Annotated in this window: 54 protein-coding genes (2 of these 54 only partly in view); 31 read left to right on the top strand and 23 right to left on the bottom strand. The window is 65.2% G+C overall.

The genetic code is table 11. The annotated features are described in order from the left end of the window. Together DBZ32_RS06350 and DBZ32_RS06345 are read right to left on the bottom strand one after the other, a co-directional pair. Positions 1 to 101, bottom strand: partial view of a DUF2312 domain-containing protein gene (locus DBZ32_RS06350; protein WP_119166220.1) — the start only. It extends 148 nt beyond the left edge of the window; only the first 101 of its 249 coding nucleotides appear in the window; its start codon is at positions 99 to 101; the stop codon falls past the left edge of the window. Positions 102 to 267: 166 nt separating this feature from the next. After that, positions 268 to 1302 carry a 4-hydroxyproline epimerase gene (locus DBZ32_RS06345; protein WP_235830063.1) on the bottom strand — a complete coding sequence of 345 codons (1035 nt, stop codon included), beginning with the start codon at positions 1300 to 1302 and terminating at the stop codon, positions 268 to 270. A gap of 104 nt (positions 1303 to 1406) precedes the next feature. On the opposite strand from DBZ32_RS06345, the gene DBZ32_RS06340 reads away from it, so the two are divergent. From DBZ32_RS06340 to DBZ32_RS06330, 3 genes are read left to right on the top strand one after another with little or no spacing between them, the layout of a single operon-like run. Beyond that, positions 1407 to 2216 (top strand): N-formylglutamate amidohydrolase, encoded by an 810-nt coding sequence (locus DBZ32_RS06340; protein ID WP_119166218.1) that lies wholly within the window; start codon positions 1407 to 1409, stop codon positions 2214 to 2216. An 18-nt stretch (positions 2217 to 2234) separates the two neighbouring features. Next, positions 2235 to 3389 (top strand): carboxylate-amine ligase, encoded by a 1155-nt coding sequence (locus DBZ32_RS06335; RefSeq protein WP_119166217.1) that lies wholly within the window; start codon positions 2235 to 2237, stop codon positions 3387 to 3389. A 37-nt stretch (positions 3390 to 3426) separates the two neighbouring features. Then, positions 3427 to 3723: a DUF1244 domain-containing protein gene (locus DBZ32_RS06330; RefSeq protein ID WP_119166216.1), complete on the top strand. Its 297-nt coding sequence runs from the start codon at positions 3427 to 3429 to the stop codon at positions 3721 to 3723. Between the two features lie 24 nt (positions 3724 to 3747). Here DBZ32_RS06330 and DBZ32_RS06325 read toward each other — a convergent pair whose 3' ends face one another. Both DBZ32_RS06325 and DBZ32_RS06320 read right to left on the bottom strand, forming a co-directional pair. Beyond that, positions 3748 to 4170 carry a DUF1284 domain-containing protein gene (locus DBZ32_RS06325; protein ID WP_119166215.1) on the bottom strand — a complete coding sequence of 141 codons (423 nt, stop codon included), beginning with the start codon at positions 4168 to 4170 and terminating at the stop codon, positions 3748 to 3750. Between the two features lie 32 nt (positions 4171 to 4202). Next, on the bottom strand, positions 4203 to 4805 hold the full coding sequence (locus DBZ32_RS06320) for a biotin transporter BioY (protein WP_119166214.1): 603 nt from the start codon (positions 4803 to 4805) through the stop codon (positions 4203 to 4205). Between the two features lie 146 nt (positions 4806 to 4951). On the opposite strand from DBZ32_RS06320, the gene DBZ32_RS06315 reads away from it, so the two are divergent. From DBZ32_RS06315 to DBZ32_RS06305, 3 genes are all read left to right on the top strand, one after another. Then, positions 4952 to 5392: a MerR family transcriptional regulator gene (locus DBZ32_RS06315; RefSeq protein WP_119166213.1), complete on the top strand. Its 441-nt coding sequence runs from the start codon at positions 4952 to 4954 to the stop codon at positions 5390 to 5392. Further along, positions 5364 to 5732 carry a carboxymuconolactone decarboxylase family protein gene (locus tag DBZ32_RS06310; protein ID WP_328587476.1) on the top strand — a complete coding sequence of 123 codons (369 nt, stop codon included), beginning with the start codon at positions 5364 to 5366 and terminating at the stop codon, positions 5730 to 5732. Before DBZ32_RS06315 ends, DBZ32_RS06310 begins: the two co-directional genes overlap by 29 nt. Before the next feature lie 81 nt (positions 5733 to 5813). After that, positions 5814 to 6575, top strand: a complete 762-nt coding sequence (locus DBZ32_RS06305) for a class I SAM-dependent methyltransferase (protein ID WP_119166211.1) — start codon at positions 5814 to 5816, stop codon at positions 6573 to 6575. Positions 6576 to 6914: 339 nt separating this feature from the next. Here DBZ32_RS06305 and DBZ32_RS06300 read toward each other — a convergent pair whose 3' ends face one another. The 3 genes from DBZ32_RS06300 to DBZ32_RS06290 form a co-directional block, all read right to left on the bottom strand. Further along, positions 6915 to 7634, bottom strand: coding sequence for a DUF3800 domain-containing protein (locus tag DBZ32_RS06300; RefSeq protein WP_119166210.1), 720 nt, complete (start codon positions 7632 to 7634; stop codon positions 6915 to 6917). Between the two features lie 373 nt (positions 7635 to 8007). Beyond that, positions 8008 to 11526, bottom strand: coding sequence for an indolepyruvate ferredoxin oxidoreductase family protein (locus DBZ32_RS06295; RefSeq protein WP_119166209.1), 3519 nt, complete (start codon positions 11524 to 11526; stop codon positions 8008 to 8010). A 354-nt stretch (positions 11527 to 11880) separates the two neighbouring features. Continuing rightward, on the bottom strand, positions 11881 to 13710 hold the full coding sequence (locus DBZ32_RS06290) for an AMP-dependent synthetase/ligase (RefSeq protein WP_119166208.1): 1830 nt from the start codon (positions 13708 to 13710) through the stop codon (positions 11881 to 11883). 158 nt (positions 13711 to 13868) lie between these two features. On the opposite strand from DBZ32_RS06290, the gene DBZ32_RS06285 reads away from it, so the two are divergent. The 11 genes from DBZ32_RS06285 to DBZ32_RS06235 all read left to right on the top strand — a co-directional run bounded on the left by DBZ32_RS06285 (position 13869) and on the right by DBZ32_RS06235 (position 28413). Then, positions 13869 to 15650: a M3 family oligoendopeptidase gene (locus DBZ32_RS06285; RefSeq protein ID WP_119166207.1), complete on the top strand. Its 1782-nt coding sequence runs from the start codon at positions 13869 to 13871 to the stop codon at positions 15648 to 15650. Between the two features lie 355 nt (positions 15651 to 16005). Then, entirely contained in the window at positions 16006 to 17832 is a 1827-nt protein-coding gene (locus DBZ32_RS06280; protein WP_235830062.1) for a PHA/PHB synthase family protein, read from the top strand. 139 nt (positions 17833 to 17971) lie between these two features. Continuing rightward, entirely contained in the window at positions 17972 to 19366 is a 1395-nt protein-coding gene (locus DBZ32_RS06275; protein ID WP_119166384.1) for an ABC1 kinase family protein, read from the top strand. Between the two features lie 80 nt (positions 19367 to 19446). Further along, positions 19447 to 19890: a DUF4174 domain-containing protein gene (locus DBZ32_RS06270; RefSeq protein ID WP_208539115.1), complete on the top strand. Its 444-nt coding sequence runs from the start codon at positions 19447 to 19449 to the stop codon at positions 19888 to 19890. Positions 19891 to 20638: 748 nt separating this feature from the next. Continuing rightward, positions 20639 to 21604, top strand: coding sequence for an ABC transporter substrate-binding protein (locus DBZ32_RS06265; RefSeq protein WP_119166204.1), 966 nt, complete (start codon positions 20639 to 20641; stop codon positions 21602 to 21604). Positions 21605 to 21754: 150 nt separating this feature from the next. Then, positions 21755 to 22792, top strand: a complete 1038-nt coding sequence (locus DBZ32_RS06260) for an ABC transporter permease (protein ID WP_119166203.1) — start codon at positions 21755 to 21757, stop codon at positions 22790 to 22792. Positions 22793 to 22806: 14 nt separating this feature from the next. Beyond that, positions 22807 to 23868 (top strand): quaternary amine ABC transporter ATP-binding protein, encoded by a 1062-nt coding sequence (locus tag DBZ32_RS06255; RefSeq protein WP_119166202.1) that lies wholly within the window; start codon positions 22807 to 22809, stop codon positions 23866 to 23868. Between the two features lie 168 nt (positions 23869 to 24036). Then, on the top strand, positions 24037 to 25371 hold the full coding sequence (locus DBZ32_RS06250) for a Re/Si-specific NAD(P)(+) transhydrogenase subunit alpha (RefSeq protein ID WP_119166201.1): 1335 nt from the start codon (positions 24037 to 24039) through the stop codon (positions 25369 to 25371). Further along, on the top strand, positions 25361 to 25807 hold the full coding sequence (locus DBZ32_RS06245) for an NAD(P) transhydrogenase subunit alpha (protein ID WP_119166200.1): 447 nt from the start codon (positions 25361 to 25363) through the stop codon (positions 25805 to 25807). Before DBZ32_RS06250 ends, DBZ32_RS06245 begins: the two co-directional genes overlap by 11 nt. 27 nt (positions 25808 to 25834) lie before the next feature. Next, complete coding sequence (locus tag DBZ32_RS06240; RefSeq protein ID WP_119166199.1) at positions 25835 to 27232, top strand: NAD(P)(+) transhydrogenase (Re/Si-specific) subunit beta; 1398 nt, start codon at positions 25835 to 25837, stop codon at positions 27230 to 27232. A gap of 83 nt (positions 27233 to 27315) precedes the next feature. Continuing rightward, a complete protein-coding gene (locus DBZ32_RS06235; RefSeq protein ID WP_119166198.1) occupies positions 27316 to 28413 on the top strand; it encodes a 3-hydroxyacyl-CoA dehydrogenase family protein in 1098 nt (365 codons plus the stop codon). Between the two features lie 174 nt (positions 28414 to 28587). Here DBZ32_RS06235 and rpsU read toward each other — a convergent pair whose 3' ends face one another. After that, a complete protein-coding gene (rpsU, locus tag DBZ32_RS06230) occupies positions 28588 to 28791 on the bottom strand; it encodes a 30S ribosomal protein S21 (RefSeq protein ID WP_119166197.1) in 204 nt (67 codons plus the stop codon). A gap of 390 nt (positions 28792 to 29181) precedes the next feature. Between rpsU and def the strand changes: the two genes are divergently transcribed. After that, the gene (gene def / locus DBZ32_RS06225; protein ID WP_119166196.1) at positions 29182 to 29751 is read left to right on the top strand and encodes a peptide deformylase; all 570 of its coding nucleotides are present in this window, start codon (positions 29182 to 29184) and stop codon (positions 29749 to 29751) included. After that, entirely contained in the window at positions 29748 to 30401 is a 654-nt protein-coding gene (locus DBZ32_RS06220) for a COQ9 family protein (protein WP_119166195.1), read from the top strand. The genes def and DBZ32_RS06220 overlap by 4 nt, the downstream gene beginning before the upstream one ends. A gap of 44 nt (positions 30402 to 30445) precedes the next feature. On the opposite strand, the gene DBZ32_RS06215 is transcribed toward DBZ32_RS06220, so the two are convergent. Together DBZ32_RS06215 and purE are read right to left on the bottom strand one after the other, a co-directional pair. Then, positions 30446 to 31567 carry a 5-(carboxyamino)imidazole ribonucleotide synthase gene (locus DBZ32_RS06215; RefSeq protein ID WP_119166194.1) on the bottom strand — a complete coding sequence of 374 codons (1122 nt, stop codon included), beginning with the start codon at positions 31565 to 31567 and terminating at the stop codon, positions 30446 to 30448. 53 nt (positions 31568 to 31620) lie between these two features. Further along, on the bottom strand, positions 31621 to 32118 hold the full coding sequence (purE, locus tag DBZ32_RS06210) for a 5-(carboxyamino)imidazole ribonucleotide mutase (RefSeq protein WP_119166193.1): 498 nt from the start codon (positions 32116 to 32118) through the stop codon (positions 31621 to 31623). Positions 32119 to 32456: 338 nt separating this feature from the next. Here purE and DBZ32_RS06205 point away from each other — a divergent pair, with 338 nt between their 5' ends. Beyond that, positions 32457 to 33221 carry a GGDEF domain-containing protein gene (locus DBZ32_RS06205; RefSeq protein ID WP_208539113.1) on the top strand — a complete coding sequence of 255 codons (765 nt, stop codon included), beginning with the start codon at positions 32457 to 32459 and terminating at the stop codon, positions 33219 to 33221. A 36-nt stretch (positions 33222 to 33257) separates the two neighbouring features. Here the strand turns inward: DBZ32_RS06205 and DBZ32_RS06200 are convergent, their stop codons facing one another. Next, positions 33258 to 33470, bottom strand: a complete 213-nt coding sequence (locus DBZ32_RS06200; protein ID WP_119166192.1) for a YdcH family protein — start codon at positions 33468 to 33470, stop codon at positions 33258 to 33260. A gap of 161 nt (positions 33471 to 33631) precedes the next feature. Between DBZ32_RS06200 and DBZ32_RS06195 the strand changes: the two genes are divergently transcribed. Beyond that, entirely contained in the window at positions 33632 to 34720 is a 1089-nt protein-coding gene (locus DBZ32_RS06195; protein ID WP_119166191.1) for an ATP-dependent 6-phosphofructokinase, read from the top strand. A 9-nt stretch (positions 34721 to 34729) separates the two neighbouring features. Next, positions 34730 to 35221, top strand: coding sequence for a TIGR02444 family protein (locus tag DBZ32_RS06190; protein WP_119166190.1), 492 nt, complete (start codon positions 34730 to 34732; stop codon positions 35219 to 35221). Here DBZ32_RS06190 and DBZ32_RS06185 read toward each other — a convergent pair. Beyond that, entirely contained in the window at positions 35218 to 35850 is a 633-nt protein-coding gene (locus tag DBZ32_RS06185) for a UbiX family flavin prenyltransferase (RefSeq protein ID WP_119166189.1), read from the bottom strand. The genes DBZ32_RS06190 and DBZ32_RS06185 overlap by 4 nt on opposite strands. Positions 35851 to 36053: 203 nt before the next feature. On the opposite strand from DBZ32_RS06185, the gene DBZ32_RS06180 reads away from it, so the two are divergent. After that, positions 36054 to 36251: a YdcH family protein gene (locus DBZ32_RS06180; RefSeq protein WP_119166188.1), complete on the top strand. Its 198-nt coding sequence runs from the start codon at positions 36054 to 36056 to the stop codon at positions 36249 to 36251. A 137-nt stretch (positions 36252 to 36388) separates the two neighbouring features. Beyond that, the gene (locus tag DBZ32_RS06175; protein ID WP_119166187.1) at positions 36389 to 36895 is read left to right on the top strand and encodes an SET domain-containing protein; all 507 of its coding nucleotides are present in this window, start codon (positions 36389 to 36391) and stop codon (positions 36893 to 36895) included. 43 nt (positions 36896 to 36938) lie between these two features. Here the strand turns inward: DBZ32_RS06175 and DBZ32_RS06170 are convergent, their stop codons facing one another. Further along, positions 36939 to 38024 carry an alcohol dehydrogenase family protein gene (locus DBZ32_RS06170; RefSeq protein WP_119166186.1) on the bottom strand — a complete coding sequence of 362 codons (1086 nt, stop codon included), beginning with the start codon at positions 38022 to 38024 and terminating at the stop codon, positions 36939 to 36941. Positions 38025 to 38111: 87 nt separating this feature from the next. On the opposite strand from DBZ32_RS06170, the gene DBZ32_RS06165 reads away from it, so the two are divergent. Then, positions 38112 to 38414 carry an ArsR/SmtB family transcription factor gene (locus tag DBZ32_RS06165; protein ID WP_119166185.1) on the top strand — a complete coding sequence of 101 codons (303 nt, stop codon included), beginning with the start codon at positions 38112 to 38114 and terminating at the stop codon, positions 38412 to 38414. A 141-nt stretch (positions 38415 to 38555) separates the two neighbouring features. On the opposite strand, the gene DBZ32_RS06160 is transcribed toward DBZ32_RS06165, so the two are convergent. Together DBZ32_RS06160 and DBZ32_RS06155 are read right to left on the bottom strand one after the other, a co-directional pair. After that, a complete protein-coding gene (locus DBZ32_RS06160; protein ID WP_119166184.1) occupies positions 38556 to 39296 on the bottom strand; it encodes a THxN family PEP-CTERM protein in 741 nt (246 codons plus the stop codon). 229 nt (positions 39297 to 39525) lie between these two features. Further along, a complete protein-coding gene (locus DBZ32_RS06155) occupies positions 39526 to 40173 on the bottom strand; it encodes a LysE family translocator (protein ID WP_119166183.1) in 648 nt (215 codons plus the stop codon). Between the two features lie 316 nt (positions 40174 to 40489). Here DBZ32_RS06155 and DBZ32_RS06150 point away from each other — a divergent pair, with 316 nt between their 5' ends. Then, positions 40490 to 41383 carry a fatty acid desaturase gene (locus tag DBZ32_RS06150; protein ID WP_235830061.1) on the top strand — a complete coding sequence of 298 codons (894 nt, stop codon included), beginning with the start codon at positions 40490 to 40492 and terminating at the stop codon, positions 41381 to 41383. Further along, positions 41380 to 42453, top strand: a complete 1074-nt coding sequence (locus tag DBZ32_RS06145) for a zinc-binding metallopeptidase family protein (RefSeq protein ID WP_119166182.1) — start codon at positions 41380 to 41382, stop codon at positions 42451 to 42453. Before DBZ32_RS06150 ends, DBZ32_RS06145 begins: the two co-directional genes overlap by 4 nt. A 390-nt stretch (positions 42454 to 42843) precedes the next feature. Here the strand turns inward: DBZ32_RS06145 and DBZ32_RS06140 are convergent, their stop codons facing one another. Continuing rightward, positions 42844 to 43431 carry a hypothetical protein gene (locus DBZ32_RS06140; RefSeq protein WP_208539112.1) on the bottom strand — a complete coding sequence of 196 codons (588 nt, stop codon included), beginning with the start codon at positions 43429 to 43431 and terminating at the stop codon, positions 42844 to 42846. Between the two features lie 302 nt (positions 43432 to 43733). Beyond that, complete coding sequence (locus DBZ32_RS06135; protein WP_119166181.1) at positions 43734 to 45362, bottom strand: acyl-CoA synthetase; 1629 nt, start codon at positions 45360 to 45362, stop codon at positions 43734 to 43736. Positions 45363 to 45511: 149 nt separating this feature from the next. Here DBZ32_RS06135 and DBZ32_RS06130 point away from each other — a divergent pair, with 149 nt between their 5' ends. The 3 genes from DBZ32_RS06130 to DBZ32_RS06120 all read left to right on the top strand — a co-directional run bounded on the left by DBZ32_RS06130 (position 45512) and on the right by DBZ32_RS06120 (position 48439). Next, positions 45512 to 46030: an EndoU domain-containing protein gene (locus tag DBZ32_RS06130; protein ID WP_119166180.1), complete on the top strand. Its 519-nt coding sequence runs from the start codon at positions 45512 to 45514 to the stop codon at positions 46028 to 46030. After that, positions 46030 to 46404 (top strand): hypothetical protein, encoded by a 375-nt coding sequence (locus DBZ32_RS06125; protein ID WP_119166179.1) that lies wholly within the window; start codon positions 46030 to 46032, stop codon positions 46402 to 46404. Before DBZ32_RS06130 ends, DBZ32_RS06125 begins: the two co-directional genes overlap by 1 nt. 133 nt (positions 46405 to 46537) lie before the next feature. Then, complete coding sequence (locus DBZ32_RS06120; protein ID WP_119166178.1) at positions 46538 to 48439, top strand: propionyl-CoA synthetase; 1902 nt, start codon at positions 46538 to 46540, stop codon at positions 48437 to 48439. 36 nt (positions 48440 to 48475) lie between these two features. Here DBZ32_RS06120 and DBZ32_RS06115 read toward each other — a convergent pair whose 3' ends face one another. The 5 genes from DBZ32_RS06115 to infA form a co-directional block, all read right to left on the bottom strand. Next, entirely contained in the window at positions 48476 to 50566 is a 2091-nt protein-coding gene (locus tag DBZ32_RS06115; RefSeq protein WP_119166177.1) for a trypsin-like peptidase domain-containing protein, read from the bottom strand. Then, the gene (locus DBZ32_RS06110; RefSeq protein ID WP_162906595.1) at positions 50563 to 50778 is read right to left on the bottom strand and encodes a DNA gyrase inhibitor YacG; all 216 of its coding nucleotides are present in this window, start codon (positions 50776 to 50778) and stop codon (positions 50563 to 50565) included. Before DBZ32_RS06110 ends, DBZ32_RS06115 begins: the two co-directional genes overlap by 4 nt. 130 nt (positions 50779 to 50908) lie before the next feature. Beyond that, complete coding sequence (locus DBZ32_RS06105) at positions 50909 to 52060, bottom strand: ribonuclease E/G (protein WP_162906594.1); 1152 nt, start codon at positions 52058 to 52060, stop codon at positions 50909 to 50911. 2 nt (positions 52061 to 52062) lie between these two features. Next, a complete protein-coding gene (locus DBZ32_RS06100) occupies positions 52063 to 52692 on the bottom strand; it encodes a Maf family protein (protein ID WP_119166175.1) in 630 nt (209 codons plus the stop codon). Between the two features lie 22 nt (positions 52693 to 52714). Next, the gene (infA, locus tag DBZ32_RS06095; protein WP_119166174.1) at positions 52715 to 52933 is read right to left on the bottom strand and encodes a translation initiation factor IF-1; all 219 of its coding nucleotides are present in this window, start codon (positions 52931 to 52933) and stop codon (positions 52715 to 52717) included. Between the two features lie 223 nt (positions 52934 to 53156). Between infA and DBZ32_RS06090 the strand changes: the two genes are divergently transcribed. Continuing rightward, a complete protein-coding gene (locus tag DBZ32_RS06090) occupies positions 53157 to 53969 on the top strand; it encodes an SDR family NAD(P)-dependent oxidoreductase (protein ID WP_208539111.1) in 813 nt (270 codons plus the stop codon). Positions 53970 to 53993: 24 nt separating this feature from the next. Here the strand turns inward: DBZ32_RS06090 and DBZ32_RS06085 are convergent, their stop codons facing one another. Then, positions 53994 to 55218: the final stretch of a TonB-dependent receptor domain-containing protein gene (locus tag DBZ32_RS06085; protein WP_119166172.1), read on the bottom strand. Its footprint extends 1250 nt past the window's final position; 1225 of the gene's 2475 nt are visible here — the last part of the coding sequence; the start codon falls outside the window, past its right edge — the gene reads right to left on this strand; it ends in the stop codon at positions 53994 to 53996.

The raw sequence follows: 55218 nt of genomic DNA, 5'->3' as shown, positions 1-55218 counted from the left end.
CGGATATCGGCGCCAAGCACCGTGCGCTCTTCCTCGAGCCGTTCGATTCGCTCGATGAAGGACTTCAGACGGTCTGCCGCTACGCCACCGACATCGCTCATGGGCTGTTCTTCTCCTGCTTGCTGGAAAGTCTGACCGCGCGAACGGCGCCGGCCATCGGGCGATGGCTGCGGGCGCGACACGGCGGGGCGGACCTTAGCGAGGCTGGCCCTGGGCCTCAACGGGCCGGTCGGCTGCGCAAAGCGGGGAAGCTGTGGATAAAAGGCGTTATACGACCTGGAAGCCGTGCGCGTAGGGGTCGCGCGCCTCGACGAAGAGGGTGTTGAGCCCCGTCATCCGGGCCCAGCCCTCGATCGAGGGAACGATGGCGGGCCGCCCGTCGACCTCGGCCGTTGCCTCGATCCGGCCGGTGAAGAGGCTGCCGATGATGCTCTCGTGCCGAAAGCTGTCGCCCACCGCCAGCTGGCCGCGCGCCGCCAACTGCGCCATGCGCGCGGAGGTGCCGGTGCCGCAGGGACTGCGGTCGATCGCCCGGTCTCCGTAGAAGACGGCATTGCGGGCATCCGCATCGGGGTGCCGGGGAGCGCCGGTCCACATGACATGACTGACGCCGCGGATCGTCGGATCGTCCGGATGAACCATCTCGACGGTGGCGTTGATCCTCCGCCGAAGCTCGGGGGAGAGCCGCAGGATCTCGCCGGGCGTCAGGCCGTCCAGTCCCGCGAAGGCGGCCTGCGGCTCGACGATGGCATAGAAGTTGCCGCCGTAGGCGATGTCGAGGCGCAGTCGTCCCAGGTCGGGGCAGTCGATCTCCAGCCCCTCGAGCGCCAGGAAGCTCGGCACGTTGGTGATCCGCACCGCCTCGACGAACCCCTGCGCGTCGCGGAAGTAGCGCGCTTCGACCGGTCCGGCCGGGGTCTCGAGGCGCAGCAGGCCCTGCTCGCGCGGCTGAACCAGCCCGCGTTCCAGGGCGAAGGTCACGGCGCCGATGGTCCCGTGACCGCACATCGGCAGGCAGCCGCTGGTCTCGATAAAGAGGATCGCGGCGTCTGCGCCTTGTGCGAGTCCGGAGTGCGTCGGCGGATAGAGCAGCGCGCCGGACATCATGTCGTGGCCGCGCGGCTCGAACATCAGCGCGGTGCGGATCCAGTCGTAGCGTGCCAGGAAATCCTGACGCTTCTCGCTCATGCCGACGCCTTCCAGCAGCGGTCCTCCTGCGGCGACCAGACGGACCGGATTGCCGCAGGTATGGCCATCGATGCAAAAGAAGGTGTTGGGCGCGAGCGGGTCCATGCCCCCCATTGAGGCCGCTTCGGCGGCGCCCGTCAAATACAGCTCACTGCTCAGGCGAGCCCCGCTTTCGCCGGCCTGTTGCGCCGCCGAAAAGGCCGCTATAGTTGTGCGCTATGCCTGACGGAGAGACACCGCGCGGCGCCGTCGACCTACGTCTTCTGACCCGCGACGAGGCGCCCCCCTTCACCATCCTGAACCCCAGCGGCTCGGCGCCGATGGTGATCACCTGCGATCACGCCTCCAACCGCGTGCCGGAGGTCCTGGGCGATCTCGGTCTGAACCGCGCCGAACTGGCGCGCCATATCGCATGGGACATCGGCGCGGCCGAGGTGACGCGGCGTCTGGCCCTGCTGCTGGACGCTCCGGCCGTGCTGTCGGGCTTCTCGCGCCTGGTTATCGACCCGAACCGCAGGGTCGACGTGCCCGCCTCCATCCCGCCGATCAGCGACGGGACCGAGGTGCCCGGCAACAGGCACCTCAGCGACCGCGAGGTCAGCCTGCGGCGCGAACAGCTTTTCGCGCCCTATCATGCGGCTTGCGAGCGGATGATCGAGGCGAAGCTCGCCGAAGGCCTCCCGCCGGCCCTGGTCTTTCTGCATTCCTTTACGCCGGTCTTCGCGGGAGAGGAGCGCTGGATGGAGGCAGCGATCCTCTGGGACCGGGATGACCGCCTGCCACGTCCGCTGCTGGAGTCGCTTCGCGCGCGCGGCATCGCGACCGGCGACAACGAACCCTACAGCGGGCGCTCGACCGAGGATTACAGCCTGCACGCCCACGGCGACGCGCGGGGTCTGCCGCACGTCCTGATCGAGCTGCGCCAGGACGTGATCGATACCCAGGCCGGGGCCGAACGCTGGGCTCAGATCTTGGCCGCCGTGCTGCGGCCCGTGCTTGCCGACCCAGCCACCTTCAGGTCCCTCTAGCCGGAGCCTTCACCGGACATGACAGCATCCGTCGAGCCCACTTTCACCGTCGGTATCGAGGAAGAGTATCTGCTGGTCGATCCGGAGAGCCGCGACCTGGTTGTCGAACCGCCGACCGGCCTGATGAGCGCGCTCGAGGACGCCCTCGGCGAGCGGGTGACCCCCGAGTTCCTGCAGTCCCAGGTCGAGATTGGCACCAGTAAATGCGACTCCGTGCGCGAAGCGGCGGCGGAGCTGCGGGAGCTGCGCGGCAAGGTGGCGGAGGTGGCGGAGGCGCACGATCTGGCCCTGCTCGCGGCCTCGACCCATCCCAAGGCCGACTGGGACAGGCAGAAGCACACCGACAAGGAGCGCTACAACATGCTGGCGCGCGATATCCAGGCGCCGGCCCGCCGCCTGGTGATCTGCGGCATGCACGTGCATGTCGGTCTGGACGACGACAATCTGCGCATCGATCTGATGGGGCAGGCGGCCTACTTCACGCCGCATCTGCTGGCGCTCTCGACCTCCTCGCCCTTTTGGCGCGGACGCAACAGCGGCCTGAAGTCGTACCGCATGGCCGTCTTCGACGAGCTGCCGCGCACCGGCCTGCCGGCCCAGTTCGATTCCTGGGGCGAGTATCAGCGCCATCTGCAGGTCCTGGTCGATGCCGGGCTGATCGAGGATGGCTCCAAGCTCTGGTGGGACGTGCGTCCCTCGTCGCGCTTTCCGACCCTGGAACTGCGCGCTCCCGATATCTGCACCCGCATCGACGACGGACTGGCCGTCGCGGCGATCTACCTCTGTCTTCTGCGCATGCTCTGGCGGTTGAAGCGCACGAACCAGCGCTGGCGACGCTATTCCAACATGCTGATCGGCGAAAACCGCTGGCGGGCGATGCGCTATGGCATGGACGAGGGGCTGGTCGACTTCGGAAAGGGGGCGGTGGTGGCCTATCCGGACCTGCTGGAGGAAATTCTGGAGCTGACCCGCGAGGACGCATTGGCTCTGGACTGTCTCGATCTTTGCGAGGCGTCGCGCGGCGTGATCGAGCGCGGGACCAGTGCCGACCGTCAGATCCAGATCTACGACGCGGCCCTGGAGGAGGGGCTGGAGCGCGGCCCGGCGCTCGACCGGGTCGTCGACTGGCTGATGACGGAAACCGTTGCAGGTCTGGATTCCGAGCACACATAAGCGAGAACGCCGCTAAGACCAAGAAAGGGAGAGATCGATGGACGAACAGACCCGCACCGAACTCGAGGCCGCGGCCTTCCGCGCCCTGCGCGATCACCTGCGCGAGCGCACGGACGTGCAGAATATCGACCTGATGAATCTCTCCGGCTTCTGCCGCAACTGCCTGTCGCGTTGGTATCAGGAAGCCGCCAACGAGCGCGGTATCGAGATGGACAAGGCCGCCGCGCGCGAGATCGTCTACGGCATGCCCTACGACGACTGGCGCGCCAAGCACCAGACCGAGGCCAGCGAGGAGCAGAAGGAGGCTCTCGCTGCCAGCCATCCCGGCCACTGACGGCTAAGGGGCGCGGCACTCCGCCTACGTCAGGCGGGCGCCTTCGAAGCCCTCGGCCGCGACGGCCGAGCAGAAATCGTGCCACTGGCAGCCGGAACAGGCGCGACGCGCGGTGCCGGCCGCGAAGCCCTGGCGCAGGCGGTTCTTGGTTTGCGCCGATAGCGTGATCGTCTTGCCGACCGGCAGCGGTTCGTCCAGAAGACGGCTCAAGTCCTCCGTCGCCTCAGTATCGCGACGGCGTACGCTGTCGCGCTGGCAATGGGGCTGCGCCTCACTGGCGATCAGCGGCGCGCAGATGTCGTCCGGCCCCTCGACCAGCAGAACCTCCTCGCCACCCGAAACGCGCGCGGCGATACGGTCGAAATTGGCGACGAAAGCCGGGCTGTAGCCCTTGCCGACATAGGTGAGCAGGCAGAGCAGGTGGTGATGTCGCAGCCGCAAAGTCATGAGGTGCAGGTCATCGCGGCAGCGTGAGACCGTCAGACGAGCGGCGGGGTCGGCCGGCGATAGCGCTGGGCCGCCTGAAGACAGGCGGCGGCCAGTGCCGACTTCAAGACCATGCCCAGCAGGAAGGGCGTCAGGCCGAGGGCCGTCGCCTGGGTCCAGCCCAGTCCGGTGACGGTCGAAAGCCAGGCGACACCGGGTGCGAGGATCGCGGCATGGCCCAGCAGCATAACCGCGAAGGCGGAGAGGGGGTGACGCGCGACGCCGCGCTCCACCAGCCAGCCCACAATCACGGCGGCCAGGGCGAAACCGAAGAGATAGCCGGCGGTCGGGCCGACGAAGTGAATGAAGCCTGCGGCTCCGCCGGCCAGCACCGGCAAGCCCAAGGCGCCCTGCAGCAGGTAGGTCAGCACCGTCGCGCCGCCGAGCCGCCAGCCGTAGAGCGCACCGATCACCACGAGGCCGAAGGTCTGCATGGTCATGGGCACCGGCACCATCGGCACCTCGATCCAGGAGCAGGCGGCGAGGAACAAGGTGCCGGCGAGAACCAGGAAGACGCGCCTTGTCCAGGATCCTCCGCGCAGCCAGGCGAGGGCTGCACCCAAGGGAGCGGAAGTCTCTGTCGCGGCGCTGTTCATGGCTCAGATCTCTTTCACGATGACTTGAGGACTGTCCGACAACTTATACAGGCGGCCCTCGCATTCTCAACGGTGAAAGCGCGCTTGACTTGGAGTGCGCTCTAACCTTTAGCCTCCGGCGCGTCGTGACGAGACAGGACCTCCAGATGAAGATCGGCGAACTCGCCAAACGCTCGGGACTCTCCCGCCATACGCTCCGCTACTACGAGCGGATCGGGCTCTTGCCGCGAGCGGACCGGGATGGATCGGGACATCGGGACTACGATGCCTCGCTCCTCATCTGGATCGACTTTCTCGGCCGTCTGAGGACGACCGGAATGCCGATCCGGGAGATGCTGCGCTATGCGGACCTGCGCGCACGAGGTCCGCAAAGCGAAGGCGAGCGATCTGCGCTTCTGGAAGCCCATCGCGAGCGGGTACGCGCCGATGTGGAAAGGCTACAGGCCTGTCTTGTCGTCCTTGACACCAAGATCGCCGGCTATGCCGGCGGCGAGCGGAGGATGGAAGATCATGACGCAGCTCCCGGATCCGAGACAGACGCGACCGGAGGAAACCCGGTTGGAGCGGGGAAGACGCCTGCTCTCTGAGATCGATGGCGAAGCCGGCGAAAGAGTTGCGGCCTCGCTCTCGGGCATCGCGCCGGACTTCGCCCGCTATCTGCTGGAGTTCCCCTTCGGCGACATCTACGCCCGGCCCGGTCTCGCCCTGCGCGATCGGGAGATCGCTACCATCGCAGCCCTGACGGCTATGGGTACGGCGACGCCGCAGCTGAAAGTCCATATAGAAGCCGGCCTCAAGGTCGGGCTCAGTCGCGACGAGATCGTCGAGATCGTCATGCAGATGGCCGTCTATGCCGGCTTTCCCGCCGCGCTCAACGGCTTGCAGGCGGCGAAGGAGGTGTTTGCCGCTTGCGACGAGGCGATCTGATCTAACCTGTCCCCGACTGACAGGCGGCGTTGGATCCCGCTATAACGGCGGCGGTACCCATACCGGCACGGATGTCGTCCCATGGAAGAAGAGTCACGCCTCTTCGAGATTTTTCTGGAGGTGCAGCGGGGTTTGCCGCGGCAGGGACCGGGGGCCGCTCAGAGCACCCTCGATGCCCTGGCCCTCTGCCGCGGCCTGCCCGAACACCCCAGCGTTCTGGATATCGGTTGCGGCCCGGGCCTGCAGACCCTGGTTCTGGCCGAGGCGCTGGACGGCCCGATCACGGCGGTCGACTTGCTGCAGGAATATCTGGACAGCCTGAATGAGCGCGCCGCCGCAACGGGTTTGGCTGAGCGGATCGAGGTCTTGGCCGGCGACATGGCGGAGCTGCCGTTTCCGGATCGGAGCTTCGATCTCATCTGGGCGGAGGGCTCGGCTTACATCATGGGCTTTGAAGCAGCCTTTCGGGCTTGGCGCCGGCTGCTCAAACCTGGCGGCTGCATCGCGATGACCGAGCTGACGTGGCTGCGGTCCGACCCGCCGGCCGAAGCTGCCGCCTTTTTCCAAACCGAGTATCCGGCGATGACGACCCTGGAGGCCAACATGGCAAGCCTGAAAGCCTGCGGCTACGATCTGCTGGGGACGTTCACGCTGCCCGAGGCGGCCTGGTGGGACGACTACTACACCCCCTTGGAAGCCAGGCTCCCGAGGTTGAAGGCGTGCTATGCCGACGATCCGGCCGCACGCTCGGTCGTCGCGACAACCGAGCGGGAGATCGATGTGCGTCGCCGTTTCGGGGACGCTTACGGCTACGTCTTCTTCGTTGCCCAGAAGGCTGGCTGACGGGATCGAACCGGATTTGTGATCCTATATCCAGCCGTTTCGCGGACCAGCGGCAGTGCGAGGTTGGACGGTCAGTTTTCGTTGCCGGCGGACTGCTGGTTCAGCGATTACCAAAACACAGGAGTTCCCTTACTGACCGTCTGCGGCAAGATAAGAAAGTCATAATTGCTGAGTAGGACTACGCCTCTTCCGTGCCAATATTCTGCGTGGATGATACCTAACGATCAATCAGGGCCTATTTGACATCACCCTACCATCAACATTAGAATTAAAGCATGACCGGCAGCGCAGAGGCGCACAGCCTTGCCAGTTCTTCGGAACGCCGGTCATCGCGATACATTACAATCGATACCATGTTGGTTCGCTAGGCCAGACCCGTTTTTCTTGGCATTTCCGGATTCCACTATTATCGATAACTTCTTCAATCGCTTTTCTCCATCTAGCGGAATTATCTTGGTGATAAAATTGGAGACAATAAAGAAATACATCAGCTAATTGTATCATTCGACTGTGATGTGATCTTGCAAAATGCACTGTATCAATTATGTTCTCGATGTCTCGTCCTCTTTCCCAACGCGTTCCACCTTGCCGATAAAGCGAGAGGCTCGCAACTGATGTGCCGATATTTGGTTCATCATAATCACCAAAAAGCATCCCAACTGTTCCAAGTTTTTTAAATAAGCTGTCTGCTTTTTCAATAAGATACATAAATGCAATTTCATCAGGTGGTTTTGATGAATGAGTGATGTTTTCAGGAATTATCCTTATGTAGACACGTTGAATGTCATCTCGGCTAATAATATTCAGTATTCTTTTCAGGTATTCTAGACGTTCATCGAAGTTTCGGCCCTTGAAATTGCCCTTGCCCCGGCAAAGTTCAATACCGTGGAATTCAGTGTCCCGACTGAGCGTCGCAGATCCAAAAGCGTCCTGGGATATTTCGTTGAGTTCGGCTTCTAACGCTGGAACTACTTCCGCAGAATCACAAATTCCGCCAAGCCAAAAGGACGTTTGTTTGGGTGGCTCATGCTTTACTTCATCATAATATAGGAGATACATATTCTCGCCAATATTTATTTGGGAGATTTAGTTCCGCTTTAACCTTAGCAATCGAGAACATCTCTACAGCTAGCGCGCGCAACGCCCCTTATATTTTCTCAAACTTCCTAACACAATCTGAGCGAGAGCAACTCTTGGCCTGGAGAAGGCTGCTCAAAAGCGTCGTTACTCTGGCGACCGTTACTTGCGCCCTGGATCTTAAACAGATCAATCTCAAGCGAAGCTCTGCACAGGATGTCCACGCGCTTGAAGTAATCAAGACGAATTGGCGGGAAGTCTAGATGCGCTGGCGCGTCAGTAACTGCTACGGCGACGCGTTCGTCGTCGTGGAATGACAGCTTAGTGAGCCAAGCAGTCTCGGCAGGCTTCCGCTCTATTCCGCCGCTTCGCGGGTCAGCGGTGCGGGCGCCGGGTCGCGGAACTCCGCCAGCAGCTCGTCCCAGCGTTTCCGCGCGGCCTCCAGATTTCGCTCCTTGACGTGACCGTAGCCTCGGATCCGATCCGGGATTTCGGCGAGCTGGACCGCCAAGGCATGGGTCTCGGGCGTCAACTTACCGCTCAGCTCCTCGACCAGCGCCACGTAGTCGGCGATGAGCTTGCGCTCGTCCTTGCGCTCGGCGGTGTAGCCGAAGATGTCGAAGGCCGTGCCGCGCAGTCCCTTCAGCTTGGTCATGGCCCGGAAAACCGGCAGCAGCCAGGGGCCGAACTCGCGCTTCTTCAGCTCGCCGGTTACCGGATCGCGCGGCGAAATCAGCGGCGGCGCCAGGTGGAAAGTCAGCTTGTAGCTGCCGGCGAACTGCCGTTCGAGCTTCTGCCGGAAGGCCGGATCGGCATGCAGGCGCGCGACCTCATACTCGTCCTTGTAGGCCATCACCTTGTGGGCGTAGCGGGCCACTGCTTCGGCGAAGCCGCTGCGACCCGGCGTTTTCTCCGCCTCGGCCTGGCGCGCCCGCTCGACGATCTTGCGGTAGCCGTCGGCATAGGCCGCGTTCTGGTAGTCGGTCAGGAAGGCGACGCGGCGCTCGACCAGCTCCTCCAGTGTCTGCGGCCTGGCTGCCTCCGCCGGCTTGGCGTCGGGCAGGGCGGTTTCCGTCACCCGCTTGAGATCGGCGGCGGCGCGGCGGCCCCAGACGAAGGCCTCCCGGTTGAAAGCCACCGCCACGGCATTGAGCTCGATGGCCTGCTCGATGGCGGCCCGGCTGAGCGGCACCAGCCCCTTCTGCCAGGCATAGCCGAGCATGAAGAGGTTGGTGGCGATGGAATCGCCCATCAGAGCCTCGGCCACCGCCGTCGCCTCGATGAACTCGGAGGTCTCCTCGCCAACCGCGTCCTGGACCGTCTGGACCAGCGCCCGGGTCGGGAACTTGTAGGTCGTGGAGCTGCGGGTGAACTCGCCGGTGACCGTCTCATGGCTGTTGATCACGGCCCGGGTCGTGCCCTTGTTCACCTTGGTCAGCGCCTCAGGACTGCTGGCCACCACCAGGTCGCAGCCGAGCACCAGGTTGGCGCCGCCCGCCGAGATCCTGACGGCGTGCAGGTCTTCCGGTCGCTGAGCCAGGCGAATGTGGCTCAGCACGGCACCGCCCTTCTGGGCGAGGCCGGCCATGTCGAGCAGGCTGACGCCCTTGCCCTCGATATGCGCGGCCATGCCGAGCAGCGCTCCGATGGTCACCACGCCGGTGCCGCCGACGCCGGAGATCAGAATGCCGTAGGGCTGATCGAGGCCGGGGAGCTGCGGCTCCGGCAGCGGGCCCCAGGTGTCGCCTCCTTCCGCGCCGCCTTTCGGCTTGCTGCCGCCCTTGCGCGGCTCGGCGCCGTGCACCGTCACGAAGCTCGGGCAGAAGCCCTTGAGGCAGGAGAAGTCCTTGTTGCAGCTCGACTGGTCGATCTTGCGCTTGGTCCCGAACTCGGTTTCCTGCGGCACCACGGAGACGCAGTTGGACTTGACCGAGCAATCGCCGCAGCCTTCGCAGACCGCGTCGTTGATGAAGACGCGCTTCGGCGGATCGGGGTAGAGACCGCGCTTGCGCCGACGGCGTTTTTCCGCCGCGCAGGTCTGGTCGTAGACGATGGCGGTGACGCCGGGGACGATGCGCAGGTCCTTCTGCACCCGGTCCAGTTCGTCGCGATTCTCGAAGGTGACGCCCGGCGCCCAGTCGGTGCCGAGGGGGTACTTGTCCGGCTCGTCGGAGACCAGGACGATCTTCTTCACGCCCTCGGCATGAAGCTGGCGCGTGATCATGGCCGGATCGAGCGGGCCGTCGTGCGGCTGCCCGCCGGTCATGGCGACCGCGTCGTTGTAGAGCACCTTGTAGGTGATGTTGACGTCGGCGGCGACGGCGGCGCGCACCGCCAGGATGCCGGAGTGGAAATAGGTGCCGTCGCCCAGGTTGGCGAAGACATGCTCCGTCGTCACGAAGGGCGCCTGGCCGACCCAGGGCACACCCTCGCCGCCCATCTGGGTGAAGGTTTCCGTGTTGCGGTCCATCCACTGCGCCATGTAGTGGCAACCGATGCCGGCCAGGGCGCGCGACCCCTCGGGCACCTTGGTCGAGGTGTTGTGCGGGCAGCCGGAGCAGAAGTAGGGCACCCGCTCGATCGGTGCCTTGGCCGCGCTGCGTCTGGCCTTGTCCTTCTGCGCCAGGAACTGCGCGCGCGCGCGCTGCGCTTCGGGCAGCACGCCGTGCCGCTCCAGCAGCTTCGCCAGGGCCGCGGCAACCAGGCCCGGATTGATTTCGTAGTAGGAGGGGAGCTGCATCTCGGCCGGTTCGTCGGGATAGTTGCGGTCGAACTTGCCGATGATCCGTGGCCGCCGGTCCGCCTGCCAGTTGTAGAGCTGTTCCTTGACCTGATTCTCGATGACCGCCCGCTTTTCCTCGACGATCAGGATCTCCTGCAGACCCTCGGCGAAGGCGCGGATTCCGCTCTGCTCCAGCGGCCAGGACATGCCCACCTTGTAGACCGACAGGCCCAGTTCGGCGGCCAGTGCCGCGTCGATACCGAGATCTTCCAGCGCCTGCATGGTGTCGAGGTAGGCCTTGCCCGCCGTGACGATGCCGAAGCGGCGTTTCGGCGAGTCCAGCACCGTGCGGTCGAGCTTGTTGGCGCGGGCGAAGGCCAGCGCGGCGTAGAGCTTGTGACGGTGATGCCGTTCCTCCGCCTCCAGCACCGGGTCGGGCCAGCGGATGTTCAGGCCGCCGGCCGGCAGCTCGAAATCCTCCGGCAGGGCGATGTCGATGCGGTTGGGGTCGACATAGACGCTGGCCGTTGCATCGACTGTCTCGGTGATGGTCTTGAAGCCGATCCAGCAACCGGAGTAACGGCTCATCGCCCAGCCGTAGAGGCCGAGGTCCAAGAATTCCTGGACGCCGGCCGGGTTCAGTACCGGGATCATGGCGTCCATGAAGGTGTATTCGCACTGGTGCGCGGTGGTCGAGGACTTGGCTGCGTGATCGTCGCCGGCCAGCAGCAGCACGCCGCCCTTGGCGTGGCTGCCGGCGAAGTTGCCGTGACGGAAGACGTCGCCACAGCGGTCGACGCCGGGACCCTTGCCGTACCACATGGCGTAGACGCCGTCGTGCTTGGCGTCGCCGAACAGTCCGGTCTGCTGCGAGCCCCAAACGGCGGTCGCCGCCAGGTCCTCGTTGACGCCAGGCTGGAAGTGGACATGGTTGTCCTTGAGGTATTTGCGCGCCTTCCAGAGCTGCTGGTCCAGACCGCCGAGCGGTGAGCCGCGGTACCCGGTGATGAAGGCGGCCGTGTCGAGTCCGGCGGCCAGATCGCGCTGGCGCTGCATCATCGGCAAGCGCACCAGCGCTTGGGTGCCGGTCAGAAAGATCCGGCCGCTGTCGAGCGTGTATTTGTCGTCGAGTCTAACGGAAGCCTCAGGCATCGATCTCGCGTCCTCCCGGATGGCGCTGTCTGCCGCCGCGCGCGAGCCTCGTTATAATGCGCCGGTTCCGTCACCACTTCGGCGACCTGCCGGCGCGTCGGGCCTGGGTCTCGCTACGCCACGGCGTCTACCGGTTCCCGACCAGGAATCTGGCATCGACCGGTCCGATAAAAAAGGTAATGAATACTGACCTATTTGTCGAGAGGCAGTTTACCATAACCCTCATGTTCGTAGGGTCTGTGGTCACGATCCCGATTGCCCGAAAGTCCACGGAGATAAATGCGGGTGGGGGAACCGGCCTTGCGGGCCCCGGAGGATCCGTCTCGGGTTCCCGAACGCTCTCCAATGTGTGGCCTAGCGCGCGGCCGCCGAACCCTTGGCCGCGCTGGCACCCTTGGTGTCGTAGAGACTCTCGAGCAGCGGCCCGTACTCCTGCTTGATCACGTGACGGCGGATCTTCATGGTCGGCGTCATCATGTGGTTCTCGACCGTGAAGGGCTCCGTGGCGACGGTGAAGCGCCGCACCCTTTCGAGGTTCGAGACCTGCTGGTTGACCTGTTCGATCACGCCCTGCAACGCCTTGCGAAAATCGCGGTCCTCGCGCAGGGTCTCCAGGTCGCGGGACTTGCCCTGTTCCTTCGCCCAGTTACGCATCCACTCGTCGTCCGGGACCAGAAGACCGACAAGGTAGGGGCGTTTGTCGCCGGCCACCATGGCCTGATTGATCTCCGGCCGCAGGGTCAGGAATCCCTCGATGCGCGCGGGCGAGACGTTGTCGCCACCCGACAGCACGACGATGTCCTTCTTGCGGTCGGTGATGCGGATGAAACCGTCGCTGTCGATTTCGCCAATGTCGCCGGTATGCAGCCAGCCGTCCTGGATTGCCTGGGCGGTGGCTTCCTCGTTGTTCCAGTAGCCCTTCATCACCAGTTCGCCGCGCACCAAAATCTCGCCGTCTTCGGCGATCCGGACTTCGACGCCCTTCAGCGGCGGACCGACGGTCTCCATCCTGATTCGGTTCGAGCGGTTGCAGGAGATCACGGGTGCGGCCTCGGTCTGGCCATAGCCCTGTAGAACCCGTAAACCCAGCGCCGTGAAGAAGATGCCGATATCGGTGTTGAGCGCCGCGCCGCCTGAGACCATGGCCTTGAGCCGACCGCCGAAGCGGCCGCGCACCTTGTCGCGCACCAGTTTGTCGATAGCCGAGTCCAGCAGACGTTCCCAAAGCGTGAGGCTGTTCGGGTCGTGGTAGCGCTTGCGGCCCAGAGCCTCCGCCTTGGCGAAGAGCTTCTGTTTGAAGGGCGACTGTTTCTTGAGACCCGCGCGCATGCGCTGATGGATCGATTCATAGAGCCGCGGTACGGCCGTCATGATGGTCGGGCGCACTTCGGCCAGGTTGTTCAGAAGCTGCTCGACGCCCTCGGCGTAGTAGATCTGGGCGGCGATGGTGATCGGAAAGAAGTGGCCGCAGGTATGCTCGTAGGAATGAGACAGCGGCAGGAAGGACAGGAAGATCTCTTCCTCCAGTCCGAACTCGACCAGCAGGTCGTAAGCTCCCAGGCAGTTGCACAGCACGTTGCCGTGGGACAGGACCACACCCTTGGGAGTGCCCCCGGTCCCCGAGGTGTAGATGAAGCAGCAGGCATCGTCGCGCTGCGCCCGGCTGGCCACCTCCTCGACGTCGTCCTGCATATCCTTGCCCTGGCCCAGGACGGCATCCCAGTCGTGGTAGGCCAGAACGCTGGACTGCTTCACGTCCAGCTCCGCCATCGAGAGCAGCCACTTGCAGTCCGGCGCCTGTTTGGCGGCGGGCAGCAGCGTCTTGGCCAGGGCCGGGCCGGAGACGATGGCGCCGATCGCGCCGCTGTCCGTCAGGATGTGACGATGGTCGCTTTCGGTGTTGGTGATGTAGGCCGGGACCGTGATGGCGCCGCAGGCGATGATCGCCAGATCCGCGATGAACCACTCCGGCCGGTTCTCCGCGACGATGACCACGCGGTCGCCCCGCTTGACGCCGAGTGCGCGCAGTCCGCGCGAGAGGTCGCGCACCGCCTGATCCACCTCCGCCCAGGTCCAGGGCTGCCAGCGGCCGTCCCGTTTGGCCCAGAGCAGATTCCGCGTCTTATGCGCACGTGCCTGATGGAAGAAGATGTCGCAGAGGTTGTTCCAGGCCGCATAGTCCATCGTGATCGCCTCTCCCTTTTTCGCACCGCGCCGCTTATTTCTAGTGCCGAGTCTGCTCGGGTCGGGCGCTTTCGTCTTTGGCTTACGGAAAGCTCGGGCATAAATGCGGTCGGAAGCAGTTAATTCAAGCACAACAGCAGGGAAAGAGGGAGATTAGGATGAGCCAACCTGCGGAAAAGCTGGGCAAACTGCCGGAGTGGGACTTGGGCGACCTCTTTCCCGGCCGTGATGGGCCGGAAGTGCAGGGGGAGATCGCCACGCTGGAAGGCGAGGCCCGGGCCTTTCAATCGAGTCATCTGGGCAAGCTGGACGCGCTCTCCGGCACGCAGCTCGGTGCGGCGGTGCGGAGCTACGAGGCGCTGGAGGAACGGCTGGGCCGGCTGATGAGCTACGCTCAGCTGGTTTATGCCGGCGACATGAGCGATGGCGCCAACGGCAAGTTCTACCAGGCCTGTCAGGAGGCAGCGACGCGTATCTCCTCGACGCTGCTGTTCTTCGTTCTGGAGCTGAACCGGATCGAGGACGCGGAGCTGGAACGCAAGCTGGAGAGCCCGGACCTCGCCCGTTACCGTCCCTGGCTGCGCGATATCCGGGCCCTGCGTCCCTATCAGCTCGACGACGAGGTCGAGCGCCTGCTCCACGAGAAGCAACTCTCGGGCCGCAATGCCTGGACCCGTCTGTTCGACGAGACCATGGCGGGGCTCCGCTTCCCGCTGGATGGGGAGGGTCTGACCAATGCGGAGATCCTGAATCGCCTGAGCGATCACGATCCGAAAACCCGCGAGCGCGCCGCCAAGTCCTTCGCTCAGGTGCTGGGGGACAACACGAGGCTATTCGCGCATATCACCAACACGCTGGCCAAGGACAAGGCCATCGAGGACGACTGGCGCGGATTCAAGCGCCCGGTTTCCTCGCGCAACCTCGCCAACTTCGTCGAGGACGAGGTGGTCGATGCGCTGGTCGGGGCGGTAACCGAGGCCTACCCGAGGCTCTCCCACCGCTACTACGCCCTGAAGGCCAAGTGGATGGGCAAGGAGCGGCTGCCCTACTGGGACCGCAACGCGCCGCTGCCCGGCGATGACGACCGCACCATTCCCTGGGACGAGGCCCAGGCGACGGTGCTGGAGGCCTACGGTCACTTCTCGCCGGAATTGGCCAAGGTCGGCCGGCGCTTCTTCGACCGACCCTGGGTCGATGCCCCGGTCCGTCCGGGCAAGGCCTCGGGCGCTTTCGCGCATCCGACGGTGCCGAGCGTGCACCCCTATCTGCTGCTCAACTATCAGGGCCGGGTGCGCGACGTCATGACCCTGGCGCACGAGTTGGGCCACGGCGTTCACCAGGTCCTGGCCGGCGGCCAGGGACATCTGATGTCGATGACGCCCTTGACCCTGGCCGAGACCGCCAGCGTGTTCGGCGAGATGCTGACCTTCCAGGCGCTGCTTCGCGGCACCGCGGATCCGGCGAAGCGCAAGATCATGTTGGCTGGCAAGGTCGAGGACATGCTGAACACGGTCGTCCGGCAGATCGCCTTCCACCGCTTCGAAGCCGAGGTTCACGACGGTCGCCGGCAAGGTGAACTGCTGCCCGAGGATCTGGGAGAGATCTGGCTGCGCACGCAGCGGGAGTCGCTCGGCCCGGCCTTCGATTTCGACGAGGACTACCGGGTCTTCTGGGCCTACATCCCGCACTTCATCCATGTGCCTTTCTACGTCTACGCCTACGCTTTCGGCGATTGCCTGGTCAACTCCCTCTACGCGGTCTACCAGGATGCCGAGGCCGGATTCGCGGAGAAGTACCTCGAGCTGCTGCGGGCCGGCGGAAGCCAGCGGCATCGGGAACTCTTAGCCCCCTTCGGCCTGGACGCCGGCGACCCCGCGTTCTGGCGCAAGGGCCTGAGCGTTGTCGAAGGCATGATCGACGAGTTGGAGCGGCTCGACTGACGGGCCGCCGGGTGCCGGGCCCGTCCGGACTTCGCTCTCGACCTTAAGGAGGCAGCCTCCGCGATTGTCGCGTAACTTTCATGGAAGCGTCACTGGCACTTGACCGACGTAATGCCAGGTCGTGTGTGCTGGTGCGAAATCATGCGCCGAAGCGACGCTCCATGAAACGCCCTCCCGGCCGAAAGCGCGAGGTCCATCGATGTCCGATCAGTCCCAACCGAGCGGTGGAAGGCCGCGTAAGCCGGCGGCATACAAGGCGGGCGATGCCGCCCGACGCAAGACGGCCGGGGACTCGTCCGCTAAGACGAACGGCGGCTCCCGTGTCGCGGCCGCGCCTGCTCGGGAAGTGCCGGCCGTGACCGATGGAGCGGCGGTCGCGGTCGCCCCACCGACACCGGTTCCGCCGCCGGCCAGCGACGTCTATCACGAGCCTCCGGCGCGCGATCCGGACGAACAGGGCGATCTCGCGGCGGAGCATCTGGACCGTATGGTCAATGCCACGATCGCGCGCCTGACCAAGGGCGTGTCGCCGGCCTCGCTGAATCTCGCTTACTCCGACTGGGCGATCAATCTGGCCTGCTCGCCCGGCAAGCAGGGCGAACTCTGGCAGTATGCTTGGAACAAGGCGGTTCGCTTCGGCTTCTACGCAGCGCATGCCCTGTCCGGCCAGCCGACGGCCGATCTGATCGCGCCGGAGAAAAGCGACAAGCGCTTCGAAGACGAGGTCTGGACGAAACCGCCCTACAACCTCATGGTCCAGGGCTTTCTCCTCACCCAGCGCTGGTGGGAGAAGGCGACGACCGACGTACGCGGTGTCTCGCCCCACCATGAAGCCGTGACCTCCTTCATGACGCGCCAAGCGCTCGATCTTTGGGCGCCGAGCAACTTCCTCGCGACCAATCCGGTGTTGCAGAAAGCCACCCTGGAGCAGGGCGGAAGCAACCTGCTGCATGGCATCGAGAACTTCGCCGAGGACGTCGAGTACCGCATGACCGGCAAGAAGCCGGCGCGGACCCGGCAATACCGGCCGGGGCGCGAGGTCGCGGCGACGCCGGGCCGCGTCGTCTACCGCAATCGTCTGATCGAGCTGATCCAATATGCGCCGCAGACGGACAAGGTGAGGCCCGAGCCGATCCTGATCGTCCCGGCTTGGATCATGAAATACTACATCTTGGACCTCTCGCCGGAGAAGTCGCTGATCCGCTATCTGACGGAGCAGGGATTCACGGTCTTCGCCATCTCCTGGAAGAACCCGGACAGCGACGACCGGCACCTCGGGATGGATGACTATCTGGAGCTGGGTCTCGCTGCCGCGATGGATGCCGTCGGTGCGGTCTGCGGGCCCGAGACCAAGACCCATTCGCTGGGCTACTGCCTGGGCGGGACGCTCCTGTCGATCGGCGCGGCGGCGATGGCGCGCGACGGCGATGAGCGGCTGAAGACCGTCACCTTGCTGGCGGCGCAGACCGATTTCACCGAGCCGGGCGAACTGAGCCTTTTCATCGACTCCAGTCAGCTTGCCTTCCTCAAGGATATGATGTGGCAGCAGGGCTATCTGGACACCAAGCAGATGTCCGGCGCCTTTCAGATGCTACGGCCCAACGACCTGATCTACTCGCGTCTGCTGCATGAGTATTTCTTCGGCGTGCGGGCCGACAAGAACGACCTGATGGCCTGGAACGACGACGCCACCCGCATGCCGGCGGCCATGCACGGCGAGTACCTGGAGGAGCTGTTTCACGAAAATCGCCTGGCACGCGGCCAGTACCGGGTCGGCGACCGGCCCGTGGCTCTGACCGATATCGAGGTGCCGATCTTCGCGGTCGGCACCCAGAAGGATCACGTCGCGCCCTGGAAATCGGTCTACAAGATTCATCTGCTGGTCGATGTCGACGTCACTTTCCTGCTGACCTCCGGCGGACACAACGGCGGCATCGTGACCCCGGTCGGGCATCCGCGCCGCATCTACCAGGTCGCCACAGCCCACGACGGCGAGCACTACAAGGACCCCGACCGCTGGCAGCGCGAGACGCCCGTGCACAAGGGGTCCTGGTGGCCGGAGTGGGCCGCCTGGCTGGTGGCGCGCTCCGGAAGCTGCGCCGCGCCGCCGCAGCTCGGCAACACGGAGGTCGGCTTCCCGCCGTTGGAGCCGGCGCCGGGGCTCTACGTGCACCAGCCCTAGCGTCGGCTTCCAGAAGCCCCCAAGGCGCCCGCCTTCACCGATCCTGGTGCAGCCCGCCGGTCGCTCATCCGTCGGCGCCCCATGGACTTTGGGAGCGGCGGGCGCCATGTCATGCGGCGAAGAGGGAATGCCGCAGGACATGAGCGAAACAGACTTGGACAGTGACTCCGAAGATCTCTTCGACGACGACTCCCGTTTCTCCCGCCGGGTCAAGCGCTACGCCCAGGTCGGTGGCCAGGTGGGGGGGCTCGCGGCGCAGCTTGCGGGCAAGCGCCTGTTCGGGCGCAAGCTCGATGCCAAAAAGCATTCGGGCGAACTGCGCGAGGCGCTGGGCGGGCTGAAAGGCCCGCTTATGAAGGCGGCGCAGATCCTGGCGACCATCCCCGAAGCTCTGCCCGAGGACTACGCCCGCGAGCTGCGTGAGCTTCAGCACAACGCCCCACCGATGGGTTGGGCCTTCGTGCGCCGGCGCATGCGCACGGAGTTGGGCGCCGGCTGGGAAAAGAAGTTCGCGCGTTTCGACAAGGAGGCCGCCGCCGCGGCCTCGCTGGGACAGGTCCATCGCGGCGAGTCCCACGATGGCCGCGAACTGGCGGTTAAGCTGCAGTATCCGGACATGGCCTCCAACGTCGAGGCCGACGTCGAGCAACTGCGTTGGGCCTTCCGGGTCTACCGCCAGTACGATTCCACCATCGATACCTCCGACATCTACAAGGAACTGGTGGCCCGGCTGCACGAGGAGCTGGACTACGAGCGCGAGGGCCGGCACATCGCGCTCTACCGCCTGATGCTTGCCAAGGAGGCGCAGGTTCAGGCGCCCGAGCCGCTGATGGAGCTGACCAGCAAGCGCATCCTGACCATGACCTGGCTGGACGGGCGGCGTTTGCTGGACTTCGCCGAGGCCAACCCGGATCAGGAGGTGCGCAACCGGGCGGCACTGAACATGTTCCGCGCCTGGTACGTGCCGCTCTACTACTACGGCGTCATCCACGGCGATCCGCATCTCGGCAACTACACCATCAACGACGACGCCTCGGTCAATCTGCTCGACTTCGGCTGCATCCGGGTCTTCCGCCCCGCCTTCATCAAGGGCGTGATCGATCTCTATCACGCCCTGCGCGACGAGGACGACGACCTGGCCGTGCAGGCCTACACGGCCTGGGGTTTCGGCGAGACGGCGAAACGGAAGGAGGTGCTGCAGGTCCTCAACATCTGGGCCCGCTTCATCTACCGGCCGCTGCTGGAGGATCGGGTTCAGTCGATTCACGAGGGCTCCAGCGGTGCCGAGGGCGCGCGCACGATCAGCCGCGTGCATCGTGAACTGCGCAAGCACGGCGGCGTGAAGCCACCGCGCGAGTTCGTGCTGATGGATCGCGCCGCGGTCGGGCTCGGCAGCGTCTTCATCCACCTGCAGGCGGAGATCAATTGGCACCGAGTCTTCAACGAGTTGATCGAGGGCTTCGATGTCAAACAGCTCGAAAAACGCCAGAAGGCGGCCCTGAAGAAGGTCGGGTTGCCCGAAGAGATTCCCTAACAAGTTCACGGAATTCTCTCGCCATTCTCCGGCCGTCCTACGGTTTCATGGTGACCTTGGATATAGCTGAGGGACCTCGTGTGAGCATTTCCGGCACTGCCGCCAAGACGATCGCTGCCTGTTTCGCCTTCATCCTGCTGAGCGGAGGCGCTTTGGCTGAACCGCTTGAGGACTACAAGGGGAAGAGCCGCCTTCTGGTGGTCTTCGCGCCGACCGTGGTCGACGATAACTATGAACAGCAGATGCAGCAGCTTCTGCGTAACTCCGTCGACGTGAGCGATCGCGACCTCTTGCCGGTCGAGGTGATCGGCGTCGAGCCGGTACGGGTCGACGCCCTGTCCGAGCCGGGGTTGGATCCCGTCGCTCTGCGCGAGCGTTTCGACGCACCCGACGGTACTTTCAAGGCCGTTCTGGTCGGCAAGGATGGGGCGGCCAAGCTGGCGTCCGAGACCCCGATCCCGGCCGACAAGCTATTCGAGACCATCGACGCCATGCCGATGCGCCAGCGAGAGCTGGGCGATTAGCTGTCGGGGCTCGTAATCTCGCCGTCAAGGTCTCGACGTGGCTGGCGGCCTTGAATTCGGCGTCGTCGGCGCAGGCAACTGAACAGGCAATGATGGAAAATCCTGGTCAGTCGCTTCAGCTTTAAAGCGATTGGATAAAATCTTCGGAACCAATCGGGGGCCTTGGCCGTTGGTCGGCAGAGACTCCTCTTGCCGCCCTCGGCTGGCGAAAATCGGGCATCGAGCCGAAGGGGTACGGCCTGTGTTGCGGTCGGCACCAGATGTGCCGTCGGTACCAGATGCCGGATACCGAATTCGGTCTTCCTGCTCTGACGGCTGTTGCCGGATGGCTGTTTCGAGGTATTCCAAATCATGTCCGTACAGAAATGTTGAAATATATAGATAATTTCTAATGTTTTCTTAGATGTTGTAGATTTTCTTGAGTAATACATAATGTATTATAAAATATTTGCCCCTGTTTACATAGATATTGCTGATATTTCAAGATTATTCACTGCCGGTTATTGAGGGTCTCGCCTGCCTGAGGTTGAAGTTTCGATTGGCGGTCTTAGAATTGTCCTAGCGGTGGCGTGCAGCCCGCGTTTCGCTGCGTCCCGTTCCGACGATCTCTCCGGCAGATATCGTTTCGACCGTCGGCACTGCCGACCCCCGGTGCATCTGCAGACAGATCGTTCTTTACGCGGGAGTGAAAGTGCCCGTTGCAACTCATCGAGTGAAAATTTTCATGGTCAGAGGGAGACATCAGTTAATGAGGAAAACCGCCATCAGCTTGGCGTTCGGCCTTGTCGCTTTTCCTGTCACGGCGCAGGCCGACTGCGGCGAAGTTTCCATCACGGAAATGAACTGGGTCTCCGCGCAGGTCGTCACCACCGTTGCCTCTTTCATCATGGAGCAGGGCTACGGCTGCGAGGTCACGACGGTGCCGTCTGACACGGTCCCGGCAGTGACGTCTCTTGCCGAGAACGGAGAGCCCGACATCGTCACCGAGCTTTGGCTTAACTCGACGGGCGAGGTCTATGAGCGGCTTGAATCCGAAGGCAAGGTTGAGCGCGTCGCCGAGGTTCTGCAGCCCGGCGGTGTCGAAGGCTGGTGGATTCCCACCTATCTCGCCGAGGCGCATCCCGAACTGACGACCATCGAAGGCATCATGGCAAACCCCGATCTGGTTGGAGGGCGCTTCCACAACTGCCCGAGCGGTTGGGGATGCCGGATCGTCAACGACAACCTGACGAGGGCGCTCAACCTGGAGGGCGGCGACATGGAGATTTTCAGCCATGGCTCGGGCGAGACGCTCGCCACCTCCTTGGCTGCGGCCTACCAGAACGAGGAACCCTGGTTCGGCTACTATTGGGCCCCCACTGTCGTGCTTGGAAAGTTCGACATGACGCGCGTCGAGATCGGCTCCTACGACGAAGAGATTCACGCCGCCAATCAGGATGCCGATGCGGCGAACCCTGGTGTCTCGGACTTTCCGGCCGCTCCGGTGCTGACGAGCGTGACCGCCGCCTTCAAGGAGCGGGAACCGGAAATCGCGGAGTTGATGAGCAACATCAGCTTCGAGACAGACACCATGAACGCGGTCCTCGCCTGGAAGGACGAGAACAGTGCTTCGGCCGAAGAGGCAGCCGTCTATTTTTTGACGACCCATCAGGACGTTTGGGCCGATTGGCTGAGCGACGATGCCCGCCAGAAGCTCTCGAACGTTCTACAGTAGCTTCCGCTTGAGAACGGGCAGGGCAGCTTGGGCCGCCCTGCCTTTCTCTTTGCTTGGGTCGAGCGTGTGGACGCCGCACGCCCCGCGGCATGCCCGCGGTCGTTTCAGCCGGTGAACGCAGCGCCGGAACTCCTTGGAGAGCAGTAAGATATGGCGAGCTACGACGTCGTTTTCGACACTCTGGGCTTGCGCCAGTGGTGCGACAGAGATGCCGGCGGCGGCCCCATGACCATGGACCAGCTGTTGGGCCGAAGTGCCGGCGGAGACGAAGCGGCGGCGAAATCGCTCTGGGAGCTGCCCTTCCCATCGCTCGATACCTTGCATCAAGCCTGCAACGCGATGCCGCAGACCCGCAACGTGACCAAGGGATTGGAAGAGATCTTTCTCGCTGCGAAGGACGGTCTCAAGGTCGTTCTGGATCCGATCACGCAACCGCTTAGCTGGCTGCTAGACGGGTCGCTCTTCGTGGTTCTGAACACCCCCTGGTTCGTTATCGTTCCGGTACTTCTGGCGGCGGTCTACGCCGTGTCGCGATCGCTCAAGCTCGTTGCCTTCGTCGCGCTGTGCATCTTCGCCCTCGCGTTTATCGACCACTACGATTACGCGATGCAGACACTCTCGATCATTTTTGTCTGCGCATTTCTCTGCGTGCTGCTGGGGGTGCCCATCGGTATCGCGATGTCGCGCAGCGACACCATGAAGCGCGGCACGATTCCCGTGCTGGACATGCTGCAGACGCTGCCGCCGTTCGTTTATTTGATCCCGTTGATCTTTCTCTTCAGCGTTACCGAGTCGAAGCTCTACGGCATCGCTATCATCCTCTACGCCATCGTCCCGGTCATCCGTCTGACCGATCTGGGAATTCGGCAGGTCGACCCCGATGTCGTCGAGGCGGCCAACGCTTTCGGCATGACTGAACGCCAGAAACTCTTCGGCGTCCAAGTCCCTCTCGCCTTGCCGACGATCATGGCCGGTGTGAATCAGACCATCATGATGTCGCTGGCAATGGTGGTGATCGCATCCCTGGTGTCGGCGCCGGGGCTCGGCGTTCTGGTTCTGCGCGGCATCCGCAATCTCGAGCTCGGCGTCGGACTGGTGGCCGGTCTCGGCATCGTTCTGCTGGCCGTCATTCTCGATCGGGTGACGAAAGCGTCGCTCCAGCGGATCAATCCCGAGAAGATCGATTGAGGGAGGCTTCTGCGATGAGCGAAGACATCAAGATTTCGATCCGCGGTCTCTACAAGATCTTCGGCATCGACCCGGAGGCGGCCTTGGCCGACGTGCGTGCGGGCATGGGCAAACAGGACCTGCTCGAAAGGCGCGCCCATGTCTTGGGGCTGAAGGACATCAACATCGATATGAAGGCCGGCGAGATCACGGTCATCATGGGATTGTCCGGCTCCGGTAAATCGACGCTGATTCGCCATCTCAATCGCCTGATCGAGCCGACGGCGGGTGAGATCTGGGTCGATGGGGACAATGTGCTGAATTTCACGCAGGATGAACTGCGGCATCTGCGTCAAGAACGCATGTCGATGGTCTTCCAGAAGTTCGCCTTGCTGCCGCACCGCAGCGTTCTCGAAAACGCCGGCATGGCCCTGGCGACCCGGGGCTACCGGCGCGAAGACTACGAAAGCGAAGCCAACCATTGGCTTGAGCGGGTCGGTCTCGACGGCTACGGCGACCATTATCCCCGGCAGTTGTCCGGCGGCATGCAGCAACGTGTCGGTATCGCCCGTGCCTTGACGTCCAACTCCGAGGTTATGCTCATGGACGAGGCCTTTTCCGCTCTCGATCCGCTGATCCGGACCGATATGCAGGACTTGCTTGTCCAGCTGCAGCGAGAGCTGCAAAAAACCATCGTGTTCATTACCCACGATCTCGACGAGGCGCTCAAGCTTGCCGATCACCTGGTGATCTTGAACGAAGGCTGCGTCGTCCAGCAGGGTGAGCCGCAGCACATCCTGCTGAAGCCGGCCGACGGCTACATCGAAGATTTCGTGAGCGACATCAACCGGGCCCGCGTCCTGAGGGTGCGCTCCGTGATGCAGCAAGGTGATGTGGGGCGCGGCAGCTATAGCGGCGAGGTCGATCACGACGATACGCTTGAGTCCGTCATCGCCAAGGCAGACGGGGATGTCGCCACGAGGTTTTGCGTCCTGCGCGATGGCGAGCCGGTTGGAACGCTTGAAATGAGCCGCCTGGTCCGGGCGCTCGTTCCGACGCGGGCATCGGATGACGGAGTTCGTTCGAGCGCGGCCTGACCCGGATCGAATAACGTACATACGGGTCGGCCACACGTACAAGCGACAGGCGGAACCGGTCGCTAACACCGAGGCGAGACTTGCCTGAGGCAGGCGGGCGCGGCATGGTACGCTCCGCTCTGCGTCGGCCCGTCCGGGTCGGCCCGCCACTGGACGAGTCGGAGCCCGATGAAGATCGCCATCCTCAAGGAGCGGCGCACGCAGGAAACGCGTGTGGCCGCTTCCCCCGAAAGCGTGAAGAAGTTGATCGGCCTGGGCATTCAGGTCGCGGTCGAGAAGGGCGCCGGCAACGGTGCTGCCTTCGTCGATGCGGCCTACAAGGAAGCAGGTGCCGAGATTGCCGGCGATGCCGCCGCCGCCCTCAAGGACGCGAAACTGGTGCTGAAGGTCCGCGGGCCCGAGGCCAAGGACGCCGCCGATCTGCCGAAAGGGTCGCTGCTTGCGGCGATCCTGGATCCCTATCGCTCGCTCGAAGAGATGAAGGCGCTGGCCGAGGCTGGGGTCACCGCTTTCGCCATGGACTTTATGCCGCGCATCACCCGTGCGCAGTCGATGGATGTGCTCTCCAGCCAGGCCAATCTCGCCGGCTATAAGGCGGTGGTCGACGCCGCGGCCGAGTTCGGCCGGGCCTTTCCGCTGATGATGACGGCGGCCGGCAAGGTTGCGCCGGCCCAGGTGCTCGTCATGGGCGCCGGCGTTGCCGGGTTGCAGGCCATCGCCACCGCCAAGCGTCTCGGCGCTCTGGTTTCGGCGACCGACGTGCGTCCGGCCGCCAAGGAGCAGGTCGAGTCTCTCGGCGGGAAGTTCGTCGCGGTCGAGGACGAGGAATTCAAGCAGGCCGAATCGGCCGGCGGTTATGCCAAGGAAATGAGCGACGCCTACAAGAAGAAGCAGGCCGAGCTGATCGCCGAGACCATCAAGAAGATGGACGTGGTCATCACCACCGCGCTGATCCCGGGCCGGGCCGCGCCACGCCTGGTGACCACGGAGATGGTCAAGTCCATGAAGCCGGGCTCAGTGGTCGTCGATCTCGCGATCGACAACGGCGGCAATGTGGAGGCCAGCGAGGCGGGCAAGGTCGCTGTCAAGCACGGCGTCAAGATCATAGCCTACCACAACCTGCCGGGCCGGCTGGCCAGCGACACGTCGATGCTCTACGCCAACAACCTCTTCAACTTCGTGGCGCTGCTCTACGACAAGGAGAAGAAGGATCTGGCGATCGACTGGGACGACGAGATCGTCAAGGGCACGCTGATCGCCAAGGACGGCAAGGTCGTTCATCCGGCCCTGGAGAATCTCGAGCCGGCGCGCAAGCCGGCCGCCAAAAAGGCCGCAGCCCCGAAAGCCGCGGCCAAGAAGACGGCAGCGAAGAAAACGGACCCGGACAAGACGGAACCGGAAAAGACCTCCGCCAAGACGGCACCGGACAGCGACAAACAGCCGGACACCGATAAGACGGCGGAGACTGGAAAGACGGGCGAGGAGCAGAAGAATGGCGACTGATCAGCTGGTCGAGCAGGCGACCGACCTCGCCAACCGCGCGCTGGAGCTGTCGCGCGATCTGGCGGCCCTGGCCGGAGAGGCCGGTCAGATCGCCGCCGATACGGCGGCCGCCGGCGGCGCCGACGGTGCCTCGCCCCTGGTCGTCGGTCTGACCGTTTTCGTGCTGGCCATCTTCGTCGGCTACCACGTGGTCTGGTCGGTGACGCCGGCGCTGCACTCGCCGCTGATGGGCGTGACCAACGCGATCTCCTCCGTGATCATCGTCGGCGCCCTGATCGCCGCCGGTACGGGAGAGTTCGGCTTCTCGGAGACCATGGGTTTCATCGCCGTCACGCTCGCCAGCGTGAACATCTTCGGCGGCTTCATCGTCACCTACCGGATGCTTTCGATGTTCAAGAAGAAGCCGAAGGCCGCCAGCGGCGGCCGGGCCCATTAGAGCCGGGCGAGGAGAGAGACAAACACCATGAGCCACGATCTCGCCACGCTGCTCTACCTGGGCGCCAGCATCTGCTTCATCCTGGCGCTCAAGGGCCTGTCGCACCCGGAGACGAGCCGGCGCGGCAATAAGCTGGGCATGGTCGGCATGGGCATCGCCGTTCTGGTGACGCTCTTCATGCTGCCCGAGATGAACTTCATTCTGATCTTCACCGGCATCCTGATCGGCGGCGCGATCGGCACCGTCATCGCGCTCAGAATCCAGATGACGGCGTTACCCCAGTTGGTGGCGGCTTTTCACTCGCTGGTGGGCCTCGCGGCCGTGCTGGTTGCCGCCGCCGCCTTCTATAATCCGGAGGCTTACGGCATCGGCCTGGCCGGGGAGATCAAGACCACCTCGCTGATCGAGATGTCGATCGGTACGGCCATCGGCGCGATCACCTTCACCGGCTCCCTCGTCGCCTTCGCCAAGCTGCAGGGTCTGATGTCGGGCAAGCCCGTGGTCTTTCCGATGCAACATTGGCTCAACCTGGGCCTCGGTCTTCTGACGGTGATCATGATCATCGCCCTGGTCAGCGGCCAGTCGGGCATGACTTTCTGGACCATCGTTCTGATCACCCTGCTGCTCGGCGTGCTGATCATCATCCCCATCGGCGGTGCCGACATGCCGGTGGTGATCTCCATGCTGAACAGCTATTCGGGCTGGGCCGCCGCCGGCATCGGCTTCACGCTGGAAAACAACCTGCTGATCATCACCGGCGCGCTGGTCGGCTCCTCCGGCGCGATCCTCAGCTACATCATGTGCAAGGGCATGAACCGCTCCTTCTTCTCCGTGATCCTGGGCGGGTTCGGGGGCGAGACGGCGGCCTCCGGTGGTGGCGGGGACGAGGGCGACAAGACCTGGCAGCAGGGCTCGGCCGAGGACGCGGCCTTCATGATGCGCAATGCCGAGAAGGTCATCATCGTGCCGGGTTACGGCATGGCGGTGGCTCAGGCCCAGCATGCCCTGCGCGAGATGGCCGAGCTACTGAAGGCCGAAGGCGTCGAGGTCAAGTACGCGATCCATCCGGTCGCAGGCCGTATGCCGGGGCACATGAACGTCCTGCTCGCCGAGGCCAGCGTGCCCTACGACGAGGTCTTCGAGATGGACGAGGTCAACACGGAATTCCGCGACACGGAGGTCGCCTTCGTGATCGGCGCCAACGACGTGACCAACCCTTCGGCCAAGACGGACACCGCCAGCCCGATCTACGGGATGCCGGTGCTCAACGTGGAAGACTCCCAGAACGTGCTCTTCGTGAAGCGTTCCATGGGCTCGGGGTATGCCGGCGTCGACAACCCGGTCTTCTACATGGACAAGACCTACATGCTGCTCGCCGATGCCAAGAAGATGTGCGAGAGCATCGTCAAGGCACTGGAAAAGTAGACTGCGCCGTTTGCGCGCTTGAGCGGGGGGCTGGTAGCCCCCCGTTGTCTTGCGCGTTTCTTTCTTTGGGAAGGCAGAACGTGATGGGTGTTTCGAAGATCGGCATACTGGGCGCCGGCACCATGGGCAGCGGGATCGCCATCGCTTCGGCGGCGCGCGGGATCGCGGTGACGCTATACGACGTGACCGAGAGTCAGCTTGCCAAGGCCAAGGGGGAGGCAGCGACCTTCTTCGGCCGCGCGGTCGACAAGGGACGCATGAGCGCGGCGGACTCCGATGCGGCGCAGGCACGGGTCGCCACCAGCGGCGCTCTGCAGGACCTGGCCGAGGCCGATCTGCTGATCGAGGCGGTGTTCGAGGACTTCGACCTCAAGGCCCGTACCTTAGAGGCGCTCTCGCCGGTTGCCCGGCCCGACGCCCTGATTGCGACCAACACCTCCTGCCTCAAAGTCTCGGATCTGGCGCAGCATGTGGCGGCGCCGGAGCGCTTCCTCGGTTTGCACTATTTCAGCCCGGCGCAAATCAACCCTCTGGTCGAGGTGGTGCGCGGCGACGCCACCGGCGACGCGACGATTGCGGAGGCACTCGCCTTCTGCGAGGCGACCGGCAAGAAGCCGCTGCTTTGCAAGGATCACTTCGGCTTCGCCGTGAACCGCTTCTTCTGTCCCTACACCAACGAGGCCTCGCGCTGCGTCGACGACGGGCTCGGCACGCCGGTACAGATCGACCGTGTGGCGCAGGAGGCTCTGGGCGTCGCTGCGGGGCCCTTCTTCGTGCAGAACATCATCAAGCCGCGCATCAACCTGCATGCGGTGCGCAACCTGAAGCCTCTCGGCCCCTTCTACGCGCCGGCCGACTACCTGACCAAGGCCGGGGAGGCGGAAGAGAGCTTCGATCTCGGCACGGACCCGGGACCCGACCCGACGCGCGACCGGCCAATCGCCGAGCGTCTGCTGGGCGCCACCTTCCTGCCGGTTCTGGAAGAGCTGGACGAAGATGTCGCCGGTCCCGGCGACATCGACATGGGCGCCGAGGTGGCTCTGCGCTTCGGCCGTCAGCCCTGCGAACTGATGGACTCCCTGGGCCGGGCCGAGGTGGAGCGGCTGGTGCGACCGCTGGCAGAGCGCTACGGCGTGGCCCTGCCGGAATCGTTGGCGCGGGTCGGCAGCCTGCGCGGTTGAGGCTGCCTAAACCGCGTCCGAAACAGAGCGTCTGGTGTAAGGATCCCGATCCCCTCGGTCGCGATCCGGACTGAAGACCGCCGGCTCTAAACACCGAAAGCCGGGCGGAACGCCCGGCTTCGTGTCGTAATTCCTAGATCCTCTCGGAGAGCGGGCTTTCGCCTGCCGCGAGCGCTAGAAGCCCTCGCGCTCCATGCGCTTGCGCAGCAGCTTGCGATGGCGGCGCACGGCCTCGGCGCGCTCGCGCTTACGCTTCTGCGACGGCTTCTCGAAGTGCCGGCGCAGCTTCATCTCGCGAAAGATACCCTCGCGCTGCATCTTCTTCTTCAGCGCGCGCAGGGCCTGATCGACGTTATTCTCACGAACGGTAACGTGCACCTTGCCTCGACCTCCTCGTCGATATCTTGCGGTCCACTAAGCGATGGAACGCCCGTCACTTCCTCGTCTCGCCCAACTGCCTGCCCAACTGAAAGACGGCCTGCCATAGGCAGGCCGGGGCGCGACTCGAGCTACAGGCAAACACAATAACCCGCCGGCAAAGCCAGGCGGGAGACCGGGATATACCACCGGTCCCTGGAAAAGAAAAGAGCGTAAGCGCCGGAAAAGGCGGGTATAGGGTTACGAAACCCCGGCCCGGACCGGCGCGGATCGGCTGGGACCGTGGCGCCTCTGTCCGCTCGCGCGCTTGCCTGCGCCCTCTTGCCGCCCATGGCCATCAGGAGCTGTCCGCCAGTGGACGTTCAGTCCGGGTGACGCCATAGTTCAGCCATGGCAATCCTTAAGATCGCCCGCATGGGCCACCCTGTTCTCTTGCAGCCGGCCGCGCAGGTTCCCGACCCGACCGCGCCGGAGATCCGGCAGCTGGTGACCGACATGATCGAGACCATGGAGGACGCGCCGGGCACCGGTTTGGCCGCGCCCCAGGTCCATGTCCCGCTGCGTCTGGTGATTTTCAAGGTGTCGCCGGAGCGGGCGCAGGCGGAAGCTGCCGAATCGCAGCCGCTGACGGTGCTGATCAATCCGCGGATCGACCCGCTGACCGAGGAAACGGCGCTGGGTTGGGAGGCCTGCCTGTCGGTTCCCGAGTTGGCCGGGCTGGTGCCGCGCTGGACCCGGATCCGCTATAGCGGTCTGGACCTCGAGGGCGCGCGGATCGAACGTGAGGCCAGCGGGTTCCACGCACGGGTCGTACAGCACGAGTGCGATCACCTGGACGGGATCCTCTATCCCCAGCGGATGGAGAACCTGAAGGATCTGCTGTTTTCCTCGGAACTGCGGCACTGGTCGGGCGAGGCGCCGCATGCCGCAGGTTCATCCCCGATCAAGGAGGCGTCATGACCGAAGCCGAGGCCATAGAAACGCGCCGGAGCGAACTGATGCAGGCGGCCGTGCAGCATGTCGCCTTCGACGGCTGGAGCGGACAGGCGCTGATCGCGGGTGCCCGCGATCTGGGGCTCTCCCTGGCCGAAGCCCACAACCTCTTTCCAGGCAGTGCGCGTGAGCTGTTGGAGGCTTTCAGCGCCGAGATGGATGGCCGCATGCTGGACGCGATGGAGCGGCAGCCTCTGGAGGAGATGCGGGTGCGCGAAAAGGTGGCACTGGGCGTTCGCAGCCGCCTGGAGCTGCTCGAACCCTATCGCGAGGAAGTGCAGCGCGGCCTCTCCTTCCTCGCCCTTCCACCCAACGTGCCGTTGGGCAGCCGACTGGTCTGGCGGACCTGCGACGCCATCTGGTACGCCGCGGGCGACACCGCGACGGACTACAACTACTACACCAAGCGCTCGCTGCTGGCCGGGGTCTACTCCTCGACGTTGCTCTACTGGCTGTCCGACCGCTCGGAGGGCTATGAGGCGACCTGGGATTTCCTCGACCGCCGCTTGACGAACGTGTTGAAGATCGGCGGGACGCTGGGCAAATCGATCCAGCGTCTGATGGACGCCCCAACCAGCTTCTTCGCCCGCAGCCGAGGCTTCGGCCCTCGCGTTTGATTGGGCATTTGATCGGGCGTTGTCTTGTCGGCGCCGGAGTCGCTTCAGCCGCTCGAGCCTCGCGGCGAGAGCTTGGTGACATGGCCCATCTTGCGGCCCGGCCGGGCTTCCGCCTTGCCGTAGAGGTGCAGGTAAGCGCGCGGCTCGGCCAGGATTTCGCGCCAGTCTTCGGCTTCCTCGCCTAGCAGGTTTTTCATCACCGCATCGGAATGGCGCTTGCTGGAGCCGAGCGGCAGGCCGCAGACGGCCCGGATCTGCTGTTCGAACTGGCTGGTGGCGCAGGCATCGATGGTCCAGTGGCCTGAGTTGTGCGGACGCGGAGCCAGCTCGTTGACCAGAATCCGGCCTTCGGCGGTCAGGAACATCTCCACCGCGATCACGCCGACCAGGTCCAGCGCCTCCGCGATCCGGCGCGCGTAGCCTTCGGCCCGGTCGGCCGCGTCCTGTGAGATGCGCGCCGGCACGATGGTTTGGTCCAGGATGTGATCGCGATGCTGGTTCTCGACCGGGACGTAGGTCTCGATGTGACCGTTCAGACCGCGCGCCACCACCACGGAAAGCTCCAGCCGGAAATCGACGAAGGCTTCCAGGATGCCGACGGTTTCGCCGGTCTCGGTTGCACCGTGGGCGGCGATCGCCGCCCAGGCAGCTTCGGCCTCGGTCTCGTTGCGCAGCAACGCCTGGCCCTTGCCGTCGTAACCGAACTCCGTGGTCTTCAGCACGGCCGGCTTGCCCAGATCGCGCAGGGAACGGCGGACGCCCTCCGGATTGCGAACTTCGGCGTAGCCTGTGGTTGCCACATCGATGGAGGCGAGGAAGTCCTTCTCCCGCAGGCGGTTCTGGCAAAGGCTCAAGACCCGCGGACCGGGGCGCACCGGCACCCGACCGTCCAAGAACACGGCCGTGGCCGCCGGAACGTTCTCGAATTCGAAAGTCACCACGTCGACGGCATCTGCAAAAGCGGCGAGCGCGGTCTCGTCCCCGTAGCCGGCAACGGTCGAGAGGTTGGTCACCTGGTGGGCCGGGCCGTCCGCCGTTGGGCCGAAGACATGGCAGCGATAGCCCAACCGGGCGGCGGCCAGCGCCGCCATACGGCCGAGCTGACCATCGCCGAGCATGCCGACGACGGAGCCGGGCGGCAGCGCTGCGGCGCGGCTATCGGCCATGGCAGCCGAGGCGCGCCGCGCAAAAGAGGCTCACGAATTTGGACAATCCGGGCTCAAGCATCGTCCAGCGGCGCCTCTGCTACGCCCTCTGTCTGGCGGTTGCGGAATCCATCGAGTGCGGCGGCGGCCTGCGGGTCTTCCAAAGCGATCACGGCTGCGGCGAGCAAGCCGGCGTTCTTGGCGCCGGCCTTGCCGATGGCAAGGGTGCCGACCGGGATGCCGCCGGGCATCTGCACGATCGACAGGAGGGAATCCAGACCGCTCAAGGCTTGGCTCTCGACCGGCACGCCGAACACCGGCAGGGCGGTGTTGGCCGCGACCATGCCCGGCAGGTGTGCGGCGCCGCCGGCGCCGGCAACGATCACCTTCAGGCCGCGCTGCCGGGCGCTCTGCGCGTAATCGCGCAGCCGTTCGGGCGTGCGATGGGCCGAGACGATGCGCGTTTCGTAGGTCAGGCCCAGTTCGTCCAGCATGTCGGCGGCATGGCGAAGGGTCGGCCAGTCGGACTGGCTGCCCATGATGATTCCGATTCTCGGCGTCTCGTCCGCCATCGCCCGATCCCCAATGGTTCTGCAAGAGTTTCCGCGAGAGTGTCCGGGGCCCCCCTTATCGACCGCCCGCGAAAGCTGGCGATTATTCAGATCGCGGTCGTCGGGGGCAAGCGTCCTTGGGTGCGAGCGTCGCCCGGCGTCAGTCCGCGGGAGTGATTATTCGTATACAATTGGCCTCGCCAGCAGCGATCTGAAGAAAAACTTTACCAATCGTCGCTTAGGATTCGAGGAAATTCGGCCTGGCCTTGCTCTGGACTCTGAGTCTGGACGGCGCCGCGCCATCGGAGAGTCGGTGTTCATCTGTTGACCGCCGAATACTGGGGGAAACGACGGATCCCATGAAGGTCGGGAGTTCCACAGGACCACGCGGTTCGGCCAGAACCGGAGCGACCGGCGGCGTTTCGGGTGTCCGTTCGACCGGCGCGGCGGCGCCCGCCGGCGGAGTCGGCTCGGCAGGCGGAGTCGGCGCCGCTGCGGACGCGGCCTCCATCCTGGGACTGTCGGAGGCCGAGCTGACGCCAAAGGTTCGGGCCGCGCTGGACCAGCTGATCGGGGAGGTCGTACGGCTGCGCGACGATCTCGACCGCGCGCGCCGCCGAATCGGGCATCTCGAGGAACTGGCGGATCAGGACACTTTGCTTCCGCTCGCCAACCGCCGGGCCTTTCTGCGCGAACTGACTCGTCTGATGGCCTTTGCGGAGCGGTACGATTCGCCGGGTGCGGTGATCTACTTCGACGTGAACGGCATGAAGCAGATCAACGACAACTACGGACATCCGGCGGGCGACGCGGCCTTGAAGCATGTGGCGGAAGCCCTGCTGCAGATCACCCGCGGCTCCGATGTGGTCGGGCGTCTCGGCGGGGACGAGTTCGGGGTCATCCTGGTCGAGGTCAGCGAGGAAACCGCGCTTCACAAGGCACAGGACCTCGCCAACGCCATCGTCTCGGAACCGGCGGTCTGGAACGGTCACGAGCTGAACGTCGGCGTGTCCTACGGGGTCTACGCCTTCTCGGGCAAGGAGGAGGTGGACGAGGCCCTTTCGGCAGCCGATCAGCGCATGTACGAGCACAAGCGCGGCAAGGCCGTGGCCGTCGGCGAGTAACGGAAAGTCGGCGGAAAACCGGTGCCGCGGTCGATCTCAGGCGATGATATCGGGCAGTAAAAGCCCTTCGATCCGAAGAATTTCGTCCTTCAAACCCAGCTTACGCTTCTTCAGACGCTGCACCTTCAGTTGATCGAAGGGCGCGACCTCGGCGACTCGGGCGATGACATCGTCCAGGTCGCGGTGCTCGCACTTCATTTCTTCCAGCTCGACCCTGAGCCGTTCCTTTTCCGCTTCGTTCAGACGCATAGTCTGGCAATCCGTCGACAATACAAAACCTCAAGCCAACCATCATAGCATGTCGCGACCTTGCTGCGCAGGCTTGTCGCGGGGGGTCGCATGACCGAAAGTCTGGACGCGGGTCCGGGCCCTCGTCCGGACCGAATGCGAGGGAAGGTGGCGGCAGGGGCATGGTGGATATTCGGCGCATCGGCCTATTGACCAGTGGCGGGGATTGCGCCGGTCTCAACGCGGTCATCCGCGCCGTGGTGCAGCGCGCGACCTATGGTTTCGGCTGGGAGGTGGTGGGGATCCACAAGGGCACGGCGGGCTTGCTGACCCGGCCGCTGGAAGCGGAGGTCCTGAACCTCTCCCAGTTCACAGGCAGTCTTCTGCGGATGGCGGGGACGGTGCTGGGGACAACCAACAAGGGCGATCCCTTCGCTTATCCCATGCCGGACGGAAGCCGGGTCGATCGGTCGGAGGAGATCATTGCGGGCATTCGCGAGCTCGGCCTCGACGCCGTGATCGGGATCGGCGGCGACGGTTCTCTGGCGATCCTGCGCCGCCTGGCGCAGCAGGGTGACATTCCGTTGGTGGCGATCCCGAAGACCATCGACAACGACCTGGGCGATACCGAGGTGGCCATCGGCCACGACACCGCCGTCGAGGTGGCGACCGAGGCGCTGGATCACCTGCAGCCGACCGCCGCCAGCCACGACCGGGTCATGGTGCTGGAGGTGATGGGCCGCGATGCCGGGCATATCGCCCTCTCGGCCGGTATCGCTGGTGGTGCCGACGTCATTCTGATCCCGGAAATCCCTTACAGCATCGCCAGTATCGCCGGGAAGATCAGCCGCCTGCAGCAGGTCGGCCGCAACTTCGCGCTCGTCGTCGTGGCCGAGGCCCTGCGCACCGAGCAGGGCGAAGCGGTGGCGGAGACGAAACAGAGCGGCGACGTCCACTACGGGGGGATCGGCCACTATATCGGGCGCCGCATCGCGGAGGCCACCGGCGCCGAAACCCGCGTCACCGTGCTGGGTCACATCCAGCGCGGCGGTACGCCGACGCCGCGCGACCGTCTGATGGCCTCCAGCTTCGGCGTCCATGCCGTCGATCTGATCGCCGAGGGCCGCTTCGACCGCATGGTGGCCTGGGCCGGGCGGGGCGTCATCGACGTGCCGATCGCCGACGCCATCGAGGCCTATCACGCCGTCGAGACCGAAGGCGCGCTGGTGCGCACCGCGCGCGGCCTCGGCATCTCCTTCGGCGACGACTAGGGGACCACGATGGCGGACGGCTCGCCTTTCTGGCGCTTCTCGCTCGCAGCCTACGCCCGCCCGGAGGTGCAGGAAGCCTGCATCACCCTGCAGGACATGCATGGGCTGGACGTCAACCTGCTGCTCTATGTCTGCTTCGCCGGCACCCGCGGCCACGCCCTGACCCGCCAGGAGCTCGAGATCCTGAACGCCGCGGTGGAGGGCTGGCATCGGGAGGTCGTGCGCCCCCTGCGCGGCGCCCGGCGCTGGATGAAGCGGCAGGATCTCGATACCGCCGGCCACAGCCTGCGCGACCGGATCAAGGCGGCCGAGCTGGAGGCCGAACGTATCGAGCAGGAGGCGCTTTGGGGCGCCCTGACCTTGCCCGAGGGGCGGCCAAGCGGCGAGGCCATCGCCCAGAACCTCAGCCTGCTGCTGCTCGACCGGGCCGATCTGGCCGGCGGCGCCGACGTCATGGCCCTGGAGACCCTGACCGAGGCGAGCTTGCGGGCCAGCCTCTAGCGCTGGGTTTGCCGTTTGCGTGCCCGGACCACCTTGCCCTCCGCGTCCGGTTCGCCCCAGCGGGTGACCAGCGGCGATTCCAGATCGAAGAGGTCGAGCACGCGACCGACCGACTGGTCGACCAGGTCCTGGATCGTCTTGGGGTTGGCGTAGAAGGCGGGCACCGGCGGGGCAACCACCGCCCCCATCTCCGACAGTGCCAGCAGGTTGCGCAGGTGGCCGCTGTGCAGGGGAGTTTCGCGCAGCATCAGAACCAGGCGCCGCCGTTCCTTCAGGGTCACGTCGGCGGCCCGGGTCAGCAAGTTCGAGGTGACGCCGGTGGCGATCTCCGACATCGAGCGGATGGAGCAGGGGGCGATGACCATGCCCAGCGTCTTGAAGGAGCCGCTGGAGATGGCCGCGCCGATATCCTCGATCGGATAGACGACATCGGCGAGCGCCTGCACCTGGCGGACCTTGATGTCGGTTTCGTAGGCCAGGGTGATCTCGGCCGACTTGGTCATGACCAGATGGCTCTCGACCGGCAAGGTCTGCAGCGCTTCCAAAAGACGCAGGCCGTAGACGACGCCGCTGGCGCCGCTGATCCCGACGATCAGCCGCGCGACCCGGCCATCCGACCCTTCATGCATTCCCGACACTTGGAACTCCTTGCTGCTCTGCACTAGACTCGTGAAACCCGAATCGAAACGACCGCAAACAATCCTTAGCAATTGTGAAATGGGTTGGCCGGTAGAATCACCAAGTTATCACCAGAGTTCATCCGCCAGGACGCTTCACAAGCCCGGCGGAGAGGGGTAGCATATTTTCCATAACCCGCAGAAGGAGACGAAGCATGTCGGTGCATGACCGGATCGAGTCCTTGCGCAGCCAACACACGCTTGTCGACAACGCCATCCGCGAAGAAAGCCATCGACCCCACCCCGACGAACTTCGACTCCACGAACTCAAGCGCGAAAAGCTCCGGCTGAAAGACGAGATCGCCAACATGCAGACGGTGGTCCCGCCGATCGAAACCGAACTTCGCGCCTGACGCGACGCTCAGCCGGCCGCTACCATCAGCGCGCCGGCTTCCTTGTTCCTGCAGAAGCCTGTGCTGGGTTGCGCCGCAATCTCCGGTCGACTGTGCTCCGACTCGCGCGCCAGCGCCGTGCTTTGTAAATCGCCGTCATGACGCGATCTTGGTTTTCGTCCAAGGTTGAGAAGCGCGACAGCTCCATCGAGGGTCGCGGTCTCTGCGCACGCGCTGACATCGCGGCCGGCGAAGCGGTAGCCGCGAAGGGCGGGCACGTCATGACCCGGGCGGAGCGGGACCAGCGCGCCGAAACTCTAGGACCGGCGGAGATCCAGATCGCCGAACACCTCTTTCTCGGACCTAAGACCGATGCCGAGCGCGAAGGCAGCATGCTGCACCTCAATCATTCCTGTGCGCCCAATCTCGCAATCGAGGGGCAGATCGTCTTCGTCGCCTTGCGGGACATTGAGGCGGGCGAGGAACTGACCTTCGACTATGCCACCGGCGACGATGACGACTGGACCATGGCGTGCCGCTGCGGCTCGCCCGACTGTCGCGGCATTGTGACCGGGCGGGATTGGCGCAAGCCCGAACTGCAGCGGAGGTACGCCGGACGCTTTGCTGCGTACCTGCAACGCAAGATCGACGGCGCGGCGTCCTGACGGTCCTCCATCGGAAGGTTGGGCCGAGCGCAGCGCTGGAGCTTTAGGCCTTTGGCGGGATCAGCACGAGCTTACCGACGAAGTGTTTCTCCAGAAATGTCTGCTGCGCCTGGACGATCTCGTGCAAGGGATAGGTCTTGGCGACGACCGGCCGGATTTCCCCCCGTTCGATGTAGCCGATGAGGTTCGTCATGATCTCGAAGGGCTGCCAGGTCGAGCCCAGCAGGCTCAGGTCCTTGAGGTAGAGTGTGCGGAGATCGAGCTCGACGATGGGCCCCGCGATCGCTCCGGCCGTCACGTAGCGTCCGCCCCGACGCAGCAGGTCCAGCAGCCGGGGCCAGGCAGGCCCGCCGACCAGATCGACGACCGCGTCGATGCTTTCGCTGGCCAGCGACGCGACCGGGTCGGCGCCGCGCTCCAGCACAAGGTCCGCACCCAGGCCGGCCACGGCTCCGGCCTTGTCCCTGCCGCAGACGGCGATCACTTCCGCGCCTCGTCGCTTGGCCAGCTGGACCGCCGCCGAACCGACGCCGCCCGACGCTCCGGTAACCAGCACGCGCTCGGCCCCGATCGCCGCCCGTTGCAACATGCCTTCGGCGGTCGAGAAGGCACAGGGCATGGAGGCTAACTCGATATCGCTCCAGTCGCAGTCGATCCGCAGCGCGTGAGCGGCAGCCGTCTTCGTGTACTGGCCGAAGGCGCCGTCGCACTCCGAGCCGAAGGTGATGCAGGCGAAGGGATCGTCGGCGCTGGGCTGCAGGGCCCGGACCAGGACGCGTTCGCCGAGCCGTGCGGTCTCGACGCCCTCGCCGACGGCAACGATTTCGCCGCAGCAGTCGGCGCCTTGAATCCGCGGAAAGATCATGGCCGCACCCGACCAACTCCCGTCCGCCGACGCCTCAGCGGTGGAACCGGCAGTCACATCCTCGCTGGTCGCGGAGGTCACCTGCTTCGAATACCAGGCGATCCGGGTGTTGATGTCGGTGTTGTTGACTCCCGCAGCGCCAACCTGAATCAAGACCTCGCCCGGACCGGGGCGGGGAACCGGGACATCTCTGCGGTAAGACAGCCTGTCGAGCCCGCCATGTCCGGTCAGAACCGCAGCTTCCATGCGATCGGGAATGCGCATGATCGACCTCCCAAGCATTGACCGCCTCAAGCTTTCGCATCGCCGATCTATATATCGTCAATGAGCGAAATGTCGATATATTAGGTCATGGACAAGACGCTTTGCGGCAAGGCCTTGGCGCATCCTCTTCGGGTCGAGATTCTCGACTGGCTCCGCCGTCCGGGATCGCTCTTCGCCCACCAGACAGGGGGCGATCCGCGGGAGGTTGGCGTTTGCGTCTCGCTGATCGCCGAGCGGGCCGCGGTCTCTCAGTCCACGATCAGCGAGCATCTCGCGATCCTGAAGCGCGCCGGCTTCGTAAAATCCCGCAAGATCGGCCGTTGGAGCTACTACCGCCGCGACGGCGATGGGCTTCGAGACTTCGCGGACTGGGTGCTTAAAAAGCTCTAGCCGCCTGGGTCCGACGGCCGGACCCAGGCGGCTAGATTGTAAGTCCCGCTCTCCGATACTTTCAGAGAGCGGATGCGACAGGAAGCGGGCGTTGCGGTCCGGCCCCGCCGACGTGGTCGTCGGACCTTGACCCCCCAGCCCTCAGGCCGAGCGCTGCTTGAGCCAGCGCAGTCCGCCAAGGCCGCCGAGCGCGGTGATCAGGAACCAGGCGGCGGCCGGCAAGGGTACCGGATGCACTTCCAGGCTGGCCACCAGATGGGCCTTGTTCGTGTGCTTCTCTTTGGTCAGCCAGTTTTCGAACTGATCGCCGTTGACCTGGAATCCGGCGATTGTGAAGAGATACTTCATCCCGTCGACGATGACCGACTGGGAGGCCCCCTCGTTCAAGGTGGCGGTGACGATGTCATCGCAGGTGCTCTGGCTGCCGCTGGGACAATGGCCCCAGGTGTTCGGTGTTTCCGTATGCTCGAAGTCGAACAGCGAAGTGACCTGGAACGGCGTGTTGCTGCCCTTGATCAGGCCTTCGAACGTGACCGACAGCGAGATGCTCGACAGCGCCGTTCCATAGATCGGGTAGTTGAGATGCTTGAAGGTTCCGATCTTGAAGGTGTCGCCGGCGTCGAGATCCGACGGCGTCCTCTTGGCGCGGAAGTCGTAGCCGCTGCGGCCGCCCCACCAGGTCGCGGGATAGCCCCAACGGGCCGAGACCGTGCGACCGTCGTTGTCGATGCTGACGTTGCCCGGATCCGGATTTAGCCAACTTGCGGTAATACTGGTCACAGTCGCGCCCATGACCGCGGCCTTTGCGGGATAGGCGGTGCCAACCACGGCGGCGGCGAACAGCACCCCACCCACGACCACTTTCGCAACTGCTTTCATCATTCCCCCTCCGCGGCCCGCAGCACGGCGCCGCCCCCAAGAGCTTAACGTAAAGTTAACATTTGAGGCTTTTCTGAGATAAAGTCAAGCCATTCATTATCACGACTAGGTGCTAAAAATTTCTTAGTCACCGATCTAACCAACTGTCATGGTTAGGAATTACGGTTAAAGTCCCTGTATAAAATAAGTATTTAGTTGCGTTGCGAGACTGCCATCCGCGGGGGAAGGGCCGTCAGGCGGTGCGGCGGCTGCTCGCCAGTAGAGCGGCGGCGGCGAGCATCATGCCGCCGGCCACACGGTTCAACAGGCGCAGGCGCGCGGCTGTCAAGCGCAGCCTCCGCACGCTCGAGCCGGCGGTTGCATAGAGGCAGGCCGCGCAGAACTCCACGGGGATATAGAGGGCGCCCAACCAGAGAAGCTGCGTCGAGGCCGGCGCCTCCGGCACCACGAACTGGGGCAGGAAGGCGGTGAACAGCAGGATCGCCTTGGGATTGGTCATCGCCACCAGGAATTCCTTGCGGGCCAGGTTCCAAGTCCTTCCCGGCGTTCGGATGCCGCCTTGCGACGCTTCAACCTCGGTTTCGCCGAGGTCGAGCTGGCGGGAGGTCCAGAGCTTGAGGCCGAGGTAGGTCAGGTAGGCGACGCCCAGCCACTTTACGATCACGAAGGCCAGTTCGGAGGCGGCCAAGACAGCTCCGAGGCCCATGGCGACGGCGGCGATCAAAATCGCGAAGGCGGTCAGACGGCCGAGCAGACTGAAGACTGTCGCCCGCAGGCCGGCCCGCGCGCCGTTCACCAGCGACAGCAGATTGTTCGCCCCCGGCGAGGCCGCGACCAGGGCGGCAGCCGGTAAAAACAACAGAAGTTGATCCCAGGTCATGACGGAAGCCTCCTGGCGCCGAAGATGCGACTGCAGCCCCTCGCTGGCAACCGTGACCTACCCGCTCATGGCTCCAGCTATAGCGGCCGCTTTCGCCCTCGCAGTCCTGCCGCTCTTGCCCTACCTTATGTGGCCTCGGGTTTCGCGCTCTTGCGATGCCGAGCGGAGATCAGAATCCTTGCGACAGACGCTCAGCCAAAAAGAGACGCATGGAAGTCTGCGTCGCGAAATCGCGAGGTTCCAGACGCCGATCCTGCGGAAAAGCTTGGTTCAGTTACTCACTTCTTTCGGCGGCTTCCTGGGGACCTGCGCGGCCATGTACCTCGTGATGGAGCTGTCTTTCTGGCTGGCTCTCGCGTTCGCACCTCTGGCTGCGGGCTTCCTCGTGCGGATCTTCATTCTGCAGCACGACTGCGGACATCAAGCTTTCTTCCGCGCACGCTGGGCCAACGACCTCGTCGGCTATGCCTGCAGCCTCTTCACCCTGACACCCTATCCCGCTTGGCGCCGGCAGCATGCCGGTCATCACGGAGTCTGGAACGACCTGGACCGCCGCCAGAGCGGAGCCGATATCTATTCGCACTGCCTGACGTTGGAGGAATACGCGGCCTTGAGCCGCCGCCGCCGCTGGCTGCACAGGCTGACGCGCCACCCGCTGGTCGCCAATCTCGTTCTGCCGCCCTTGGTCTTCACCCTGCTGTACCGTTTTCCCTTCGACATGCCCGCCTCCTGGCGCCTGCCGCGCCGCGCCGTGCATCTGACGAACCTTGCGTTGCTGGTCGCCTTCGGCGGGCTGGGACTGGCGCTCGGCTTCGGCGCCGTGGCCGCCGTGCAAGTTCCGGTTCTAGTGCTGGGCTCGATCGCCGGCGTCTGGCTGTTCGCGGTCCAGCATCGCGGGGCGGGGGTGCGCTGGAGCCGTCACAGGGCTTGGGATGCGACCTCGGCGGCGCTGCGAAGCGCGACCTATCTGAAGCTGCCCCGGCTGCTTCAGTGGTTCACCGGCAATATCGGCTTCCACCATGTGCATCATCTGAATCCGAAGGTGCCTAACTATCGGCTCCAGGAGTGCCACGAGCGGCTGCTGGCGGATTACGACGTGCCGCGCCTGTCTCTTCGAGACGGGGTGAAGGCTCTGCGGTTCGTGCTGTGGGACGAGCGGCGTGAACGGATGGTGACCTTTCGCGAAGCCGACCGCATTATCGCGGCATGAAACTCTTCGAGTGCCAGAACTGCGGTCAACTCCTCTACTTCGACAATCGCCATTGCGAGCGTTGCGACCATCGCCTCGGCTACCTTCCGGAAGCGACGACGCTCAGCGCGCTGACCGAGGAAGCGGGCGGACGCTGGCGGGCCTTGGCGGCGCCCGAAGCCCCGCTGCGCTTCTGTGTCAACGCCGATGAAGACGCCTGCAACTGGCTGGTGCCGGCGGACGGGGCCGAGGCCTTCTGCGCCGCCTGCCGTTTGAACCGGACGATCCCAAACCTGGGAGTGCCGGAAAATCGATTGCTCTGGCAGCGTCTCGAGGACGCCAAGCATCGCCTCGTCTATGGACTCCTGCGCTTGGGACTTCCCTTGGAGAACAAGTTCGACAATCCGACCGGCGGACTGGCCTTCGACTTCCTGGCCGGTTCCGGGGCGAGTTTCCGCGAAGGCCCCCAGGCGGTGACGGGGCACCGGCAGGGTGTGATCACCATCGACATCGCGGAGGCGGACCCGGTCGCGCGGGAACGCCATCGCAGCGAAATGGTCGAGTCCTACCGCACGCTGCTCGGCCACTTTCGGCACGAGATCGGTCATCACTATTGGGAGCGGCTGGTGCGCAACGGCGTCTGGCACCAGGCCTTTCGCGAGCTGTTCGGGGACGAGCGAGAGGACTACGCGGCTGCCCTGGAGGGTCACTACGCAGAAGGCCCGCCGGCCGGCTGGCAGAACCACTTCGTCAGCAGCTACGCAAGCGCGCATCCTTGGGAGGATTTCGCCGAGACCTGGGCGCACTACCTCCACATCGTGGACACGCTGGAAACCGCGCAAGCCTTCGGTCTTCGCATTGCACCCGCCGTCGGGCGTTTTGCGCCGCTTCGTATGGAGATCGGTTTTGATCCCTACCGACAGGAAGACTTTGACCGACTGACGACGGCCTGGCTACCGCTCACCGCTGCGGTCAACAGCCTCAACCAGAGCATGGGGCAGCCGGAACTTTACCCCTTCGTGCTGGGTCCCACCGCGATGGGCAAGCTGCGCTTCGTCCACGGTCTGATGCGAAAAGGCACGTCGTCTTGAAAGATCTGGGGCCAACCGGACGCCGTTCCCGTCCGCGAACTTGATTCAGCGGCGCCCGCCGCTGGTCAGCTTCTGCATCGGCAGACCGCCGCGCCAAGCGCTCGATGACTTGCAGCGACTGCAGATCCGTTCGCCCGACCATTCGCTCTGGAACGGCTTGTCGCACCGCAGGCAAGAACGCTGCTTGGGGACCTGAGCGGTTCGCCCGTCGAGTGTATCTTCAGGGGTGCTGGACTCGCTCATGACGCTACGCCGCTTGCCGCGGCTGGCGCCCCGCGGCCCCGGCGACTGTGAAGACCGATCGGATGTTTGAACACGCCACCTCTCTTTCGCCGGATCGCCTACGCCTTTGCAGCAGGCTTTGGGTTTTCAACGCTGCCGTCCGGCAGGTCAGCGTTGAGACAGGATGCAGGTGTTGCTCTGTCTTTCGTAGGGTCGATTGCAGGACCAGTCGTTGCCGAACCTGTTGATATGCGCGTTCTCCGGCACTTGCAGGGCGATGCAATCCTCGCCGATCGCCCTGAAGCCGCGCTCACAGGTCCAGCCCGACCCGTAGGAGGAGTCCGTCAGGAAGCCGTTTGCCGGCACCCTGATCTCGGCGCAGCCCGTCCCGTCCCGACGGAAGCCGCGGTCGCACTCCCAACGCTCGCCCGAGGCGTCGAGGTAGGCGTTTGCGGGCACCGGGATCTCTCGACAGGCAGTCCCGATCTGTCGGTAGCCACGACTGCAGGCCCACCCGCGTCCATAGGCCGAGCCGGTGGGGTAGGCGTTGTCGGGGATCGCGACCGCGATGCAGGTTTCGCCCGATTCCCGGAAACCTCTGTCGCAGTCCCAGCCCTCGCCATGGCTCTTGCCTGTTGCATTGGCCGGTACCGCGATGGCGTTGCCGACTTGGCTTTGCGCGGGATTGGCGGAGGTTATCGACAGGGCCAACAGAAGAACGCCCAACAGGGCGGAACTTCGACGGCTTGGGCTCACTCGCACAGTCTCTAAACCTTACTCTTGCGGGAAACGGTGCGGAGCGAGACCTCGGGAAACGCCGATTCGCGCCCGCGCGGGCGGCGCGATCCGGACGGATTTCTCCGGGAATTTACAGTCCGGGGAATTGCGGGACGTGCTCCACCCGTGTTCCGTCACCCTTCTGACATGGCGCCTAATTTTAAATATTACAACGCTGAGGGCGGGGAATTACGAAATAGCAGCGTGAGTCGGCTTGAGATCTTGCTGCGTCGCTGTGGAAATCGGCTTTGGGCGTGCCGAAAGAAACCAGGGAGGAAAATCTAGTCCAGCCGGATTTGTTCTCTCAGCGCGAACTTCTGAATCTTGCCGGTGGAGGTCTTGGGCAGTTCGGTGAAGATCACATGGCGTGGGCATTTGTAGTGAGCCAGGTTTTCGCGGCAGAAGGCGATCAGCTCTTCTGCGCTGACTTCGGCGCCGGGCTTCAGTTCCACGAAGGCGCAGGGCGTTTCGCCCCAAGTCTCATCCGCCTTGGCGACCACGGCCACGGCGGCGATGGCGGGGTGGCGGTAGAGAGCGCTCTCGACCTCGATGGAGGAGATGTTCTCGCCGCCGGAGATGATGATGTCCTTCGAGCGGTCCTTGAGTTGGATGTAGCCGTCCGGATGAGTTACGCCCAGATCGCCGGTGTGGAACCAGCCGCCGGCCAGCGCGCTGTCGGTGGCGGTGGGATTCTTCAGGTAGCCCTTCATGACGATGTTGCCGCGCATGAAGACCTCTCCGAGGGTCTCTCCGTCCCAGGGCAGGGGCTGGAGCGTCTCCGGATCGGCCACCATCAACTCGTCCAGAACCGGGTAGGCGACGCCTTGGCGCGACTTGAGGTCCGCCTGCTCCTCGATCGGCCGGCTGTCCCATGCGTCCTGCCAGGCGCAGACCACGGCGGGACCGTAGACCTCGGTCAGTCCGTAGACGTGGGTGACCTCGAAGCCTTCCTCCTGCATGGCGGCCAGCACGCTGGCGGGCGGCGGCGCGGCCGCCGTCATCATCTGAACCTGCTGCGCGAAGGGGCGTTTCTGCTCCGGCGTGGCGCCGAGGATCATCTGCATCACGATGGGCGCGCCGCAGAGATGCGTCACGCCCTCGTCGGCCAGGGCGCGGTAGATCGCTCCGGCCTCGACCCGGCGCAGGCAGACGTGCGTGCCCGCCAGCGCGGTCACGGTCCAGGGGAAGCACCAGCCGCTGCAGTGGAACATCGGCAAGGTCCAGAGATAGACCGGATGGGCCTGCATGCCCCAGGTCATGATGTTGCCGAGTGCGTTCAGGTAGGCGCCGCGATGGTGATAGACGACGCCCTTGGGGTTGCCGGTCGTGCCGCTGGTGTAATTGAGGGCGATGGCCTCCCACTCGTCGTCCGGCCGGCGGCCGCGGAAGTCGGGATCGCCCTCCGCCAGGAAGGCCTCGTACTCCAGATCGCCCAGGCGTTCGCCGCCCGGTCCCTGCGGGTCGTCCACGTCGATCACCAGGATCTTACGACCCAGGCGCTTGAGGACGGTCGCGATGGTGCCGTGAAACTCGCTGTCGGTGATCAGCGCCTTGGCTTCGCCGTGCTCCAGGATGAAGGCGATGGTTTCGGCATCCAGCCGGACGTTGAGGGCATTCAGGACGGCGCCGGTCATGGGCACGCCGAAGTGCGCCTCCCACATCGGCGGCGTGTTGGGGCACATCACGGCGACGGTATCGCCGACGCCGATCCCGCGCTTGGCCAAGGCGGACGCCAGACGCCGGCAGCGCTCCGCCGCCTGGCGCCAGCTAAAGCGCCGGTCGCCGTGGACCACAGCCGGCCGCTCCGGGAAGATCGCCGCCGCCCGCTCCAGAAAGCCCAGAGGCGTCAGCGGCACGTAGTTGGCGGCGTTGGGATCGAGATTCAGCTCGAAGGGATCGTGTCCCGACATGGCAAGGCGTCCTTCCCGGCGTTTCCTCCTTTCCTACACCAGCCGGCGACGTCTCGCCAACGCAAGGGCGCGACGCCATAGTAAGCTGAGAGGGAAACGCCGGGTTCGGTCCGGCAGCCGAGGCGCAGACCGAGGAAAGAGGGGGCCGCATGCCACCGTCGCTTGGCCGCATTCTGCTGGGTTGCGCGATCTGGCTTTCCGCCGCGACTGCCTCCGTTGCGCTTGAGATCGATTGCAGCGGACCGGAACCGGTCTGGTCGGTCAGCGAACCTCCGGTCAACCTGACTCACGTCTTTTGCGGGGAGATCAATCGCCGCGGGCGGCCGGTCGGCTTTCATGCGCGGCCGAACGGCGACGATCCGCCGAACGCGCGGCTGATCGAAGTCCTCGACGGGCCGAATGCGCTGGGCGTCTATACGGCGGAGGTGGCCGTCCGTAGGCCGGCCACGGGCTGGCAGACGGCCGATGAAAAGTTCTCCAGCTTCTTTCCGGACAGCATGACGCCACAGCAGATCCTCGACGCCATTCTCACAGCCTTCCACGAGGCGCGGGACGGCGAAGGCAAGTGGCGCGGTGATCCTGGCTTCGGCTTCCTGATCGAGGGCTGGCTGCTGCCCGACGGGCGACGCATCAACACCGCCTGGCCGATTTATCTGGAGGATCGGTGATGACGGAGCGGGACGAGACGCGCGCGGCGCGACAGCCCGGCGACCTGCCGGTCGCGGTGACGGCGGCGACGGAGCCGGGGAGCCTTCCGAAGGTCGTGGCGAAACCGGGATACGAGGCCCTGGCCGGTTTTCTGCAAAGCGACCTGCAGGGTGGGCGGGCCGGCGTCGCGCGACTGCTGGCCGACCTGGAGCGCGTGGAGCGCGGCGAGGTCGAGCGGCTCGAGCGTTCCGGCAACGCCTATCGTCTGAGCCTGCAGCGGGGTCCGGTCCTGCTCCAGCCGCTCCACGATCCGGATCAGCCGGACTGCCGGATCGATGTGGCCTTACTGCGCCGGACGCTCGAAGTCTGGCGTGCGGCTCTCGGCCCCGCTTGATCTCGGCGAAAACGCGGCTTTTCCCAGCCGACCCGCCTCAGGTTCCACCGCGACGTTGCCAGTCCACGCGCATTGCGGCTACCGTCCTGCTCAACCAATAAGAGTCGGCGACAAAGGTGAGGAAGGGTCAGTCATGGGCAGCTTCGACGAACTGCACCGCCGGTCGCTCCAGGATCCGGAGGGATTCTGGGCGGAGGCCGCCGAGGCGGTGCATTGGTACGAGCGCTGGGACCGGGTGCTGGACGCCGACGATCCGCCCTACTACCGCTGGTTTCCCGGCGGCAAGCTGAACACCTGTTACAACGCGCTCGACCGCCATGTGAAGGCGGGCCACGGCGACCGGACCGCCTTGATCTACGACTCTCCGGTGACCGACAGCGTGCGGCACTACAGCTACAGCCAGTTGCGTGACGAGACCGCCAAGCTCGCCGGTGCCATGGCGGCACGCGGTGTCGGCAAGGGCGACCGGGTTATCATCTACATGCCGATGGTGCCGGAGGCCGTCGTGGCCATGCTGGCCTGCGCCCGGCTGGGTGCGATCCACTCGGTTGTGTTCGGCGGCTTCGCGGCCAATGAGCTCGCGACCCGGATCGACGATTGCGCGCCGAAGCTGGTGCTCTCGGCCTCCTGCGGGATCGAGGCGGCACGGATCGTGCCCTACAAGCCGCTGCTCGACGCCGCCATCATGATGGCCGTGCACAAGCCCGAACACTGCATCGTGCTGCAGCGCCCGCAGGAACGCTGCGAGCTGATGGCGGGACGGGACGAGGACTGGGCCGAGGTCATGGCGAGCGCCGAGCCGCACGACTGCGTGCCGGTCCTGGCGACCGACACGCTCTATGTGCTCTACACCTCCGGCACCACCGGGCAGCCGAAGGGAATCGTGCGCGACACCGGGGGGCATGCGGTCGCCCTGACCTGGTCGATGCGCCACATCTACGACCTGCAGCCCGGCGAGGTCTACTGGGCGGCCAGCGACATCGGTTGGGTGGTCGGTCACTCCTATATCGTCTACGCGCCGCTGCTCTACGGTGCCACGACCCTGGTCTATGAGGGCAAGCCGGTCGGTACGCCCGACGCCGGCGCCTTCTGGCGGGTGATCCAGCAGCACAAGGTGGCGACGCTCTTCACAGCGCCGACCGCCTTCCGGGCGATCCGCCAGCAGGACCCGAAGGGCGAGTTGCTGGGCGACTACGACCTGAGCGGCTTTCGCGCACTCTTCCTGGCCGGCGAGCGCTGCGACCCCGACACCCTGCAGTGGGCGCAGGAGAAGCTGGACCGGCCGGTCATCGACCACTGGTGGCAGACCGAGACGGGCTGGTCGATCGCGGCCAATTGCCTGGGGGTCGAAGCGCTGCCGATCAAGCCCGGCAGTCCGACCCGGCCGGTGCCGGGCTGGGACCTCAAGGTGCTGGATACGGACGGCCGCGAGGTCGCGCCGGGCACCATCGGCGCGATCTGCGGCAAGCTGCCGATGCCGCCGGGCACCTTCCCGACGATCTGGGGCGCCAAGGAGCGCTACAGCAAGACCTATCTTAGGGAGTATCCCGGCTACTATCAGACCGGCGATGCCGGCTACATCGACGAGGACGGTTACGTCTTCGTCATGGCCCGCACCGACGACATCATCAACGTCGCCGGCCACCGCCTTTCGACCGGCGCGATGGAGGAGGTTCTGGCAAGCCATCCGGATGTGGCGGAATGCGCCGTGATCGGCGTAGCCGACGCGCTCAAGGGCCAAATGCCGGTCGGTTTCCTGGTGCTCAACAAGGGGGTCGAGCGAACGGACGCCGAGATCGTCAAGGAGGTCGTCGCCATGGTGCGCGACCGCATCGGTCCGGTCGCCGCCTTCAAGCAGGCCACCGTCGTGCCGCGCCTGCCCAAGACTCGCTCCGGCAAGATCCTGCGTGCCACGATGCGTCAGATCGCCGACGGCGAAACCTATAAGACACCGGCCACCATTGACGACCCTATGATCCTCGACGAGATCGACGAGAGTCTCCAGGGCATCGGCTTGGCGCGGAAGTCGGCGTAGGTTTTCGGTTCGTGGCTGCGAGAACCCTGCGAGAGCCTATCTCGCGCGCGGGGCCGGTGGTGGGTTGTCGATGAAGCGGCGGGCGGCTTCGGCTTGGCGCGGGTTGCTGGCGGCCAGGCGCGCGTAGGCCGCTTCGGCCAGTGCCGGCTCGCCGCCCCAGACGCCCGACTGGATGGCGAAACGCTGAGCCTGGGCGTCCTCGGGCAGCATTCCGAACAGCCAGCGGGCATGCGGCAGCATGGCCTCGATCCGCCCGCCAAGCTGCAGCGAGACCAGCAGTGCGATGCGCGCATTGATCGAGTTGGGAACCTGCGCGACGGCCGCGTTGTGCAGCTCGATGGCGCGGGCGAAGTCGCCGGTCATGCCCAGCACCCGCCCGGCTTCCAGATACTGGCCGGCGTTCTCCGAGGCGCGGCAGCTTTCCGACAGGGCCAGGGCTACCTGATCCGGCAGCGGCCCGCGCCCGGCGGTCGCTGCGCTGTCCAGCGCATCGGCACAGCCGCTATAGGCCGTGCCCAGGGCGGTCTGGACCGAGCGGGCGTCGGGCGCATCCTGCAGGACCAGCAGTTCGTCGATTGCCGCGGAGGGCAGGGCTTCGTAGCGGCCTTCGCCGCCGCCCACCGCGATGCCGACGAGCTGTCCTTCGTCGTCGAGCAGCGCGCCGCCGCTGACGCCCGGCTGCATCCGTGCCGTGACGTGCAGCCGTCCCAGCGGCGCTTCGTCCGCAGGGGGCAGGATCAGTCGGCCCGGTTCGAAGACCCGCACTTCTTGTCGGGCCACGTCGGCGCCGACGGCGAAGAAGGGTCCCGTGTCGTTTCTCGGCTCCGGCGTCAGGATGACGCCGTCGTCCGGCAGGCCTTCGACCTGCAGCAGCGCCAGATCGCCGCGGTAGGCGGAGGCCAGGACGCGCCCTTCGCGAGGGCCCGCCGGCGTGAAGACCTTGGCGGTTTCGCGGTCGGCCAGCGCATGGCGGTTGGTCACCATAAGGTCCGGTGCGATGCGCACGGCGCTGGCCAGCGGGTCGAAGCTCTCGATCGGGAAGACGGCCTGTCGCGCCGCGCAGACCGGCAGTGGGTGCGGACAGTCGGCTCCGCCGGTTGCGGCCGGGGGGACCGGCAACGCGGCGGTTTCGTCCGTCTGGTCTTCCGATCTGCCGAAATCAAGGCTGCCGCTGCGCTCCTCCTGGCCGCGCAGAAATTCGACCTCCACGGTTCCGCCCGGCGCCACGAGGGCGAGGGCCCCGATGGCGTCGCGCGGACTCTGGATGCGTCTTGCGCCGATGCGCAGGATCAGATCGCCGGCCTGCAGGCCGGCTGCGGCCGCGGCGGCATCGGGGGCGAGATCGGCCACGCGGACGGCGGCCACTTCGGCCTGCTCCGCGCGGCGCAGAGGCTCGAGCCGCCAGCCCGCCGAGACGTAGCTGGCTGCGCCGTCGTCGTTCAGGTCCTCGACGACGCGCTGCAGCAGAGGCTGGGAGACGGCGAAGTTGATCCCGATATTGCTGTCGCCTTCGGACGCGAAGATGGCCGAGAGCAGACCGACCAATCTGCCCTCCGCATCGACCAGGGCGCCGCCCGAACTGCCCGGATTGGTCGCGGCGTCGGTCTGGACGAAGTCCTCGACGGGATTGAAGCCCGCGTTGCTGACATCGCGGGCCGAGACCACACCGCAGGCGATCGAAAGACCGAGGCCGTAGGCGTTGCCGATGGCACAGACCGGCTGCGCGAGCGCGGGTCGCGGCGCCGGTGCCAGCGGCGGAAGATTCAGATCGACCCGCAACAGGGCGATGTCGCTGGCACGGTCCTGGCCGACCAGTTCGGCCGGCAGCACGCGGCCGTCAGCCAGGCGCACGTCGATCCGCTCGGCCGGCTCGACGACATGCCAGGCGGTTGCGATCAGCCCGTCGGGCGCCACCACCACTCCACTCCCTTCGGGCGCGCCTCTGCCCCCCGCGCGGCCGGGTGGAACGCCTTGGCCGCCCTGGGGGTGACCCGGCCAGACCGGCAGGACCGAGACGATGGACTCCAGCGTTTCCGGCGGGATCGCCTGGGCGGGAACGGCCGAAAGCAGCAGAGCGCCGACGGCGGCGACGAGTCCCGCTCTTCGGACTCCCGCGCGGCTTCTCATCGCGGCATGTCCTCATCGGTCTCGACCGGCTCGCCCGGCGCGGGCGCCTCGTCGGTGGGAATGCGATAGCCGCCCTTCAGCCAACGGCCGAGATCGACCTCGGCGCAGCGCTTGGAGCAGAAGGGGCGATAACGCTCGACGCTCGGCTTCTGGCAGCCGGGGCAGCGTTCGCCACGTCGGGCGGTCATCGAGACGACTTGATCATCGGACATGGGCTTACTCTAGAGCAGGATCGCCCGAGGTGGAATCGCTTCGGCGCTTCGACCTCGAGTGTGATTCCTACTCTCGTCATAAAGTTTTAGAGTGCGATTCACGTCTTTGACCGAAGCGATGCCGCTTCCGTCAAGGACGATCGCGCTCAGGCATCTTGCCGGCGAAAATCTCAGACGCCTCGCCGCTTGCCGGGTCGCTCGGACGTAGAATCAGCGCTGCACCGAGGCGGGCCTCGACGGCCTGTCTCGCATCGGTCAGCGGACCTTGGAGTTCGGCGATGGCGGCCGCTGGCAAGGTCAGGGTCAGTTGCGCCGCCGGCGGATGAGTGAGGGCCTTCCGCAAGGCTTCGTAGGCCTCGGTCGCCGGGCTGATCCGCCAGCCGGTCGGGCGGCAGAGGACCTCGTGCAGCGCGGGGCGCCGGCGCTGCCTGGCGATCTCGACCAAACCGGACGGCAGCGGTGGAAAGACCGAGGTCTCGACCGGATCGCCGGCGAAGGCCGTCTTGAGCGTCCTGTGCAGCCGGTCGCGCAGGCTGCGCGCGCCCATTTCCAGGAAGTCCACCACGATCAGACCGGAGAGGCCGCGCAGACGGACCTGCCGGGCGATCTCGCCGGCGGCCGCCAGATTTGTGTCCAACGCCCCGCCGGCACCGCCGGCACCGCCGGAATCGACATCGATCGCGGTCAGGGTTTCCACCGGTTCGATCAGGAGCCGGCCGCCCGTCGACAAGGGCACCTCGCGCGCCAGCAGCTCTGCGATCTCCGCTTCCAGGTCCGCATCGAACAGCGGTGGGCGCGGACCCCGCAGACGGACGGTCACGCCCTCCGGCAGGACCCGGCGCAATTCCGCCAGCCGGTCGCTGTCGTCGCAGAGGATTTCGTCGATATCCTGGCCCAGCAGGGTCAGCGGATCGTCGCCGCGCGCGATGCGGTGCGGCGGGACCGGGATCTGGGGGAGTGGGGAGGGCGGCTCGGCCGGCTTGACCCTGGCGCCCTTGCCGGCCTGGGCTAGGCGCGTCACCCGCACGGTCACCGTTGCGCCCTCGTTCAGGCCGGCCGGACAGTCGGCCCAGTCCAGCAGGGCCGGGCGCGCCTCGCCGAGGGCGACGAAGGCGCCGAGATTCTTCTGCAGGCGAAGCACGCGCGCGACCCAGATGTCGCCCACCGAGGCTCCGCCGTCGCCCTCGCGTTGCACCAGGTAGTCGCGCAGCCGACCGTCTTTCGCGAGCCTGGCGGCGCGCAATTCGCCGGGCAGCAGGGAGATCAGCAGGCGGCCGCTCACGTCTAGCGCCTCTCGGCGTAAGCTGTCTTGTAGAGCGGGTAGCCGAGACCGGTCAGCAGCTTCGCCGTCTCCGCCAGCGGCAGGCCGACGACGTTGGAGTAGGAGCCGCCGATCCAGGGAATGAGCGCCGCCGCCCGGCCTTGGATGGCATAGCCGCCCGCCTTGCCCTGCCATTCGCCGCTGGCAAGGTAGGCTTCCAGTTCCTCGCTGCTCAGCCGCTTGAAGCTGACGGCGGTGACGACCACCCGTTCGGCCCAGCGGCCGTCCGGCGCGCGCAGCGCGAGCCCGCCCAGGACGCTGTGGCGGCGGCCCGAAAGCCGCTGCAGGCAATCGCGCGCGGTCGCTGCATCCTCCGCCTTCGGCAAGATGCGGCGGCCCAGCGCGACCACGGTGTCTGCGGCCAGCAGGTAGGCCCCTGGCTCTTCGGCGGCGATCGCCTCGGCCTTGGCGCGGGCCAAGCGCTTGGCATGGACGCGCGGCAGCTCACGCGGCAGCGGCGTCTCGTCCAGTTCGGCCGGACGCACCCGTGCCGGCTCGACCCCGATCTGGCGCAGCAAGTCCAGGCGACGGGGCGAGGCCGAAGCCAGCACCAGATCCGCACCTGGCGGTTCGGCTTGCGGGGATCGGCACATACGCGCCGCCCTCCCGGGCCGGCTACTTGAAGCGGAAGGTGATGCGACCCTTGGTCAGGTCGTAGGGCGTCATCTCGACGTTGACGCGGTCGCCGGCCAGAACGCGGATGCGGTGCTTGCGCATCTTGCCGGCGGTGTGTGCGAGCACTTCGTGGTCGTTGTCCAGCTTCACGCGAAACATCGCGTTGGGCAACAGTTCGACCACCGTGCCCTGGAACTCCATCAGGTCTTCTTTCGACATGCCTCGTCTTATCTGCCCGTTATTGGTTGTCGCTAAATCGGGCAGTCGGCGCCCCCCGTCAAGACCGCTTCGACATACCTCATCTGCGCGGACACTAACTGAGACGCGCCCGACACACAATTCTCACCGGCCGTCGTCCCGAAGCGCGCAAGACATTATGGCGAATTTCGATCTAGAGTCGCGCAGATCGAAACGCCAACAACGAGCGCGAGGGAGAACGACCATGACGGACCTACAGGGAAAAGTGGCCTTGGTCACCGGCGGCGGCACGGGAATCGGCAAGGGCATCGCGGAGCGTTTTCATGGGCTGGGCATGAAGGTCGTCTTGGCCGGACTCGATCAAGCCCAGGATACGGCAAATCAGTATTTCGGCCGGAACATGGGCGGCTACACCGCGGCCCGGCAGCTCGCGGACTCCCTGGGCGACGGCGCGATCGCCCTCGATACCGACGTGACCGATGCCGGGCAGGTGGCGGCCATGACGGCGGCGACGGTCGAGTCCTTCGGCCGCATCGACGTGCTGGTCAACGGCGCCGGCGTCATCACGGCGAAGCCCGTCGAAGATCTGAGCGAGGCCGACTGGGACAGCGTCGTGGGCGTCAACGCGAAGGGCACCTTCCTGACCAATCAGGCCGTCGTCGCGCAGATGCGCAAGCAGGGCGGCGGCGGTTGCATCGTCAACATCGCCTCGATCGCGGGCAAGCTTGGGGTGCCTTACCTCAGCCACTACTGCGCGTCCAAGTGGGCGGTAATCGGCTTCTCGATCTCCCTAGCCAAGGAGGTCGCGAAAGAGGGTATCACGGTGAACTGTCTTTGTCCGGGCATCGTCGGCACGCAGATGTGGACGCTGCTCAGTAAGGCCTTTGCCCAGCCCGGCGAAAAGGAGGAAGTCGCCTACGCCCGTTCCATCGAGACCTTCATTCCCCAGGGTGTACCGCAGACCGAGGACGACATGGCGGACATGACCGCCTTCCTCATCACCGCTCCGCACATCACCGGGCAGGCCTTCGCCGTCGATGGCGGTGCGTCGCATTAGGGCGAGAACCGGCGCGCCCAAAGGTCAGAACTGCAGCCTCGCTCTCAGGCCGAAACGCCGGCTTGGGCCGACGTCTACGATTCTCGCGCCGCCGAAGCTGCTCGCAACTCTGGCCGACGAGCCGGTTGCATAGGTCTCGTCGAGCGCATTCTCGACGAAGGCTTCGAAAACGAAGCGTTCGGCGCGCAGGCCGAGCCTGAGATTGAGAAGGTCGAAGCCGTCGAAACCCGCGGCATCGGGATCGAAGTCGTCGTTGAAGCTTGAGCGCAGGCTGTATTCGGCCCGAAGGAACCCGCGCACGCCCGGCAAGATCTCGCGGGGATGCTCGTAGTCGCCGGCGATGCTGAAAGTGTGAACGGGGGCGTTCGGCAGCCGCCTGTCGGTCAGATCGCCGAAGGGCGAGTCGGTATAATCCGTGAATTTCGAAAAGTTGATGCCGATCTGCGTATCGATGCGCAGGCTCTCGATGGGCAGGGCGGAGATACCGATTTCCGCGCCGATGCTGCGGGCTTCGGCCGCATTGTCGACAACCACCACCGGCAGGCCGCCGACTGTACCGGCGAGCGAAACCTGAATGTCCTCGTAGTCGAGCAGGTAGCCGCTGCCGTTCACCAGCAGGCGGTCGTCGAACAGCGAAGCCCGGAAACCGCCCTCATAGGAGCGGACCGTCTCCTCCTCGAAGCTCGAGAAGCCGAAACGGCCGGAGCTGAAGCCACCGGGCCGAAAGCCGGTCGCGAAGGCGAAATAGGTCGAGAAATCGTCGGTCCAGTCGTACTTGATCGAGGCGCTGGGCGTAATGGATGTGAAGTTCGCCTCGCCCGAATCGAAGGGCACGGAGGGCACGGTGAGGGCGGAGAATCCTGTGCTCAGGGTTTCACCTTCCTGCTTTACGCGGTCGAAGCTGAAGCGCGCGCCGCCGGCGATCTCCAGGTCGGGGATTGGCCGCCATCGCACATCGCCGAACAGGCCGAAGTTGAAGACATCACGGTTCGAGCTTTCTCCGATCACGCTGCCGTCGTCCGCCAGAGGGCCGACGCCGAGGCTTTCCCCGATGATCCGAAAGGCGTCCGCCCCGGGATCTGTGATGGTACTGAAATCCCGCTCGTTGAAGCTCAAGCTTGTGCCCAGGTTGACGGCGATCTCGCCGCTCTCCGACGGCAGGTCGAAGCTGTCGCTCTCGAAGCGGAATTCCTGGGCCAAGGCGCGTTCGTTTAGCGAAGTCGTGTCGGTGGTGAACTCGAGTGCCGCG

It is taken from the genome of Algihabitans albus (assembly GCF_003572205.1).
GTDB classification, from domain to species: Bacteria; Pseudomonadota; Alphaproteobacteria; order Kiloniellales; family DSM-21159; genus Algihabitans; species Algihabitans albus.
This window is presented reverse-complemented; position numbering and strand designations above follow the sequence as displayed.

What these genes read in the sequence shown, in the direction of transcription:
- DBZ32_RS06315 (WP_119166213.1), top strand. Translation starts at nt 4,952, where the DNA reads ATGAAGATCGGCGAACTCGCCAAACGCTCGGGACTCTCCCGCCATACG.
- DBZ32_RS06275 (WP_119166384.1), top strand. Translation starts at nt 17,972, where the DNA reads ATGAGCGAAACAGACTTGGACAGTGACTCCGAAGATCTCTTCGACGAC.
- DBZ32_RS06300 (WP_119166210.1), bottom strand. Translation starts at nt 7,634, where the DNA reads ATGTATCTCCTATATTATGATGAAGTAAAGCATGAGCCACCCAAACAA.
- DBZ32_RS06200 (WP_119166192.1), bottom strand. Translation starts at nt 33,470, where the DNA reads ATGCGTCTGAACGAAGCGGAAAAGGAACGGCTCAGGGTCGAGCTGGAA.
- DBZ32_RS06090 (WP_208539111.1), top strand. Translation starts at nt 53,157, where the DNA reads ATGACGGACCTACAGGGAAAAGTGGCCTTGGTCACCGGCGGCGGCACG.
- DBZ32_RS06190 (WP_119166190.1), top strand. Translation starts at nt 34,730, where the DNA reads ATGGCGGACGGCTCGCCTTTCTGGCGCTTCTCGCTCGCAGCCTACGCC.
- DBZ32_RS06195 (WP_119166191.1), top strand. Translation starts at nt 33,632, where the DNA reads ATGGTGGATATTCGGCGCATCGGCCTATTGACCAGTGGCGGGGATTGC.
- DBZ32_RS06320 (WP_119166214.1), bottom strand. Translation starts at nt 4,805, where the DNA reads ATGAACAGCGCCGCGACAGAGACTTCCGCTCCCTTGGGTGCAGCCCTC.
- DBZ32_RS06220 (WP_119166195.1), top strand. Translation starts at nt 29,748, where the DNA reads ATGACCGAAGCCGAGGCCATAGAAACGCGCCGGAGCGAACTGATGCAG.
- DBZ32_RS06325 (WP_119166215.1), bottom strand. Translation starts at nt 4,170, where the DNA reads ATGACTTTGCGGCTGCGACATCACCACCTGCTCTGCCTGCTCACCTAT.
- DBZ32_RS06305 (WP_119166211.1), top strand. Translation starts at nt 5,814, where the DNA reads ATGGAAGAAGAGTCACGCCTCTTCGAGATTTTTCTGGAGGTGCAGCGG.
- DBZ32_RS06335 (WP_119166217.1), top strand. Translation starts at nt 2,235, where the DNA reads ATGACAGCATCCGTCGAGCCCACTTTCACCGTCGGTATCGAGGAAGAG.
- DBZ32_RS06235 (WP_119166198.1), top strand. Translation starts at nt 27,316, where the DNA reads ATGGGTGTTTCGAAGATCGGCATACTGGGCGCCGGCACCATGGGCAGC.
- infA (WP_119166174.1), bottom strand. Translation starts at nt 52,933, where the DNA reads ATGTCGAAAGAAGACCTGATGGAGTTCCAGGGCACGGTGGTCGAACTG.
- DBZ32_RS06155 (WP_119166183.1), bottom strand. Translation starts at nt 40,173, where the DNA reads ATGACCTGGGATCAACTTCTGTTGTTTTTACCGGCTGCCGCCCTGGTC.
- DBZ32_RS06110 (WP_162906595.1), bottom strand. Translation starts at nt 50,778, where the DNA reads ATGTCCGATGATCAAGTCGTCTCGATGACCGCCCGACGTGGCGAACGC.
- DBZ32_RS06215 (WP_119166194.1), bottom strand. Translation starts at nt 31,567, where the DNA reads ATGGCCGATAGCCGCGCCGCAGCGCTGCCGCCCGGCTCCGTCGTCGGC.
- DBZ32_RS06145 (WP_119166182.1), top strand. Translation starts at nt 41,380, where the DNA reads ATGAAACTCTTCGAGTGCCAGAACTGCGGTCAACTCCTCTACTTCGAC.
- DBZ32_RS06250 (WP_119166201.1), top strand. Translation starts at nt 24,037, where the DNA reads ATGAAGATCGCCATCCTCAAGGAGCGGCGCACGCAGGAAACGCGTGTG.
- DBZ32_RS06340 (WP_119166218.1), top strand. Translation starts at nt 1,407, where the DNA reads ATGCCTGACGGAGAGACACCGCGCGGCGCCGTCGACCTACGTCTTCTG.
- purE (WP_119166193.1), bottom strand. Translation starts at nt 32,118, where the DNA reads ATGGCGGACGAGACGCCGAGAATCGGAATCATCATGGGCAGCCAGTCC.
- DBZ32_RS06240 (WP_119166199.1), top strand. Translation starts at nt 25,835, where the DNA reads ATGAGCCACGATCTCGCCACGCTGCTCTACCTGGGCGCCAGCATCTGC.
- DBZ32_RS06290 (WP_119166208.1), bottom strand. Translation starts at nt 13,710, where the DNA reads ATGGACTATGCGGCCTGGAACAACCTCTGCGACATCTTCTTCCATCAG.
- DBZ32_RS06285 (WP_119166207.1), top strand. Translation starts at nt 13,869, where the DNA reads ATGAGCCAACCTGCGGAAAAGCTGGGCAAACTGCCGGAGTGGGACTTG.
- DBZ32_RS06160 (WP_119166184.1), bottom strand. Translation starts at nt 39,296, where the DNA reads ATGATGAAAGCAGTTGCGAAAGTGGTCGTGGGTGGGGTGCTGTTCGCC.
- DBZ32_RS06135 (WP_119166181.1), bottom strand. Translation starts at nt 45,362, where the DNA reads ATGTCGGGACACGATCCCTTCGAGCTGAATCTCGATCCCAACGCCGCC.
- DBZ32_RS06150 (WP_235830061.1), top strand. Translation starts at nt 40,490, where the DNA reads ATGTACCTCGTGATGGAGCTGTCTTTCTGGCTGGCTCTCGCGTTCGCA.
- DBZ32_RS06165 (WP_119166185.1), top strand. Translation starts at nt 38,112, where the DNA reads ATGGACAAGACGCTTTGCGGCAAGGCCTTGGCGCATCCTCTTCGGGTC.
- DBZ32_RS06130 (WP_119166180.1), top strand. Translation starts at nt 45,512, where the DNA reads ATGCCACCGTCGCTTGGCCGCATTCTGCTGGGTTGCGCGATCTGGCTT.
- DBZ32_RS06255 (WP_119166202.1), top strand. Translation starts at nt 22,807, where the DNA reads ATGAGCGAAGACATCAAGATTTCGATCCGCGGTCTCTACAAGATCTTC.
- DBZ32_RS06175 (WP_119166187.1), top strand. Translation starts at nt 36,389, where the DNA reads ATGACGCGATCTTGGTTTTCGTCCAAGGTTGAGAAGCGCGACAGCTCC.
- DBZ32_RS06185 (WP_119166189.1), bottom strand. Translation starts at nt 35,850, where the DNA reads ATGCATGAAGGGTCGGATGGCCGGGTCGCGCGGCTGATCGTCGGGATC.
- DBZ32_RS06170 (WP_119166186.1), bottom strand. Translation starts at nt 38,024, where the DNA reads ATGCGCATTCCCGATCGCATGGAAGCTGCGGTTCTGACCGGACATGGC.
- DBZ32_RS06115 (WP_119166177.1), bottom strand. Translation starts at nt 50,566, where the DNA reads ATGAGAAGCCGCGCGGGAGTCCGAAGAGCGGGACTCGTCGCCGCCGTC.
- DBZ32_RS06120 (WP_119166178.1), top strand. Translation starts at nt 46,538, where the DNA reads ATGGGCAGCTTCGACGAACTGCACCGCCGGTCGCTCCAGGATCCGGAG.
- DBZ32_RS06180 (WP_119166188.1), top strand. Translation starts at nt 36,054, where the DNA reads ATGTCGGTGCATGACCGGATCGAGTCCTTGCGCAGCCAACACACGCTT.
- DBZ32_RS06245 (WP_119166200.1), top strand. Translation starts at nt 25,361, where the DNA reads ATGGCGACTGATCAGCTGGTCGAGCAGGCGACCGACCTCGCCAACCGC.
- DBZ32_RS06205 (WP_208539113.1), top strand. Translation starts at nt 32,457, where the DNA reads ATGAAGGTCGGGAGTTCCACAGGACCACGCGGTTCGGCCAGAACCGGA.
- DBZ32_RS06100 (WP_119166175.1), bottom strand. Translation starts at nt 52,692, where the DNA reads ATGTGCCGATCCCCGCAAGCCGAACCGCCAGGTGCGGATCTGGTGCTG.
- DBZ32_RS06345 (WP_235830063.1), bottom strand. Translation starts at nt 1,302, where the DNA reads ATGGGGGGCATGGACCCGCTCGCGCCCAACACCTTCTTTTGCATCGAT.
- def (WP_119166196.1), top strand. Translation starts at nt 29,182, where the DNA reads ATGGCAATCCTTAAGATCGCCCGCATGGGCCACCCTGTTCTCTTGCAG.
- DBZ32_RS06125 (WP_119166179.1), top strand. Translation starts at nt 46,030, where the DNA reads ATGACGGAGCGGGACGAGACGCGCGCGGCGCGACAGCCCGGCGACCTG.
- DBZ32_RS06330 (WP_119166216.1), top strand. Translation starts at nt 3,427, where the DNA reads ATGGACGAACAGACCCGCACCGAACTCGAGGCCGCGGCCTTCCGCGCC.
- DBZ32_RS06265 (WP_119166204.1), top strand. Translation starts at nt 20,639, where the DNA reads ATGAGGAAAACCGCCATCAGCTTGGCGTTCGGCCTTGTCGCTTTTCCT.
- DBZ32_RS06295 (WP_119166209.1), bottom strand. Translation starts at nt 11,526, where the DNA reads ATGCCTGAGGCTTCCGTTAGACTCGACGACAAATACACGCTCGACAGC.
- DBZ32_RS06260 (WP_119166203.1), top strand. Translation starts at nt 21,755, where the DNA reads ATGGCGAGCTACGACGTCGTTTTCGACACTCTGGGCTTGCGCCAGTGG.